Source organism: Actinoalloteichus hoggarensis (genome assembly GCF_002234535.1).
GTDB classification, from domain to species: Bacteria; Actinomycetota; Actinomycetes; order Mycobacteriales; family Pseudonocardiaceae; genus Actinoalloteichus_A; species Actinoalloteichus_A hoggarensis.
Genome location: NZ_CP022521.1, coordinates 6,014,356 through 6,072,026, shown reverse-complemented (window position 1 = coordinate 6,072,026; position 57,671 = coordinate 6,014,356). Strand labels below are relative to the sequence as shown.

43 protein-coding genes (2 of these 43 only partly in view) are annotated in these 57,671 nt (G+C 71.9%); 27 read left to right on the top strand and 16 right to left on the bottom strand.

Features of this window, described 5'->3' with window-relative positions:
- From AHOG_RS30170 to AHOG_RS25825, 4 genes are all read left to right on the top strand, one after another.
- Positions 1 to 885 carry the 3' portion of a MerR family transcriptional regulator gene (locus AHOG_RS30170; protein ID WP_245857088.1) on the top strand. 330 nt of this gene lie to the left of the window's left edge, so only the last 885 of its 1,215 coding nucleotides appear in the window; its start codon lies beyond the left edge, outside the window; the stop codon is at positions 883 to 885.
- 224 nt (positions 886 to 1,109) lie between these two features.
- Positions 1,110 to 1,706: a response regulator transcription factor gene (locus tag AHOG_RS25835; protein WP_069852471.1), complete on the top strand. Its 597-nt coding sequence runs from the start codon at positions 1,110 to 1,112 to the stop codon at positions 1,704 to 1,706.
- Between the two features lie 353 nt (positions 1,707 to 2,059).
- Positions 2,060 to 2,632, top strand: a complete 573-nt coding sequence (locus AHOG_RS25830; RefSeq protein WP_093943635.1) for a sigma-70 family RNA polymerase sigma factor — start codon at positions 2,060 to 2,062, stop codon at positions 2,630 to 2,632.
- Position 2,633: 1 nt separating this feature from the next.
- The gene (locus AHOG_RS25825; protein ID WP_245856448.1) at positions 2,634 to 3,620 is read left to right on the top strand and encodes an anti-sigma-D factor RsdA; all 987 of its coding nucleotides are present in this window, start codon (positions 2,634 to 2,636) and stop codon (positions 3,618 to 3,620) included.
- Positions 3,621 to 3,689: 69 nt separating this feature from the next.
- On the opposite strand, the gene AHOG_RS25820 is transcribed toward AHOG_RS25825, so the two are convergent.
- Positions 3,690 to 4,151, bottom strand: a complete 462-nt coding sequence (locus AHOG_RS25820; RefSeq protein WP_169725905.1) for a DUF5319 domain-containing protein — start codon at positions 4,149 to 4,151, stop codon at positions 3,690 to 3,692.
- 146 nt (positions 4,152 to 4,297) lie between these two features.
- Here AHOG_RS25820 and guaB point away from each other — a divergent pair, with 146 nt between their 5' ends.
- Positions 4,298 to 5,806: an IMP dehydrogenase gene (gene guaB / locus AHOG_RS25815; RefSeq protein ID WP_093943634.1), complete on the top strand. Its 1,509-nt coding sequence runs from the start codon at positions 4,298 to 4,300 to the stop codon at positions 5,804 to 5,806.
- A 223-nt stretch (positions 5,807 to 6,029) separates the two neighbouring features.
- The gene (locus tag AHOG_RS25810; protein WP_093943633.1) at positions 6,030 to 7,160 is read left to right on the top strand and encodes a GuaB3 family IMP dehydrogenase-related protein; all 1,131 of its coding nucleotides are present in this window, start codon (positions 6,030 to 6,032) and stop codon (positions 7,158 to 7,160) included.
- 311 nt (positions 7,161 to 7,471) lie between these two features.
- Here the strand turns inward: AHOG_RS25810 and AHOG_RS25805 are convergent, their stop codons facing one another.
- Positions 7,472 to 8,440, bottom strand: coding sequence for a helix-turn-helix transcriptional regulator (locus tag AHOG_RS25805; protein ID WP_093943632.1), 969 nt, complete (start codon positions 8,438 to 8,440; stop codon positions 7,472 to 7,474).
- Between the two features lie 91 nt (positions 8,441 to 8,531).
- On the opposite strand from AHOG_RS25805, the gene AHOG_RS25800 reads away from it, so the two are divergent.
- Positions 8,532 to 8,948, top strand: coding sequence for a VOC family protein (locus AHOG_RS25800; protein ID WP_093943631.1), 417 nt, complete (start codon positions 8,532 to 8,534; stop codon positions 8,946 to 8,948).
- A gap of 342 nt (positions 8,949 to 9,290) precedes the next feature.
- Here AHOG_RS25800 and AHOG_RS25795 read toward each other — a convergent pair whose 3' ends face one another.
- Positions 9,291 to 10,745 (bottom strand): aldehyde dehydrogenase family protein, encoded by a 1,455-nt coding sequence (locus AHOG_RS25795; protein ID WP_093943630.1) that lies wholly within the window; start codon positions 10,743 to 10,745, stop codon positions 9,291 to 9,293.
- Positions 10,746 to 10,910: 165 nt separating this feature from the next.
- Between AHOG_RS25795 and guaA the strand changes: the two genes are divergently transcribed.
- The gene (gene guaA / locus AHOG_RS25790) at positions 10,911 to 12,485 is read left to right on the top strand and encodes a glutamine-hydrolyzing GMP synthase (RefSeq protein ID WP_245856447.1); all 1,575 of its coding nucleotides are present in this window, start codon (positions 10,911 to 10,913) and stop codon (positions 12,483 to 12,485) included.
- A 103-nt stretch (positions 12,486 to 12,588) separates the two neighbouring features.
- Here the strand turns inward: guaA and AHOG_RS25785 are convergent, their stop codons facing one another.
- From AHOG_RS25785 to AHOG_RS25775, 3 genes are all read right to left on the bottom strand, one after another.
- Positions 12,589 to 13,584: a LacI family DNA-binding transcriptional regulator gene (locus AHOG_RS25785; RefSeq protein WP_221439143.1), complete on the bottom strand. Its 996-nt coding sequence runs from the start codon at positions 13,582 to 13,584 to the stop codon at positions 12,589 to 12,591.
- 176 nt (positions 13,585 to 13,760) lie between these two features.
- Positions 13,761 to 13,985, bottom strand: a complete 225-nt coding sequence (locus tag AHOG_RS25780) for a hypothetical protein (protein ID WP_093943628.1) — start codon at positions 13,983 to 13,985, stop codon at positions 13,761 to 13,763.
- Complete coding sequence (locus tag AHOG_RS25775) at positions 13,978 to 15,372, bottom strand: PspC domain-containing protein (RefSeq protein ID WP_169725904.1); 1,395 nt, start codon at positions 15,370 to 15,372, stop codon at positions 13,978 to 13,980. The genes AHOG_RS25780 and AHOG_RS25775 overlap by 8 nt, the downstream gene beginning before the upstream one ends.
- A gap of 286 nt (positions 15,373 to 15,658) precedes the next feature.
- Between AHOG_RS25775 and AHOG_RS25770 the strand changes: the two genes are divergently transcribed.
- Both AHOG_RS25770 and AHOG_RS25765 read left to right on the top strand, forming a co-directional pair.
- Entirely contained in the window at positions 15,659 to 17,089 is a 1,431-nt protein-coding gene (locus AHOG_RS25770) for an ATP-binding protein (protein WP_093943627.1), read from the top strand.
- Positions 17,090 to 17,109: 20 nt separating this feature from the next.
- Entirely contained in the window at positions 17,110 to 17,820 is a 711-nt protein-coding gene (locus tag AHOG_RS25765) for a transcriptional regulator (RefSeq protein ID WP_483855339.1), read from the top strand.
- 1,046 nt (positions 17,821 to 18,866) lie between these two features.
- On the opposite strand, the gene AHOG_RS25755 is transcribed toward AHOG_RS25765, so the two are convergent.
- The 7 genes from AHOG_RS25755 to AHOG_RS25725 form a co-directional block, all read right to left on the bottom strand.
- The gene (locus AHOG_RS25755) at positions 18,867 to 20,519 is read right to left on the bottom strand and encodes a serine/threonine-protein kinase (protein ID WP_093943625.1); all 1,653 of its coding nucleotides are present in this window, start codon (positions 20,517 to 20,519) and stop codon (positions 18,867 to 18,869) included.
- Positions 20,520 to 20,784: 265 nt separating this feature from the next.
- The gene (locus AHOG_RS25750) at positions 20,785 to 21,603 is read right to left on the bottom strand and encodes a hypothetical protein (protein WP_093943624.1); all 819 of its coding nucleotides are present in this window, start codon (positions 21,601 to 21,603) and stop codon (positions 20,785 to 20,787) included.
- A 165-nt stretch (positions 21,604 to 21,768) separates the two neighbouring features.
- Complete coding sequence (locus AHOG_RS25745) at positions 21,769 to 22,917, bottom strand: hypothetical protein (protein ID WP_093943623.1); 1,149 nt, start codon at positions 22,915 to 22,917, stop codon at positions 21,769 to 21,771.
- The gene (locus tag AHOG_RS25740) at positions 22,914 to 23,663 is read right to left on the bottom strand and encodes a PIG-L deacetylase family protein (RefSeq protein ID WP_245856446.1); all 750 of its coding nucleotides are present in this window, start codon (positions 23,661 to 23,663) and stop codon (positions 22,914 to 22,916) included. Before AHOG_RS25740 ends, AHOG_RS25745 begins: the two co-directional genes overlap by 4 nt.
- A gap of 121 nt (positions 23,664 to 23,784) precedes the next feature.
- Entirely contained in the window at positions 23,785 to 24,093 is a 309-nt protein-coding gene (locus tag AHOG_RS25735; protein ID WP_093943622.1) for a hypothetical protein, read from the bottom strand.
- 341 nt (positions 24,094 to 24,434) lie between these two features.
- Positions 24,435 to 24,740 (bottom strand): chorismate mutase, encoded by a 306-nt coding sequence (locus AHOG_RS25730; RefSeq protein ID WP_093943621.1) that lies wholly within the window; start codon positions 24,738 to 24,740, stop codon positions 24,435 to 24,437.
- 181 nt (positions 24,741 to 24,921) lie between these two features.
- The gene (locus AHOG_RS25725) at positions 24,922 to 25,569 is read right to left on the bottom strand and encodes a DedA family protein (protein WP_093943620.1); all 648 of its coding nucleotides are present in this window, start codon (positions 25,567 to 25,569) and stop codon (positions 24,922 to 24,924) included.
- 393 nt (positions 25,570 to 25,962) lie between these two features.
- Here AHOG_RS25725 and pcrA point away from each other — a divergent pair, with 393 nt between their 5' ends.
- The 5 genes from pcrA to AHOG_RS25700 all read left to right on the top strand — a co-directional run bounded on the left by pcrA (position 25,963) and on the right by AHOG_RS25700 (position 32,857).
- Entirely contained in the window at positions 25,963 to 28,443 is a 2,481-nt protein-coding gene (pcrA, locus tag AHOG_RS25720; protein ID WP_093943619.1) for a DNA helicase PcrA, read from the top strand.
- Between the two features lie 17 nt (positions 28,444 to 28,460).
- Positions 28,461 to 28,811 carry an RloB family protein gene (locus tag AHOG_RS25715; RefSeq protein WP_342746063.1) on the top strand — a complete coding sequence of 117 codons (351 nt, stop codon included), beginning with the start codon at positions 28,461 to 28,463 and terminating at the stop codon, positions 28,809 to 28,811.
- 84 nt (positions 28,812 to 28,895) lie between these two features.
- Positions 28,896 to 29,603: an ArsR/SmtB family transcription factor gene (locus AHOG_RS25710; protein ID WP_093943617.1), complete on the top strand. Its 708-nt coding sequence runs from the start codon at positions 28,896 to 28,898 to the stop codon at positions 29,601 to 29,603.
- On the top strand, positions 29,600 to 31,006 hold the full coding sequence (locus AHOG_RS25705; protein ID WP_093943616.1) for an MFS transporter: 1,407 nt from the start codon (positions 29,600 to 29,602) through the stop codon (positions 31,004 to 31,006). Before AHOG_RS25710 ends, AHOG_RS25705 begins: the two co-directional genes overlap by 4 nt.
- Before the next feature lie 450 nt (positions 31,007 to 31,456).
- Positions 31,457 to 32,857, top strand: coding sequence for an MFS transporter (locus AHOG_RS25700; protein WP_093943615.1), 1,401 nt, complete (start codon positions 31,457 to 31,459; stop codon positions 32,855 to 32,857).
- 593 nt (positions 32,858 to 33,450) lie between these two features.
- On the opposite strand, the gene AHOG_RS25695 is transcribed toward AHOG_RS25700, so the two are convergent.
- Positions 33,451 to 34,284: a M23 family metallopeptidase gene (locus tag AHOG_RS25695; protein ID WP_245856445.1), complete on the bottom strand. Its 834-nt coding sequence runs from the start codon at positions 34,282 to 34,284 to the stop codon at positions 33,451 to 33,453.
- A 151-nt stretch (positions 34,285 to 34,435) separates the two neighbouring features.
- The gene (locus AHOG_RS30645) at positions 34,436 to 35,251 is read right to left on the bottom strand and encodes a M23 family metallopeptidase (RefSeq protein WP_093943613.1); all 816 of its coding nucleotides are present in this window, start codon (positions 35,249 to 35,251) and stop codon (positions 34,436 to 34,438) included.
- Positions 35,252 to 35,806: 555 nt separating this feature from the next.
- Between AHOG_RS30645 and AHOG_RS25685 the strand changes: the two genes are divergently transcribed.
- From AHOG_RS25685 to AHOG_RS25625, 12 genes are all read left to right on the top strand, one after another.
- Positions 35,807 to 37,723: a hypothetical protein gene (locus tag AHOG_RS25685; RefSeq protein ID WP_093943612.1), complete on the top strand. Its 1,917-nt coding sequence runs from the start codon at positions 35,807 to 35,809 to the stop codon at positions 37,721 to 37,723.
- 161 nt (positions 37,724 to 37,884) lie between these two features.
- Positions 37,885 to 38,292, top strand: coding sequence for a coenzyme B12-dependent isobutyryl CoA mutase small subunit (gene icmB, locus AHOG_RS25680; RefSeq protein WP_093943611.1), 408 nt, complete (start codon positions 37,885 to 37,887; stop codon positions 38,290 to 38,292).
- A 311-nt stretch (positions 38,293 to 38,603) separates the two neighbouring features.
- Positions 38,604 to 39,782: an ADP-forming succinate--CoA ligase subunit beta gene (gene sucC, locus AHOG_RS25675; protein WP_093943610.1), complete on the top strand. Its 1,179-nt coding sequence runs from the start codon at positions 38,604 to 38,606 to the stop codon at positions 39,780 to 39,782.
- A 6-nt stretch (positions 39,783 to 39,788) separates the two neighbouring features.
- Positions 39,789 to 40,682, top strand: a complete 894-nt coding sequence (gene sucD / locus AHOG_RS25670) for a succinate--CoA ligase subunit alpha (RefSeq protein WP_093943609.1) — start codon at positions 39,789 to 39,791, stop codon at positions 40,680 to 40,682.
- Positions 40,683 to 41,112: 430 nt separating this feature from the next.
- Positions 41,113 to 41,805 (top strand): DUF5336 domain-containing protein, encoded by a 693-nt coding sequence (locus AHOG_RS25665; RefSeq protein ID WP_093943608.1) that lies wholly within the window; start codon positions 41,113 to 41,115, stop codon positions 41,803 to 41,805.
- A 373-nt stretch (positions 41,806 to 42,178) separates the two neighbouring features.
- Positions 42,179 to 44,155: a cell division protein PerM gene (locus AHOG_RS25660; RefSeq protein WP_093943607.1), complete on the top strand. Its 1,977-nt coding sequence runs from the start codon at positions 42,179 to 42,181 to the stop codon at positions 44,153 to 44,155.
- Between the two features lie 196 nt (positions 44,156 to 44,351).
- Positions 44,352 to 44,939: a phosphoribosylglycinamide formyltransferase gene (gene purN, locus AHOG_RS25655; RefSeq protein WP_093943606.1), complete on the top strand. Its 588-nt coding sequence runs from the start codon at positions 44,352 to 44,354 to the stop codon at positions 44,937 to 44,939.
- Positions 44,936 to 46,555 (top strand): bifunctional phosphoribosylaminoimidazolecarboxamide formyltransferase/IMP cyclohydrolase, encoded by a 1,620-nt coding sequence (gene purH, locus AHOG_RS25650; RefSeq protein WP_245856444.1) that lies wholly within the window; start codon positions 44,936 to 44,938, stop codon positions 46,553 to 46,555. Before purN ends, purH begins: the two co-directional genes overlap by 4 nt.
- Positions 46,556 to 47,381: 826 nt before the next feature.
- Positions 47,382 to 48,098: a hypothetical protein gene (locus AHOG_RS25645; protein WP_093944814.1), complete on the top strand. Its 717-nt coding sequence runs from the start codon at positions 47,382 to 47,384 to the stop codon at positions 48,096 to 48,098.
- Between the two features lie 891 nt (positions 48,099 to 48,989).
- Positions 48,990 to 50,690, top strand: coding sequence for a DNA polymerase Y family protein (locus tag AHOG_RS25640; protein WP_093944813.1), 1,701 nt, complete (start codon positions 48,990 to 48,992; stop codon positions 50,688 to 50,690).
- A 2-nt stretch (positions 50,691 to 50,692) separates the two neighbouring features.
- Positions 50,693 to 54,190, top strand: coding sequence for an error-prone DNA polymerase (locus AHOG_RS25635; RefSeq protein ID WP_093943605.1), 3,498 nt, complete (start codon positions 50,693 to 50,695; stop codon positions 54,188 to 54,190).
- 482 nt (positions 54,191 to 54,672) lie between these two features.
- Entirely contained in the window at positions 54,673 to 55,275 is a 603-nt protein-coding gene (locus AHOG_RS25625; RefSeq protein ID WP_311770202.1) for a pentapeptide repeat-containing protein, read from the top strand.
- 7 nt (positions 55,276 to 55,282) lie between these two features.
- Here AHOG_RS25625 and AHOG_RS28930 read toward each other — a convergent pair whose 3' ends face one another.
- Positions 55,283 to 57,671: the 3' portion of a glycohydrolase toxin TNT-related protein gene (locus AHOG_RS28930; protein WP_157737041.1), read on the bottom strand. Its footprint extends 1,916 nt past the window's final position; only the last 2,389 of its 4,305 coding nucleotides appear in the window; its start codon lies off the right edge, out of view; the stop codon is at positions 55,283 to 55,285.

Here is a 57,671-nt window from a genome sequence, read left to right as displayed (position 1 = left end):
CCCCGGCCTCGGCTTGTCCACGACGTGGGAGACCTTGCGGCGGGCGGACCGCGGGACGCGGCGGACTTGTCCTTCGGGGCGGGCTCCTCGGCGGGGGCCGCGGTCTCGGACGGCGACGATCCGGCGGCCGGGCCGAACCCCGGCCTGCCTCCCGCCGCAGGCCTGCCTCCCGCGGCGGGCCTGCTCTCCGGGGGGATGGAGCTGCCCGCGTTCGACCGGCGCGCCCGGTCGGGCGGTCGAGGGCTGCGGCTGCCCGGCGCGAGCAGCAGGGCCAGAGGACTGGGTCGCGCGGTGACGGCGATGGACTCCTGGTCGGTGAACCGTCTGCTGCTGGAGGCGCTGCACGAGGACGGCGTGCTGACGGTGTGGCAGGAGCTCGCCGAACCGGTGCTGGGCGCGTTGAGCGAACGCTGGGAGCACTCCGGCGAGGGTCGGGAGATGACCCGGCTGTTGAGCGAGTGCCTGATCACGGTGATGAGCACCGTGACGGCGGGCGCGGCCGAGCCGAGGACCGCGCGGTCCGTGCTGCTCGTCGGCGCGCCCGGTGAACGGCACGGGCTGCCGATGTACGTGCTGGCCGCCGAGCTGTCCCAGCGCAGGCTCGGTGCGCGGCTGCTGGGTGTCGGACTGCCCATGGACGGCGTGGTGGCCGCGGTGCGGCGCGTCGCCCCCGCCGCGATGGTGCTGTGGGCGCAGCGACCGCGCTGTGGCGATCCGGCGGTGTTCGAGGCGCTGCCGAGGACCCGGCAGCGGGTGCGGCTGTTCGCGGGCGGCCCCGGCTGGGACCCGAGCACCCTGCCGAATCGGGTCGAGGCTGTGACGGAGCTCGCATCGGCGGCCGACCTCATCGAGCGGTCCGTGGTGGTCCGGGGCGGTCGCGGCTAGCACTCCACGCCGTCACCTGGAGTGATCGAAGCGATTCGCCCTGAAATCGCCCGCGCTCGCGTCGGTCTTCTGGGTAGGGTCGGGCATGCTCCATTCCGGTGAACCTCGGGCGGCTACCTGATGGAGCAAGTACTTGACGGATTAAGCACCAGATCGGGTCAAGGTTTGGCGACCGGCGTCCGATAGGGAAGTGGAACGTCACTCGGCTGCAGGAAGGAGTTCCCGTGACGACGGTCTTGATCTGCGATGACCGGCGGAGCGTCCGGGAGGGGCTCACTCGCGTGATGTCGGCGGTCCCGGGTGTGAGCCGGATCGATTGTGTAGCCCATGGTGACGAGCTGCTCGCTCGCTTCTCCAGGCAGGCTGTCGATGTCGTGCTGGTAGGAACGCAGCGCGCCGTGCCAACGGGCGTGGAAGCCACCAGGCGGCTCGTCTCGGCTCACCCACAGGCCAACGTCATCGTCTTCGGCGCGCCGGACGACGCGGGCAGCATCGCTGCCGCGATCGCCGGTGGAGCGCGCGGTTACCTGCGATGGGACGCCTCGCGCCCCGAGCTGGTCGCCGCCCTGGCGCACACGCTGGCGAGTACCGCGGTGCCCGCCCCGCGTCAGCCCTCCGATCCCGGAGTCCAACTCACCGAGCGTGAACTCCAGGTGCTGCGGGGCATGAGTCAGGGAAAGAGCAACGGTCAGATCGGGCGCGAGCTCTATCTGTCCGAGGACACCGTCAAGACACACGCACGACGTCTGTTCCGCAAGTTGGGCGTGCGCGACCGTGCACAGGCCGTCGCCCACGGATTCCGCAGGGGACTCGTCTCCTGACCTGCGGCACCTCTGGCGCCGACCGGCAACCTGATGCCGGTCGGCGCCTTGTGCTGCTCTCGTGACGTCGTCGTGGCGTTCGGTCATGCACCGGGGGCGGTGTGTGCGGGGGGTGCGCCGTATGGTTCGTCATCGGGTTGAGACACTGGGCCATGCGGTTGTCCCGCTGTAGGTGTGGCTGAGTCGAGGTCGGTCACGACGGGTCGTTCTGGTTAGGTCAGGTGATGTGATGCCCAACTCTCGGACGACACCAGCTTCACCGGTCCGATTGAATCGGCCGGTGCGTTGAGTGACGTACACCAAACTGCGGACCGTACGGACGATCGCCGGTAACACCAGGGCTGCCTACTGCGATGACTAATTTGGGGGACGGACTGGACGCCGTCGTCGGCGAGGCCGTCGGCGGTAATCGTCGGGCGATCGAACGGTTGTTGGCGGCCATTCGTCCCCTTGTGGTGCGGTACTGCCGCGCCCGGGTCGGAAGACAGGAACGGTCGTCGGCCTCGGCTGACGACGTGGCCCAGGAGGTGTGTCTCGCCGTGCTCACGGCGCTGCCGGGCTACCGCGACCAGGGACGTCCGTTCTTGGCGTTCGTGTACGGCATCGCCTCGCACAAGGTCGCCGACGCACACCGGGCCGCGGCGCGGAACAAGTCCGAGCCGGTGCCCGAGGTTCCCGACGCGCCGGGCAACGAGGCGGGTCCCGAACAGCGGGCCATGCAGGACGAGCTGTCCGGACGGATGGGAAGACTGCTCCAGGTGCTGCCGCCGAAGCAGCGGGAGATCCTGCTGCTCCGGGTCGTCGTCGGGCTCTCCGCCGAGGAGACGGCCGAGGCCGTCGACTCGACGCCCGGCGCGGTGCGAGTCGCCCAGCACCGGGCGCTGACCAGGCTGAGGAAGACGCTCGCCACGGAGGAGGTGGTCTGAAGTGGCCGACAGACACGATGAGGACGAGCCCACATCGGGTGATCGAGTCGAGAACGAGAACTCCGAGCCGTCGTCGTCCGACGTGGCAGGGCATCTCGACGGCTCCGCGTCGCGGACGGAGCAGGAGTCCCCGGCGGAGCACATCGACCTCTCCGCGATCCAGGCCGACGACGCACTGCTCGACGCGCTCGGCGGCACCGACCCGACGGTCGGCGAGGAGGACTCCGCCGACCAGGACCTCAGCGCCATGCTGGTCGCCTGGCGTCGGGAGGCCGACGCCGAGCCCTTCGGGGAGCTCGTCGACATCGACACCGCCGTGGCGACGATCGCCGCCGCCCGGCCGCCCGCCCGGCGCAGGCCGCGCTTCCTCGTGCCGCTGGCCACCGCGGCGGCCGTGCTCGCCATCACCTTCACCGGGGTGAGCGTCGCCGCCCGTGAGGCGCGCCCCGGCGACACCCTGTGGGGGCTGTCTCGGGTGCTGTTCACCGAGCACGCGAACTCGGTGGAGGCCGCCGTCGCGGTTCAAGGCGAACTCGACGCGGCGGAGGCCGCGTTGTTCGCGGGCCGGTTCGAACAGGCCGCCGCCGCGCTCCAGCGCGCGGGCGCCTCGCTGGACTCGGTGTCCGACGACGACGGACACGCCCATCTCCGGGCCACGCACGACCGACTGCGGGATCAGCTCGATCCGGCGCCCCAGCCCGAGGACGGCGAGGCGCCAGAGGACTCCGAGAGCACGACGGACGGCGGTGAACCGCCGCTGCTGGTCGACACCACCACCGAGCAGCCCCCGCCCACGTCGCCGACCGACGACTCCGAGACCTCGCCGCCCGACGAGACGACGACCACGCCGCCTGAGGAGCCGACGCCGAGCAGCCCCCCTGCGCCGAGCACCCCGCCGTCACCCAGCACGCCTTCGGGCAGCGAGCCGGACACCAGCACCGGGTCTCGGACGGAGAACATCTCGACGATGCCTTCCGGCGGCGAGTGATCCGCACCGCGGCCGCCTGCCGGGTCGCCCGATCCGTCGGGCAGCCCGGCGGCAGGACGGCGGTGGAGATCAGGTCTCGGTCGCACCGGCGGCGTCCGAGTAGCCTCGGCAGTACTCCCAGGTCACGTAGTGATTCGGGTCCGGGTTGTAGGCGGGTTCATGCGGTCGCATGTGTCCGTCGGCCAAGAGCTGGGTCAGACTCGACCGAAGCAGCTCCCAGTCGTGGTAGTGCGGTTCGGCACAATCGGCGCAGTCGACGACGATGCCGCGCAGGCCGCGTTGTTCCAGGAGCGCCTGGTAGACGGCGAGATCGGCGAGGTCGGCCAGCAGTTCGGCCCGTTCGTCTTCGTCGAGCACTCGGTCGTCGTCGTCCGCAGGCTCGCCTAGGGCGCGCGCCGGGTCCTCCGGGTCGCTCGCGAACGGATCTGGGGGCAGGGCATCGTGCGGCACGAGCGCACGGTACCGGGCGAGACGTCGCTGTTGTCGTCGATACCATGGAAGAACCCGCCCCGCGAGGTTGTTCACCCTCATACGGTTCACCCTCACACCCAGGACGAGCGGGACATCAGGCAGTCGCACCCGCGTGAGGCCGGACGGCCGACGCAGTGGCGGCAGGTGCATCAGGAAGGCAGTTCCCAGTGACGACCAGCGATTCGGTTGACGAGCGAACCTCTTCGGTGCTTCGGGACATCGAGAGCGGACTGCCCGCGAAGTTCGCCTCGCTCGGGCTCACCTTCGACGACGTGCTGCTGCTGCCCGCGGAGTCCGACGTGATTCCCAGCGGAGTCGACACGAGCGCATCGCTCTCCCGCAACGTCCGGCTGCGCATCCCGCTGCTGTCCTCGGCGATGGACACCGTCACCGAGTCGCGGATGGCGATCGCGATGGCGCGTCAGGGCGGGATGGGCGTGCTGCATCGCAACCTGCCCATCGAGGAGCAGGCCGCCCAGGTCGAGGTGGTGAAGCGTTCCGAGGCGGGAATGGTCACCGACCCGGTGACCTGCTCCCCGGAGGACTCCCTCTCCGAGGTGGACGCGCTGTGCGCCCGTTTCCGGATCTCCGGCGTCCCGGTGACCGATCCGGACGGCACGCTGGTGGGCATCATCACCAACCGCGACATGCGATTCGAGGTCGACTTCACTCGCCGGGTGCGTGAGGTGATGACCCCCGCGCCGCTGGTCAGCGCCCAGGTGGGCGTCACGGCCGAGGCCGCGCTGGGCCTGCTGCGCAGGCACAAGATCGAGAAGCTTCCGATCGTCGACGGCGCGAACAAGCTGCGCGGTCTGATCACCGTGAAGGACTTCGTCAAGACGGAGAAGTACCCGAACGCGACGAAGGACACCGACGGCAGGCTGCTCTGCGGTGCGGCCGTCGGCGTCGGTCCGGAGGCGCGCGAACGCTCGATGGCCCTCGCCGAGGCAGGCGTCGACGTGATCATCGTCGACACCGCGCACGGCCACTCGCGTGCCGTTGTCGACATGGTCGCGCTGCTCAAGCGGGAACTGGGCGACACCGTGGACGTCATCGGCGGCAACGTCGCGACCCGGGCCGGGGCGCAGGCCCTGGTGGACGCCGGGGCCGACGGCGTGAAGGTGGGCGTCGGGCCCGGCTCCATCTGCACCACCCGTGTCGTGGCGGGCGTCGGCGTTCCCCAGATCAGCGCCATCTACGAGGCGGACCTCGCCTGCCGTCCCGCAGGCGTCCCGGTGATCGGCGACGGCGGCATCCAGTACTCCGGCGACATCGCCAAGGCCATCGCCGCGGGTGCAGGCTCCGTGATGCTGGGCAGTCTGCTCGGCGGCACGGCCGAGGCACCGGGCGAGCTGGTGCTGGTCAACGGCAAGCAGTACAAGACCTACCGGGGCATGGGCTCCCTGGCGGCGATGAGTTCACGTGGTCCGTCCAAGTCCTACTCCAAGGACCGCTACTTCCAGGACGACGTGCTCTCGGACGAGAAGCTCGTTCCGCAGGGCATCGAGGGCCGAGTGCCGTTCCGGGGCCCGCTCGCGCAGGTGATCCACCAGCTCGTCGGCGGACTCGCGGCGGGCATGGGCTTCGCGGGCGCCCGCACCATCGCGGAGCTGCAGCAGGCCCAGCTCGTGCGGATCACCGCCGCCGGGCTCAAGGAGAGCCACCCTCACGACATCACCATGACGGTGGAGGCGCCGAACTACACCACGCACTGACGCGTCTCGGCCGTGCCCGAGCGGTCACGCGGGTGGCGCCGGTGCGACGGCGAAGCGGTCTCGCGGGAGACGAGCGGATCGATCCTGGTGAGGCCCCGCGTAGCGCGGGGTTCAGCGGTGGTGTCCGTCGTCCCGTCGGGGCGGCCCGACCCCCCGGGGTCGGCGCCGTCCACCCGGCGCATCACAATGGCTTCCTCTGCTGGAACGGCGTAGGGAGACAGACGTGCGGGATCAGGTGGAGATCGGTAGAGGACGCACCGCGATGCGTGCCTACGACCTCGACGACGTGGAGATCGTGCCGTCACGTCGCACGCGCTCCTCGAAAGACGTGTCGTTGAGCTGGCAGATCGACGCCTACCGCTTCGGCATCCCGCTGGTGACCCACCCGACGGACGCCATCGTCTCGCCTGCCACCGCCGTGCGCGTCGGCGAGCTGGGCGGCCTGGCCGTCCTGAACGCCGAGGGACTCTGGGCTCGCCACTCCGACGTCGAGGACGTCATGTTCCGGCTGGTCACCGCCGCCGAGGACGACGACGATCCCGCCGCGGCGGTGCGGCTGCTCCAAGAGCTGCACGCGGCGCCGATCCGGCTGGACCTGCTCTCCCAGTCGATCAAGGAGATCCGTGAGTCGGGGTCGCACGTAGCGGTGCGGGTCAGCCCGCAGCACGCCGAGGAGCTGACGCCGGACCTGCTGGCGGCGGGTGTCGAGATCCTGGTGCTCCAGGGCACGATCATCTCCGCCGAGCACGTCGCCAGAGACGGTGAGCCGCTCAACCTGAAGCGTTTCATCGCGGAGCTGGACGTGCCGGTGATCGCGGGCGGCGTCGGGGACTACCGGACGGCCATGCACCTGATGCGGACCGGCGCCGCGGGCGTGATCGTCGGGTTCGGCCACGCCACCAGCACCACGACCACGGAGGTCCTCGGCATCGGGGTGCCGATGGCCACCGCGATCGCCGACGCGGCCTCGGCCCGTCGCGACTATCTCGACGAGACCGGCGGCCGGTACGTGCACGTGCTCGCCGACGGCGGCATCAGCACCTCCGGCGACATCGCGAAGGCCATCGCCTGCGGTGCGGACGCGGTGATGCTCGGGGAGCCCCTCGCCCTGGCCAGCGAGGCACCCGCCCAGGGGTACTACTGGACGTCCGCCGCGGCCCACCCTTCCCTGCCGCGAAGCGAGATCTTCCCGGTGCCCAGCACCGACTACGACCTGGAGACGCTGCTCTTCGGCCCTTCCTCCGACCCGCTGGGCACGGTGAACCTCTTCGGCGCGCTGCGTCGCGCGATGGCCAAGACCGGCTACTCCGACCTGAAGGAGTTCCAGAAGGTGGGCCTCACCGTCCGCCGGTGACGCCATCGCCCGGCCAGGTCTGCGGTCGGGCGCCCGCCGGGGCCTCGCCGACTCGGCCTCGCCCGACCGTCGTGGCGGCCCCGCCGTGCGGGCGGCGAGCGTCGGCGGGGCTCTGCGCCCGGACGCGCGGGCGGTGGTTGTTTCGGACGCGCGGGCGGTGGTTGTTTCGGACGCGCGGGCGGTGGTTGATTCGGCCGTCGCGGCCGGTGACCGCGTACGCCGTCGGTCCGCCCGCCGGGCAGGGGTGAACCCGCCCGCAGCTCGTCCCTTCGGGCACGGCGCGGCCCGCGGATGGCGGGCGAGCCCGGGGCTCACCCGCTCGGTGGACGGGGCCGCACGGGACGGCAGGTCTCGGTGAGCTCCGCGCCGATCCTGGCCAGCTCGGCGCGAACCGCCGCCGACTCGGTGACCTGGACCCGCGCTCCCCAGCCTGCCAGCTCTATCGCGATCATCTCGGCGGTCGGCGCCGCCAGCCGTACCCGGACGCGGCGATCGTCCACGCGGTCGCCGACCGCGCAGTGCAGGCCGAACTGACCGCGTAGGGCGGGCAGCAGCTCGACGTCGACGATGGCCGCCGTCGAGACCAGTGAGCGTCGCCGTTCGACCTCGTCCACGACCTGGTCCCAGATCGCCGAGAGTGCGAGATCGTGCGGCCGTTCGGCCGGAACCTCCGTCGTGACCGCGTCGAGGATCCGGTCGACACGAAACGTGCGTCGTCCGCGATCGGTGCCCGCCATGAGGTACCAGACCCCGTTCTTGTCGACGAGCCCCCACGGATCGACCAGTCGGTCCGTCCGCTCTCGGCCCCGGCCCGCGTAGGTGAGACGGACCTTCCTGCGGTCGACCACGGCGGCCTGAAGCATCGTGACAAGGACAGGGCGCACGCTGCGCGGGGTTCCCCAGCGTGTCGGATCGACCAGGACGGTGTCGGCCGCGGCCCCGGCCTCGTCGCGGAAGCCTTCAGGCAGGGCCCGCAGGAGCTTTCGCACTGCCGTCCTGAGCTCCGGCGTGGTCGCCGTAGCCGGTCCGAGCAGCAGGAAGAGGGCTCGTGCCTCGGGTGCCGTGAGCCCGCTGAGATCCGTGCGGGCGCCGCCGATCAGCGACCACCCGCCGCCCCGTCCGGGCTGCGAGTAGACGGGGACACCCGCCGCGGAGAGCGCGTCGAGATCACGGCGGGCGGTGGCCACCGACACCTCCAGTTCCTCCGCCAGCTCGGCTGCGGTCACCCGGCCACGGACCTGCAACAACAGCAGAGCCGCGATCAGTCGATCGGCACGCATGCGACGAAGTCTGCCGGGGAAGGTGCGCAGTGGATGAGCACTTCACCTCGGAACATGGCGTGACGTCCCTCCCCCTCTCGAAAGGACCACCATGCTGCGAGGAATGGCCACCCTCAGTCTCTTCGCCGACGACCTGGCGGCGGCGAAGGCCTGGTACACGGAGCTGCTGGGCATCCCGCCGTACTTCGAGCGTCCGATCGAGGGTCCGCCCGCGTACGTGGAGTTCCGGCTCGGGGACCACCAGCACGAACTCGGGCTGATCCACAGCCGCTACGCGCCGCACGCACGGGCGAAGACGCCCGGCGGCGCCGTGGTGTTCTGGCACGTCGACGACGTGTCCGCCGCCGTCGACCGGCTGACGTCCATGGGCGCCGTCGAGCACGAGGCGATCACGCGGCGCGAGGCAGGCTTCGTCACCGCGTCCGTCGTGGACCCGTTCGGGAACATCCTCGGGGTCATGTACAACCCGCATTACTTGGAGATGCTCGCCGCATCCAGCCGGAGGTGAGCCCGACGGCCGGCGAGGGGCGGGGCCCGCTCGGCCCCGCCTGGTGCGACGTCCGATCGGCGCTCGTGGCGGCCCGTGGTCGCGGCGTCTCCGGCAGGTGTCCGTCCGTCCCGCACGGCCCGTCCCGGAGGGACGCCGGCCGTCCTCGGCGGTGTCCTGCTCGAACGGTCGGATGACGGACGTCGGATCGGCCGCGGCCTTCCGCGGCCGGATCGCCGACGACCTCCCGGGTCGTGTCGTCCGACGAGACGTCCTGCCGCCCGATCCGCCCACCGGGGCGCCGTCCGGGGTGCGGCCGACCGGGGCGAGGCGCCGCCGATTCCCGGCCGAGCGGCGCGCCGGTCAGCGCGGATCGTCGGCGAAGATCGTGCGCCGCTCCACGGTGAACTCGTGCATCAGCCGACGCAGCGCCGAGCGATCCGGCGCGTCGGCGTCGCCGTCCCGCTCGCGGCGTGCCTCCACGGCAGGCACGTCGCCGACGGTCAGCTCGTCCGCGCCCAGCGCCGTGCCCGCCTGTCGGACGGCTCGTCGATCGTGAGTGAAGATCGCGGCCCGGCCGCCGGGCAGCGCGTCCTCGACCTGGCTCAGCGCCGCGGCCAACCCGGCCGCCCGCGAGACCACGAGCACCGGGCCGAAGGCCTCCTCTCGCCACAGCCGTGCCGTGGGCGCCGCCCCCACCAGCACCGTCGGCTCGACGGAGGTTCCGGAGCGGCGCCCGCCGATGAGCACCTCGGCCCCCGTCCCCACGGCCTCGGTGATCCAGTCGCCGACCCGGGCCGAGGCGGCCTCGTCGATCAGCGGACCCACCTGGACGTCGGGATCATGCGGGTCACCGGTCCGCAGCGCTCCCACGGCCGCGGTCAACCGGGGCAGGAAGTCCGCCGCCACCGACTCGTCGACCACGACCCGTTGCACGGCCTCGGCCGACTGCCCCGCCTGGTGATTGCCGAACTCCGCGATGCGGCGGGCCGCGAGATCGAGCTCTTCCGGAGTCGACCAGTCGGCGCATACCAGGGCCGTCGTGACTCCGCCGAGTTCGAGGACGAGATGGCGGTCGGCCACGACGCGGCGTAGGACCGCGGCGGTGTGGCGTGAGCCGGTCAGCGAGACCACGGCGGCCCGTTCGTCCCCCGCCAGAGCCTGCGCGGCCTCGTCGTCCAGCGGCAGCACGGAGAACGTGCCCTCGGCCAGATCGGCCTCGGCCAACAGCTCGCCGAGCATCAGCGCCGACAGGGGAGTGCGCGGCGAGGGCTTGATCAGCACCGGCGCCCCCACGGCGAGCGCGGCCGCCGCCTGGCGTGCGGCCGTGTACAACGGGTAGTCGGCCGAGGTGAGGGCGAGTACCGGGCCGCGGGGAACTCGCCGTGTCGACACGTCCGCCCAGCGATCCGGTTCGCCCGCGTCGGCGTCCACCGAGGAGGCGGCCAGCCGAAACACCGACGCCGCCCTGTCGACCTCGATCTCCGCCCACCGCAGCGGCTTGCCGTTCTCGGCGGTGATGATCTCGGCGAACTCCTCGGCGCGGTCGGCCAGCCCGTGGGCCAGCGACGTCAGGGCCGTGGACACCGACCGCCGGGAGCAGGCCGCGACCTCGTGTCGCGCGGCCGCGGCCCCGCGCACGGCACGCCAGACCTGGTCGGAGTCCGGCACGCAGACGGTCGCCACCTCGGTCTCGTCGTAGGGATGCCGGATCGCCTGTCTGCCCTCGCTCGACTCCGGTCTCCCCGCGATCCAACAGGGCCGCGGGGTAGGTGTGAAGGCGTCCACTCCGCCGTCTTGGCTGCTCGTGATGTCCACAGCGACACCGTATGCGGATGATCTTCCGGATCATGTCGACCTCGGGAGGGTGTGGCCTGAGACTCACTCGGCCGGGGGAAGCCGAGACCGCCGGTCGACCGGCCGGTCTCACCTGGGACGATGTGGGGGTCACCCCGAGGTCTCGTTCGTCCAGGAGGTTCGCCAGTGCCCAGCAGTGCGAAGGGGCCGGTGCTCGTCGTCGACTTCGGCGCGCAGTACGCCCAGCTCATCGCACGCCGCGTCCGTGAGGCGCAGGTGTACTCCGAGGTGGTGCCGCACTCGACGTCGACGGCGGAGCTGCTCGCCCGTGATCCGGCCGCCGTGGTGCTCTCCGGCGGTCCGTCCAGCGTCTACGCCGACGGCGCCCCCGGTCTGGATCCGGAGCTGCTGTCCGCGGGCGTGCCGGTGTTCGGCATCTGTTACGGCTTCCAGGTCATGGCCCAGGCCCTCGGCGGCACCGTGGAGCGGACCGGCACTCGTGAGTACGGGCGGACCGATCTCGATCTCGAGTCGGCCACGGGCGTGCTGCACACCGAGCTGCCCGAGCACCACCCGGTGTGGATGAGCCACGGCGACGCGGTGACGAAGGCCCCGGAGGGCTTCACGGTCACCGCGACCAGCCCCGGTGCCCCCGTCGCGGCCTTCGAGGACGTCGAGCGCGGACTCGCGGGCGTGCAGTACCACCCCGAGGTGGCGCACTCGCCGCACGGACAGGAGGTGCTGCGGCGGTTCCTCCGCGACATCGCGGGCATCGGCCCGGCGTGGACCACCGCGTCGATCGTCGACGAGCAGGTGGCGTTGATCCGAGAGCAGGTCGGCACCGGTCGCGTCATCTGCGCGCTATCCGGCGGGGTGGACTCGGCGGTCGCCGCGGCCCTGGTGCAGCGGGCCGTCGGCGACCAGCTCACCTGCGTGTTCGTCGATCACGGCCTGCTGCGGGCGGGCGAGCGAGCCCAGGTGGAGCGTGACTTCGTCGGCGCCACCGGCGTCCGCCTGGTCACCGTCGACGCGAAGGATCGCTTCCTCGCCGCCCTGGCAGGCGTGACCGACCCCGAGAAGAAGCGCAAGATCATCGGCCGCGAGTTCATCCGGGTGTTCGAGCAGGCCGCCCGCGATCTCCAGGCCGAGGCGGGCGAGCACGGCGAGGAGGTCGAGTTCCTCGTCCAGGGCACCCTGTACCCCGACGTGGTCGAGTCCGGCGGCGGCACCGGCACCGCCAACATCAAGAGCCACCACAACGTGGGCGGGCTCCCGGACGACCTGCGTTTCGGCCTCGTCGAGCCGCTGCGGGCGCTGTTCAAGGACGAGGTGCGCCGAGTCGGCCTCGAACTGGGGCTGCCCGAGACCATCGTGGCGCGGCAGCCGTTCCCCGGCCCCGGCCTGGGCATCCGCATCATCGGCGAGGTGACGGCCGAGCGACTGGAGACCCTGCGCGCCGCCGACGCCATCGTCCGTGAGGAGCTGACCGCCGCAGGCCTGGACCGGGAGATCTGGCAGTGCCCGGTGGTCCTGCTCGCCGACGTCCGCTCGGTCGGGGTGCAGGGCGACGGCCGCACCTACGGTCATCCGATCGTGCTGCGCCCGGTGTCCAGTGAGGATGCCATGACCGCGGACTGGACCAGGCTGCCCTACGAGGTGCTGGAGCGGATCTCGACCCGCGTCACCAACGAGGTCGCCGAGGTGAACCGGGTGACGCTCGACGTCACCAGCAAGCCGCCGGGCACCATCGAGTGGGAATGACCTCGGCGGCCTCGCGCGGCTGACCACGCACGCCGATCAGCCGCCGGGCACGGAGGGCGATCGGCCTCCTCCGAGGAACGATCGCCTCGCCCGGCGGGACACGTCACGCCGAACCCCGACGCACCAGGTGCACGGGCAGGACCTCCCGACCGGGCGGGACGTCCTCGCCCGCGATGAGCCGGGTGAGCCGGTGCACCATCCGGCGGACCTGCTCGGAGGCGTCCTGCGCGATCGTGGTCAGCGGCGGACTGGTGTGCGGGGCGACGGCGGGCTGATCGTCGAATCCGACGACGGCGACGTCCTCCGGCACTCGTCTACCCGCCATGCGCAGTGCGTCGATCGCCCCCGCGGCCATCAGGTCGCTGGCGGCGAACACTCCGTCGAGGTCGGGGACGCGGTCCAGCAGCGCGCGCATGGCTCGCTCGCCGCCCTGCCTGGCGAAGTGGCCGGACTCCGTCAACAGTGCGGTCTCGGCCTCGTTCGCGCCGGTGGCCAGCCGCCAGCCGTCCAGCCGGTCGATGGCGGCGTGCTCGTCCAGCGGGCCGGTGACGCTGACGATCCGCCGCCGACCGAGGTCCATCAGGTGGCGGCTGCCGATCCGGCCGCCCTCCCGGTTGTCGGTGTCCACCAGGTGCAGCCGATGGTCGGCCGCCCACGGCCTGCCGCCGAAGACGGCGGGGATCGGCAGCGTCGCCATGGCCGAGGGAAGCGGATCGCCACGATGCGGGGTGAACAGCAGAGCGCCGTCGACGTGTCCGCCCAGCAGGAAGCGTTCGGTGCGGGCCTCGTCCTCAGGCGAGTGGACCAGCATCAGCACCATGGCCGCGTCGAGTTCCCCGAGCCTGCCCGCCGCCGCCCGCACGACCGTGGCGAATCGGGGATCGTCGAAGATCTTCGACTCCGGTTCCGAGATCACCACGGCGACCGCGCCGGTCCGGCGCGTCACCAGCGTCCGCGCCGCACGATTGGGCACGTAACCCAGTTCCCTGATGGCGGAGTACACCGACTCCTTGGCCTCCGGGCTGACCCTCGGCGAGTCGTTGACCACCCTGGACACGGTCGCCCGCGAGACGCCCGCCAGCGCGGCGACGTCCTCCAGCGTGGGTCGATGCTCCCCCTGCGTCTGTGTCGACACCGCTCCCCGCACCTCCCTGGGAAGCCTACTAGTGCCGATCCGCCCGTCGTCGGTGCCGCCGGTGCCCGTGAACGTCGACGCCTCGGCCGTCTCGGCGGTCACCCGGCCGCTTCAGCTCAGCCGGCTGTCCGAGGTGTGTCCTAGTCCTGCCGACGGGAGCGCAGCGAACCGGCGAGCAGCGCCAGACCGATGGTGACCGCGCCCGCGGCCAGCACCCACCGCAGGTTCAGCAGCGGGAGCCAGTCGTTGCCGTCGGAGAAGGTGTACACGGCGACCAGCAGCGCGATCACTCCGCAGATCAGCGTCAGCAGATCCATCGGGCTGCGCCGTCGGGCGGCCTTGGGCTTGTCGGCATGCTCAGCCATACCGGACCTCCAACTGTCCCGCTCCCATGTACATGTCGAGTTCCAGCACGCCGCTGTCCGACTCCTCGGGGATGCTCGTGACGCTGGTCGATCCCTCGTAGTAGTGATCGTGGTCCAGGCAGGACGATCCGCCGATCCGCGTCTCACAGTTCACCCGTATCGGCAGATCCGGCGGCACGATGACCTCGATGTCGCCGCCGAGGTTCATGATCACGCTGCTGCGCAGGGTCTCCCCTGCGGGTATCTCCAGCTCGGTCAGGTCGAGCAGGATCACGCCCGCCGAGAGCCGATAGGAGTCCTGGAGCTGGTTCGGATCGGTCACGCGCAGCTCGTATGCCCCCGCACCGTGCCAGCCGCCGGTCTCGTGCAGCGGCAGGAGCCCGAGCAGGAACGTGAGCGCGGCGACGGGGGTGGTCAGCCAGATCAGCCCGCGACCGCCCCCGCGAAGCGCGCCGATCACCATGCCCGCGCCCAGCACGGCCAGGACCAGTGCCAGCATCCTCGGCGGGGTGAGGCCGCTGCCCGGGTGCACGAGCGGCAGGCTCGCCGCGAAGGTCAGCAGGGCCAGGGCCGCGGTCACCGGGGTGACCCGCGACCGGGTTCGACGTCCGGGGTGCGACTCCGGCGGCTCCGCGGGCCGCTGGCCGACCGGGTCGGGGAGGTCCCAGGCGAACGGGGCGACGCCCAGCGGGTCCCAGGCCGGCGGCGTCGGCGGTTCCGAAAGCCCGTCCGGGTTGGAGGCGAAGTAGGCGGCGTCCGAAGCGGCGTCCGGGCCCGGGGCGGGTGCCGGTCCCGTGGCGCAGCCGAACGCCGTCGTGGTCGCCTCGACGTTGGTCCTGCCGGTACCTGGCCGCGGTTCCTCGGTCGTCTCGAAACCGGGACGCTGCGTCTCCGGCCAGTTGACCGTGCGCGGCGTGCTGTGTCCCCGATTGGCGTGCAGCAGATAGAGCGCCACTCCCGAACCACCGAGACACACCGCGCTGGTGAACGCGCCGTTCAACACCCACTGGACGACCGGGACCATCGCGATGCCCAGCAGCGCGGGCAGCACCACCGTCGACAGCTGACCCGCCGACTCGTCCCGGCCCCGACCGGCCAGCGCCTCGGCAGGGGAGGACAACTCGCCCTCCTGCCGCAGCAGCAGCCAGCCGAGCAGGTAGAGCAGCACACCGCAGCCGCCCCAGAACGACGTCACGACGAGGACGACGCGGATCAATGTCGGATCGAGATCGTACCGACGGGCGACGCCGACGGCCACGCCCGCGATCTTGCGCCCTTCGCTCGACCGAACGGGTCGGGTCCGCCAGAGGTCCTTGATCGTGTCCTCGAAGCGCGGGCGTGCGGTCGAAGTCGCCCCGCTCGGCCCGTCCTGGCCTGCTGCGTCCATCCCATCCCACCGTTCACGCCGTCTCGGCTTGCCTGCGGTCCGTGCTCCTGGTCGGCCGTGTCCTCCGTCGCCGGCCCCGTGGTCGCGGACCTCGTGGCCACCGGGTTCGCTCGCCGACCTGGTCGCTGCCGACCTGGTCGCTGCCGACCTGGTCGTCGCCGCGCCGATCCGAACCTGAGCACGTCCGATCGCCAGTCCAGCATGACCCGATCCGAGCGCCACGCCATCGGGGTAACCCCTGAGCTCTGCCCCCGCCGAGGCACCCCGGCGTCCGGGGCGCTCCCTGATGACGCCCGGTGCACGGGCGTGTGACGATGGCATCGTGGCAGTACAGACTGATCACGAGGGGAGGCGGCCCGTGCCGGACGGCGCTCCGGTGGACGACTCGCATCGCATCACCCAACGGGTGACCTCGACCAGGCGCGATCCGAGGGGCGCGGGCGAGAGCACGCCGCGGCCGACCCTGCGTCGACGTCGATCGTCTCGGGTGGTCGCCGGTGTCGCGGGCGGACTCGCCGACCACCTGAAGGTCGACGTGCTCTGGGTCCGGGTCGTCATCACCCTGCTGGCGGGCGTCGACGGGCTGGGCGTCGTGCTCTACGCGGCGCTGTGGGCGGTGGTGCCGCAGCGCCCGGTCGACGTCCCCGAGACGGTGAATCCCCGACAGCGCACCCAGGCGCTCGGCCTGGTGGTGCTGGGCTTCGGTCTGGTCGTGGCGACCACGTCCTTCGGCGACGGCTGGAGCGGACGGCTGTTCTTCCCCGCCTCGGTGGGCCTGATCGGTGCCTTCCTGGTCTGGCGGGAGGCCGACGAGACCCAGCGTCGTCGCTGGGCGCAGGGCGCCAGAACGGGCGTCGCGGAGGTCTTCATCGGCAACGGCGGTCGCGGCGCGGTCGTCCGCAGCCTGACCGGCGCCGCCCTCGTCCTCACCGGCATCATCGTGCTGCTCGCCAACAGCCTGTCGCTGGCGCGACTCCAGTTCGCCCTGTTGTCCGTGCTCGTCACGCTCGTCGGCGCGGCCGTACTCACCCTGCCGTGGTGGCTGCGGCTGGTCCGCGACCTGGACGAGGAGCGCCGGGTGCGGATTCGCACCGAGGAGCGCGCCGAGATCGCCGCCCACCTGCACGACTCGGTGCTTCAGACGCTTGCGCTGATCCAGAAGCAGGCGGAGAACGACAAGGAGGTCCGCAGGCTCGCGCGAAGCCAGGAGCGGCAGCTGCGCACCTGGTTGTACGGCGCGACCGGCTACGGGGGGTCGGGCAGGGCCACCGCGGAGCCCGACGCCCAGAGTCCGCCGGTGGCGGGCGCGGCGACCTCGGCCCGCACTCTGGCGGAGCTGATCAGCGAGGTGTGCGGCGAGGTCGAGGACACCTTCGCCATCAAGGTCCAACAGGTCGTCGTGGGCGACTGCGAGGTGGACGACCGGGTGTTGGCCGCCGTGTGGGCGGCCAGGGAGGCGATGGTCAACGCGGCCAAGCACGCCGAGGTCGGCGAGGTGAGCGTGTTCGTCGAGGTGGAGCCCGCGCAGGTGGAGCTGTTCGTCCGCGACCGAGGCAAGGGCTTCGACACCTCGGCCGTTCCCGGGGACCGGCATGGCCTCGCGGACTCGATTCACGGCAGGATGGAGCGTCACGGGGGCACGGTGCGCGTGCGCACCGCACCCGGTGAGGGAACGGAGGTCGCCTTGCGGCTGCCCCGCACCGCCGACAAGCGTTGACGCGACAGAAGAGGGTACGAGTGGATGACGGACACATCGAGGCAGGCGGCGGAGTGAACGACACCGAGGCGACGCAGGCCCGGCCGGTACGGGTCTTCCTGGTCGACGACCACGCTCTGTTCCGCACCGGGGCCAAGGCCGAGCTGTCCAACGCGACGGGCGTCGTCGAGGTGATCGGCGAAGCCGGTTCGGTGGGTGAGGCGGTGGCGGGCATCGGCCACTTTCAGCCCGACGTGGTCCTGCTCGACGTCCACATGCCCGACGGCGGCGGCGCCGAGGTGCTGCGCCGGGTCCGCAAGTCCCATCCCGACGTCGTGTTCCTGGCGTTGTCGGTGTCCGACGCGGCGGAGGACGTCATCGCCGTGATCCGGGCGGGCGCCCGGGGCTATGTCACCAAGACGATCTCGGCGCGGGAGCTGGTGGACGCGGTCGTGCGCGTGCACCACGGCGACGCGGTGTTCTCTCCCCGGCTGGCCGGCTTCGTGCTGGACGCCTTCGCCGACCGCCCGGGCGCCGCGCCCATCAACGACCCGGAACTCGACCTGCTCACCCCGAGGGAACGGGACGTCCTCCGCCTGCTGGCCAGGGGTTACGCCTACAAGGAGATCGCCGCCGAGCTGTTCATCTCGGTGAAGACGGTCGAGACTCACGTGTCCAGCGTGTTGCGCAAGACCCAGCTCTCCAACCGCTACGAACTGTCCCGCTGGGCGACCGACCGCCGACTGATCTGATCGCCCCGGTGCGAGGCCGCGCGGGCGTCGCCCGTCGGCGTCTCGCGGGTCAGTGGTCCGCGGACTCGCGGCCGGTCGCGCCTCCCGCCGTCGGCGGCTCGGCACACCCGGCTCCCGCCGTCGGTTCGGCGGAGGCCTCTCGATCGCGAGCCGGTGCGACGGCGACCGCTCCCGTGTCCGGCCGTTCGGCGACAGGAGCATCCGGTGCGGGCTCGCGTGCCGGTGCCGCAGGCCCGGCCCTCTCTTCGGGCGGCCCGCCAGGATGTCGGGCAAGGCCGACGCCCAGCGGCAGCACGGACGCCAGCGGCAGCAGGAGGCCGACCGCGGGGCGGCCGCCCCGCCCTCGTCGGCGATCAGTCGGTGATTCAGCACGAACCCCACGCCGCTGCCCGTGATGAGCTGCATGCAGGCGAGCCGGCGGCCGGAGGTTCGGATCCGCTGAGGAGACGCCCGGCGTCAGACGTAGCCGACCGCGTAGGACGCGGCGAGGGTCAGGCACTGGGCGGCTTCCAGCAGGTGCGCCTCGCCTCGTTGCCAGGGTGCCTGCGGCCGGACGACGCCCGTGAAAATCCGCGAGCACGCCGAGAACGTTCCCGCCCGTCACCCGACGCCGGTGTCCGAAGGGCACCGCGAGCCCGGTGCCTACAGCGGAGCGGCCGCGTCGAGCGCCCCGCTCAGCCCGACGAGGGCCGGGCCGCCATGCGGCGACCGGCCTCGGTGTTCCGGGACCGCGCCGCCGAGTCGACGGGCTGGTCAGCGGCGGGGCCGGCGAGACGAGACGGCGGGCGGGTTCGACTGGTGCGGGCGAGATGCGAGCGTGCGGGCCTCGACGGAGCCGCATACTCCGGAGACGAGTACTTCGAAGTCGCCCACCTCGGGGCCGCCCGCGTCGCGAGGGCCGGGGCCGAGAGGCCTCGCCAGGGCCCGCGATCGGAGGCCCGTGCTCGAGACGACGGGGTCCCGGCCTGCCTCGATTCGTGCCCCACGTCGAGCAGGCTCCGCACTGGATCCGGCGGCGAACGCCGAACGCCCGCCCGAGACGCGCCCTACTTGTCGACCTTGCCGATGCGGAGGTCGTGGCCCCCGCCCTCGATGTGGATGTGCCACCGCTCGTTCACCCTGGCCCCGTCCTCACGCACGAAGCGCAGCTTGACGCGCACCCGGCCGCCGTGGAACTCCGGTCCCTCCGTGATCGTCACGTCCGCGACCGTGTCGCCCCACCAGGCCTCATAGTCGTCGTAGCTGCCTTGGAAATCCGGGGCGAGCAGGTGATAGGCCTGCGGGTAGTTGTCGGGCAGCAGGTCGAAGTACTGGGCGACCAGCGCCTCGCTGCGCTCCGGCCGACTCTGCTCCGGCCGCTCGTCCTCCTCGTCCTGCTCTTCGTCCTCGTCATCGTCCTCGTCGAGCGGCGGAGGCTCCTCACGGGGAATCGACGGCTGCGGAGTGTCGACCTGCGGTGCCGACTCCTCCGTCGGGGGCTCCTCCGTCGTGGTCTCCACGGACTCGGACGCGGCCGGGCTGCCGCCCGCACCGTCCTCGCGGGCGGCGCCGTTGTTCTCGGTGAAGAACACTCCCGCGATCAGCACGCCGATCAAGGCCGCCGCGACCACGGCGACGGCCGTCAGCAGCACGGCGCGGCCCCGGAAGCCCGCCTCCGGATCGTTGCGTGCGGGACGCGGCTCCGGCGGCTTGGGCTGCTGGGCCGCCTGCGGCTGCTGTGCCGCGGTGGAGACCGTCCTGGCCTGCTCCGGCCGGTCGGTCACCGGCCGGGCGTCCAGGCGGGTCGGGGTGGGCCCGGCGGCGGGCTTCGGCGCCGCCGCACCGTGGCCCGCGGTCGGCCGAGGCGGGCCGGCGGGCATGGGCGGACCCGGCGCCGGCCGACCCGCCGCGACGGCCTGCATGCCCTCGCGGGCCTGCGCCATCGTCGGCCGCTCGATCGGCTCGGCCCGCAGCAGCCGCATCAGCAGCGCCGTGAGCGGCCCCGCCTGGCGCGGCGGGTTGATCCGGCCCGCGGCGACGAGGTGGAGCAGCGCGAGGGTGTTCTCATGGGTGCCGAACGGCGGCTCGCCCTCGACGGCCGCGTACAGGGTCGCGCCCAGCGAGAAGACGTCGGCGCCGAAGCCGGGGTCGTAGCCCTTCGCGACCTCGGGCGCCAGGTACGCGGGCGTACCCGCGAGCATCCCGGTCTTGGTGACCGTCACGTCGCCGGTCGCCCGCGAGATCCCGAAGTCGGTGATCTTGACTTCGCCGTTGTGCCCCAAGAGGATGTTGCCCGGCTTGATGTCGCGGTGCACGATGCCCGCCGCATGCGCCGCGGCGAGGGCGCCCGCGACGCTGGCGCCGATCCTGGCGACCTCGGTGGGCGGCAGCGGGCCGCGCTCGGTCAACGCGGTAGCCAGACTGTCCGACGGCAGGTATTCCATGATCAGACACGGCTGGCCGTCGTCCTCGGCCACGTCGTAGACCGCGATGGCGTTCTGGTGCTGGAGGCGGGCGGCGATCCGGCCCTCACGCATCGCCCGCTGCCGGGCCTCCTCGGTCTCCGCCGGGCTGAGGCCGGGCTGGAGCAACAGCTGCTTGATCGCCACGACCCGGCCGAGTCGATCGTCGGTGCCCTGCCACACCACGCCCATCGCGCCGCTGCCGATGCGCCGATCGAGTCGATAGCGTCCTGCGACCAAGCGACCCTCGTCGCTCACTGGCGGCTCCCGGTTCTGCTCACGGCTTCAGGGTAGGACGCGGCTTCAGCACGGCGAAATCCGTGTCGTCCTCCGAGCGGCCTCGCTCCTGCGCGGTACTTCTGCTCATCGGCCACCGACGCGGTGCCACGGCGGATCGAGACACGCCGTCGACCTTGACGACGACCTCGGCTCGGGTCACGAAGCAGGTCCGAACGACGATCGCGAGCAGGTCCGCAGTCGCGACCCGATCACGAACCCGGTCCTGACGAGCATGGACCCGACGTCAGCTCTGATGCGTCTCGTTCTGCTGAGCGTCCAACAGTGTGACTCCGGTGATGCGCCTGGGAGTCTCGCCGACCACGAGTCGTTGGGTGAGATACAGCCGCCCGCCGTGGGCTTCATCGATGGCCACGGTCGCCACCACAGTACCGGCCTGCCCTTCATCGATGGTCACCACCTCGACACCGCGCACGTCGTCCCACGCTTCGGCGAACCCGTCGCGGCCACCGCCGCGCAGCTCGGGAACGAGCAGGCTCGCGGCCGCGTTCGGATCGTCGTCGAGCAGGCTGAAGAACTGTTCGACGAGCTCACGGTCGGTCTCCGCCATGGGCGGCGCGCCCACGACGACCTGCTGTTCGCCGGGCGGCACACGTCCGGAGAGCGGCTCGTCGACGTCGCCCGAATCGGTGGGCTCGGCGAGCGGCAGCGGCGCCGCCTCGGGTCGGGCGAGATACGCGGTCAGCACGTCCGGGCGCATCACCAGCGGTCCGGCGAGCGCGATCGGCGACAGCTCCGGTCCGCCGGGCAGATCGGCTCCCGGTGCGCTGGTGACCAACCCGGTGGCCAGGATCGAGCTGGACAACACCACCACGCCCGCCACGAAGGCGAACGTGCGCATCGGCGCGGTGCGGAACAACGCGCCCGGATCGTCCGGCTCGGGGACGACGGCCGGCTCCGGCGGGTCGGAGTGCGTCGGGACGTGCTCCCATGGCGGTTCCGCGCGCATGCGCGCTCGCGCCGTCTTCGGTTGACGCCTGACCAGCTCGGCGACGGTGATGGAACCGGCTCGGCTGCGTCGTCGACCGTCTGTGGAACGCCCCACGTCCCTGCCTCCGTACCCTCGGTGCTCGCCAGAACTCGTACCGTGAGTGACGGTCGTAGCGCCAGGGGTTGCGCGAAGTTCGTTCTTACGTGGCGTCAAACGGTCGTTCCCACAAGATGAGAGGCATTCCGGTCTGACGTGCGGCGTCATCGCTACGGTCCGTGTCTACCACTGTGAACGCGGGATCACTCGGTCGACGGTGATCAAGGGCTCGGCCGACGGCTCGAACCGCAGTTCGCGATACTCCGTCGACTGCGTGCCGTCGTCATGAGTGACCACGACGGTGGAGATCGTGATCCCCTTGACCGGATCGACGGTGATGTGCCGAAGTTCGACCATCGCGACGTCATCATGCAACTGGGCGAACACGGGAAGCCCGGCCTCGGCCAGTTCCCCGGTGACCAGCTTGAACGCCGAGTCGACGTCCGGGCCGATGGCGTTGAAGAACGCGACCGTCTGATCTTTGATCTCCGTCGCGCTCACCACTGGAGTGCCTTCGCCGACCGTGACGAAGGGCACCGAGGTCGTGGGGGCGACGGTCGTCGTCGACGCCGCCCCGGCGGGGTGCGTGGCGTCCGCCCCGGCGGTGGCGCCGTCGGGTGTCCGCTGCTCCGACGCGGCGTCGGACAGGCGGCCATGACCGCCCGAGGCTCCGGAGTCGTCCCGGCCGGACTCGGCGGGGGCGGTCGCCGTCGTCGAGTCCCGCGCGGCGAGCAGATGCGGGGCGCCGATGGTGGGCACCGTCGTGGTCGTCTCCTGCGGCGCGGGCAGCCGAGTGCCGCTGGGAAAGACCGGCAGGGAGTCCGGCGGCCTGCGATGCGGATCGGGGCCGAGGAACAACGCCGTCGTGGCCAGGAGCGCGGCGAGGGCGGTCATGGAGGTCGTCACGGTGAACCAGGCCGCGTTCCGCCAGCTCCTCGGCGGCGTCACCGAGGCGGGCACCATCCCGAGGTCGAATTTGCGCAGCCCGACGGCGTCGCTGTCGACGAGCGGATCGGGCTCGACGGCGGACGGTGCCCAGGCGGCGGTGCGGCCCGCGCCCGGCTCGTCCGCACCCCGGTCCTCGCTCGGCGCCGCCGACAAGGAGGACACCGGATCGGACGCCGCCGGGCGCGGGCCGAGTGGCGGCGACGCGGCGCGGTACGGCGCGGGCGAGGGCTCCGCCGCCGCCTCGAACCGGGTCCGCCCCGGTTCGCCACCCCGCCGATGACGCCCCGACTCCCGCCCCGGTGTGCCGGGTGGCACGGCCTCCGCACGCCGACACGAGCCGGCCCCGCCGGGGACGTGCGGGTTCTCACGGTCGAAGTCGGTCATGCGGTGTCGACCACCTGGTATGTCTCGGCCAGTCGCGGCCCGCCCGGGCTCGCCGACGCCGGCAGCAGTTCGGCCGCCGCCTCCGCCATGACGGCGCGCAGCTCCTCGACGAGCTCCGGGAGATGCGCGGTCTGGGAACGGTGCGCGGCGAGCGCGGCGGCCTTGCGATCGAAGGTGTCGGTGACGTCGACCGCGTGATTGATCCGTTCGGCCGGGCTGCCCACCAGCCACAGTTCCCGCACCGTCCATGGTTCGAGACCGTCGCGGTCCAGCTCGGGGTGGGCGAAGGGATTGCGGGCATCCGGATACACCGACGCGACCGCGGCTGCTCCGACGGCACGGTGATCGGGGTGGGCGACGGCGATGCGTCGCCAGTCGATCTCCGGAGAGTGCGTCACGACCCGATCGGGGCGCACCCTGCGGATCACCCGGGTGATGTCCCGGCGGAGTTCGAGCGACTCGACGACGCGACCGTCCGGATAACCGAGGAAACGGACCTCCGTGACGCCCACCGCAGCTGCGGCGGCCCGCTGTTCGGCCTGTCGAAGCGCGGCCATCTCGGTGCGCGGCGTCTCGTCGAACCCGCCCGCGTCGCCCGCGGTGCAGACGAGATAGGTGACGTGAACGCCGTGGGCGGTCCAGCGCGCGATGGTGGCCGAGGCGGCGAAGTCGACGTCGTCGGGATGCGCCGTGACCACCAGCACTCGTCTCGCGGTGTCGGCGGAGGGACCGGATGTGATGGTCACGAGGGCAAGCGTAGGGCGGGGGCGGGCGAGAATGACCTTGGTTTGCCACGCCGGGCAGCACTGCCACCCGAAAGGAGTGAACGCCACCGCAGAGCGTGATCGTCTGCGGCGGCTTAACGGGTCAGGACTGGTAACGCTTTCGAGTGGCGTTCAGCGCGTTGGTCGCGGCCACACCGCTGCCCGCTCCGACGATGATCGCCAGGATGTCCATCGGCACACCGCCGTTGGTGAACAGCAGCGCCAGCAGCGCGGCGGCGGCCAGGCCACCCGCCTGCGGGAGCTTTCCCTTGACGTAGTCCGTGACCGGGCCGCCGCCCGCTCGCTTCTTCGCCGCGGTGTTGAGCATCGCGAGGTACCCGCCGTTGCCGACGGCGGCCACCAGGCCGAGCAGCGTGACGACGACGGCCAGAAAGTGGATCACCGAGTCCATACGGTCCAGTCTGCCCGTTTTCCAGACCCGTGACATCAGTGGTTTCCCGGATGTGACCTAGGGAGCGTCCATGGGCGGGATCGGGAGGCCGCGCGTCGACGACCTCGGCGTGGCGTTCGCCGGGTGCGAGCGTTCGGCGCCGGACGGGTGCGCCGAAGGCACCGGGCTGCCGGATCGCCCGATCCGCTCGGGTCGTGCCCGTTCGACCGGGCGGCGGCTGTGGGATCGCCGTCACTGCCGCGACCGCGGGATCGCCGCACTGCCGCGACCGCCGGCGACCACGTGTGCCGAGGGCGTCGGGTTCGCGTGCCCCAGGGCACGCCGCCCGGCAGGGCGGCGGGTCACTCGGAGCGTTCGCCGCCCAGCCTGCCACGCCCGAGCCGCAGCAACGCCATGGCCAGTTCACGGCCGTCCGGACCCAGCTCGCGGTATCTGGCCAGCACCGCCATCTCACGATTGGTGACGATGCGCGGCCCGCCTGCCGCCATGCGCGCCTTGCCGACCTTCTGGGACACCTCGATACGCCTGCGGACCAGCCGCAGGATCTCGCTGTCCAGGTAGTCGATCTCCTTGCGCAGCTCGGCGATCTCCTCGGGCGCTGGCTCGCCGGGTCCTGCCGTCGCCGAGTCGGAGCTGGCCACGTTCATCTCGGTTCTCCTCTGACGAGACGTCGGGGTCCTGCGGCCCGGAACCGAGAAGGCCCCGGGTCCGCCTGGACTCCGGGGCTTAGGTGGTGGCTGATCGTGTTCAGACCACGGACGCCGGAGTCCGGTACCCGTGAGCAAAGTAGCGGTGCGTGAACACGGCTTCAGTCTGCCACAACACTCGTCAACCGGTCTGCTGCTCCGCCTCCTGCGCACGGGCGTGTTCTCGGCGGCGCTTGCTGAGGGAGCGCCACAGCACCACGCCCGACACCAGGATGCCCAGCACGCCGAATCCCAGGGTGCCCCACTGGTGTCCGATCGCCCGGCCCGCACCGCCGACGAACAGGCCGAATCCGGTCCAGGCGACCGCCCAGAGCGCGGCCCCGAGGGTGGCCAGCCGGATGAAACGCAGGTAGCTCAGGCCCAGCGATCCGACGACGACCGGCACCATCGAGTGGACGACGGCGACGAACCGAGTGGTGATCATGGCGCGGGCGCCGTCCCCGGTGGCGATCGACTCCGCCTCCGCCCACCTCCTGTCACCCATCTTGCGGCCGATCCAGCCTCGCCGGATGCGGTCGCCGATCAGTCTGCCGAGGAGATAGCCGCCGGACTGCCCGACGAGGGTCCCGAGAAAGCTGATCAGCACGATCCACAGGCCGTACTCCCAACCCAGCGTCGCGGCGGCGACGAGGACGGCGACATCGCCGGGCACCACCAGCCCCACCAGCAACGACGTCTCCAGGATCATGATCACCAGCAGGCCGATCAGGAAGACGGCGGGGTCGAGCGAGGTCAGGTACGAGACGATTCCGTTCACGAAGTCGGGCATCGAGCACCGTGTTCCTTCCCCGCGGGGCCGGGCTGGTCATGCCGCACGTTCGGCTCCCTACCGATTGGTTCTACCCACTTTGTGCCGCGACGGCTGCCCGGGACATCGGGAACGACCCCCACACCGTGGTGGGGGAGTCGTCCGGGTCTTCCCTGAGCGGTCGCACGCCGCCCCGACGGCGTGCGAATGGTCGGCGCGGCCCCGGAAGCGGCGACCTCCGCGAACCGATCACGGAGCGTAGGTGTTCACGAGTGGAGGGTGACCGTCGTGTCGGCTGCCGCGGCGATCACGGCCGGGGCGCCCGTTCCCCTGTCGGGGCGATGCGGTAGGCAGGATCGGCCTGCCTGAGCGCTGGAGGGATGGACCCACTCCGGCCTGTACCGTGGAGTGTCGATGAACACCCTGTTCGAGCTGTCCCCAGACGCGACGTCCACCTCGGCTCCGGCCCGCCACGCCGTCGACTCGGCGTCCCTGTTGTCCGGGCTCAATCCGCAGCAGCATCAGGCCGTGACGCACGAGGGCAGTCCGCTGCTGGTCGTGGCGGGCGCGGGCTCGGGGAAGACACGGGTGCTGACCAGCCGCATCGGCTATCTGCTCGCCGACCGCGGCGTTCATCCCGGTCAGATCCTCGCGATCACCTTCACCAACAAGGCCGCCGCGGAGATGAAGGAGCGTGTCGCGGACCTCGTCGGCCCCAGGGCGAATCTGATGTGGGTGTCGACCTTCCACTCGATGTGCGCGCGACTGCTCCGACGTGAGGCCAGGACGCTGCGCGAGCTGCTGGCGGGCGACGACGACTCGGCGGGCACCGCCAACTCGAACTTCTCCATCTACGACGGTGACGATGCCAAGCGGCTGATCACCCAGGTCGCCCGCGACCTGGAGCTGGACCCCAAGCGGTATCCGGCGCGGACGCTGGCCGTGCACATCTCCAATCTCAAGAACGAGCTGATCGGCCCGGCCGAGGCCGCCGAGCAGGCCGCCGACGAGCTGCAACGACGGGTGGCGCAGGTCTACGCCGCCTACCAGCGCCGACTGCACTCCAGCAACGCCCTGGACTTCGACGACCTGATCCTGCGCTCGGTCGAGCTGTTGCAGCGGTTCCCGGACGTCGCGGGCTACTACCGACGCCGCTTCCGGCACGTCATGGTCGACGAGTACCAGGACACCAATCACGCGCAGTACGTGCTGGTGCGGGAGCTGGTCGGCGCCGCGACCGGAGACCAGGGCCCCGCCGTGCCGCCCGCCGAGCTGTGCGTGGTCGGCGACGCGGATCAGTCGATCTATGCCTTCCGAGGCGCGACGATTCGCAACATCGTCGAGTTCGAGCGAGACTATCCGGACGCCCGGACGATCATGCTGGAGCAGAACTACCGCTCGACGCAGACGATCCTCTCCGCGGCGAACGCCGTGATCTCCCGCAACCCGGATCGGCGGGACAAGCGGCTGTGGACCGACTCCGGCCAGGGCGAGAAGATCGTCGGCTACGTCGCGGACAACGAGCACGACGAGGCGGCGTTCGTCGCCAGGGAGATCGACCGGCTCGTCGACGCGGGCGAGGTGGCCAACGGCGACATCGCGGTCTTCTACCGGACGAACAATCAGTCACGGGTCTTCGAGGAGATCTTCATCCGGCTCGGCCTGCCGTATCGGGTGGTCGGCGGCGTCCGGTTCTACGAGCGCCGCGAGGTCCGCGACGCGTTGGCCTACCTGCGGGCGCTGGCCAATCCCGACGACGCCGTCAGCCTGCGGCGCGTCCTCAACACCCCGAAGCGCGGCATCGGCGATCGGGCGGAGGCCGTCGTCTCGGTGTACGCCGAACAGCAGGACATCGGCTTCGCCTCGGCCCTGCGCGCGGCGGCCGAGGGTCGGGTCGCGCTGCTCAACTCGCGGTCGCAGAAGGCCGTCGCGGGCTTCGTGGCGTTGATGGACGAGCTGCGTGCGGAACTCGAGGCGGGCCGCGACGTCGCCGAAATCCTCGAAGCCGTGCTGGAACGCACCGGCTACCGCGCCACGCTCGAGGAGAGCGACGACCCCCAGGACGCCTCGCGAGTGGAGAACCTGACCGAGCTGGTCACGGTGGCGCGAGAGTTCGTGCAGCAGGCGCTGGCGGCGGAGGATGCGACGGTCCCGGCCGAGGAGGCGGACACACCGGCGGACGTCGACGTCGACGTCGAGGAGGGGCCGCCCGCAGGCTCGCTGGCCGCCTTCCTGGAGCGGGTCGCGCTGGTGGCCGACTCCGACTCGGTGCCGGAGTCCGAGGACGGCGTGGTCACGTTGATGACCCTGCACACCGCCAAGGGCCTGGAGTTCCCCGTGGTGTTCTGCACCGGCTGGGAGGACGGGATCTTCCCGCATCTGCGGGCGCTGGGCGACCCCGCCGAGGCGGCGGAGGAGCGCAGGCTCGCCTACGTCGGCATCACCCGGGCGCGGGAGCGGCTGTATCTCTCTCGCGCGCTGGTCCGCTCGGCCTGGGGGCAGCCGATGACCAACCCGGCGTCGCGGTTCCTCGAGGAGATCCCGGCGGACCTGGTCGACTGGCGCCGCATCGCGCCGGATCGCACCGCGCCCAGCGTGGCGACTCGCTGGGGCGGTCGGTCCGGCGCCGCCTTCGGCTCCGACTCCGCGCAGGCCTCCGTGGCACAGAGCGGCATGCGGACCACGGGATTCGGCGGTTTCGGCCGAGGCGGGGCCGCCAACGCGGTGCCGATGAAACTGGACGTCGGCGACCGCGTCAGCCACGACAAGTACGGGCTCGGCAAGGTCGTCGCCACCGACGGCAGCGGCCCGAGGACCACCGCGACCATCGACTTCGGCACGGCGGGCCGGGTGAAGCTGATGCTCATCGGCAACGCCCCCATGACGAAGCTGTAGGACCGCGCAGCGGATGCATCCAACTGACGTGTCACGAAGGTTCCTGTCGTGACGACGCCCTCCACTACGTCCGCCGCAACGAGATGGACATCGCTGTCTCGACGCCGTGCTTCGAGTTATGGCTGCTCCTGCATTTCGGCGATCAGCACGCGTATCCGACCGCGAAGCAGGCTGAGCGCGCCCTGCGTCGACACCTGCCTGGTTACGCCAAGAAGGCGGCACCGGACTTTCCGGTCGAGGCGCATGTGATCGCCGTCGATCGTGCTCGCCGGACGCTGCCCTCCGGAGCGTCCGGCGACAACCCGTCCACCTCGGTCTGGCGGCTGCTCGACGTGATCACCGAGACCCGTAGGCGGGCGCGCCGGTAGCGGTGCCTGCCCTCGCGGGTGGGTCCTCGTCAGAATGCAAAGAAAAGCTTGCAAAGCATCCTGTGCAAAGGATACTTTGCACTCATGATCGAGCCGTCCGAACCCGCCGCCTCGCCGGAGCCCTCGGCCCCACCGCCGCCACCGGAGCTCCCTGCCCGTAAGACGATCGACGTCTCCGGCCTGCGCGCCCTCGCTCACCCGCTGCGGATCGAACTGCTCGATCAGCTCTCGCTGCACGGGCCCGCGACCGCTTCGCAACTCGGCCGTCGGCTGGGCGAGACCAGCGGGTCGACCAGCTACCACCTGCGGCAGCTCGCGCGGCACGGACTCATCGAGGACGACGAACGACAGGGTTCGGGGCGGGAGCGGTGGTGGCGACACCGAGAGGGCGGCATCAGGCTGCACGGCCACGAGTTCCTGCGACGCGAGGACACCAGGGCCGCCGCGCAGCTCGTCATCCGCGAGTTCCAGCGGGGCAAGGACGAACGGCTGCAGCGCTGGATGGAGACCTACCAGCAGTGGAGCCAGGAGTGGATCGAAGCCTCGATCGACGGCGTGATGATGATGCGGCTCGACGCCGCCGAACTCCATGAGCTGGTGACCGAGCTCGGCGCCGTGATCGATCGCTATCGAGGCCGCCAGGCCCGCCCCGGCACCGAGTCCGTCGAGATCCAGCTCAACGCCTTCCCCAACCCGCCCCTGCACGACGACGCCACGCCGCCTGCCGACTCCGCGGGCGCGCCCGAGACCTCCCACCGCGACGCAGACGAAGCGAAGGACGAGACCAGATGAGCGCGAACGGCTTAGGCAGACCCTTCTGGACGCTGTTCGTCTCCAGCACGGTGTCCAACCTCGGTGACGGCATCGGCCGCGTCGCCCTGCCGCTGCTGGCGGCGACCCTGACACGCGACCCGCTGCTGATCGGTTCCCTCGCCTCCTTCGTCTTCGTGCCGTGGCTGCTGTTCGCCCTCCTCAGCGGCGCGCTGGTGGACCGGATGGACCGGAGGAAGGTGATGATCGCGGCCAACGCCTTCCGGGCGGTCGTGGTCGGGGCGCTCGCGGTCGCCGTGTTCACCGGGCAGGCGGCCGTCTGGATGCTCTTCGTCGCCGCCTTCCTCCTCGGCGCCGCCGAGACGCTCTACGACGGCGCGGCGCGGGCGATCCTGCCGGGCGTGGTCCGCCGCGATCAGCTCGCGGCAGGCAACGGGCGCCTGGAGGCGGGCGAGGTGGTGGCGCAGAACTTCCTGGGCGCCCCGGTGGCGAGTTCGCTGTTCGTGCTGGTGGCCGCAGGCCCGTTCCTGGCGAACTCGGCGGGCTTCCTGGTGGCCGCGCTGCTGCTGCTCCTGCTGCCGGGCAGCCATCGGGCCGTACCCGCCGCCGACGCGCCTGCCGCCGACACGCCCACCGTGCGCCCGAACCTCCGCCGGGAGATGGCCGAGGGCATGCGCTGGCTGTGGGGGCATCGCGTCTTCCGGCCGTTCGTCTTCGTCGCGGCCTTCAGTGCGGCGGCGGTGGAGGCCTCGACCGCGCTGGTGGTCCTGCTGATCGTCGACGTGATGGCACTGCCGGAGGTCTCCTACGGATTCTTCGCCGTGCTGCTCGGCGTCGGCGGCCTCCTCGGCGGGCTGAGCGCCCCCGTGCTCCTGCGTCGATTCCGCCGCCGGACCGTCCTCGTCGTCTCACAGGCGATCATGGGCCTGGCCTTCCTGCTGGTCGGCCTCCTGCCGGTGCCCGCTCTGACCGCGGCGGCCTTCTTCCTCACGGGCATGGCCGTGCTGATGTTCAACGTGGTGTCGATGTCCATGCGGCAGGCGCTCGTTCCGGCGCCCCTCTTCGGCCGGGTGCAGGGCGTCTGGCGCACCATCGCCTGGGGACTGCTGCCGGTGGGCGGAGTGCTGGGCGGACTGCTCGCCCGGATCACCGACGTGCCGACGGTGTTCCTCGTCAGCGGGATCGTCGGGCTGGTCGTCGCCGTGGTCCTCGCCCTGCTGCTGAAGGCCCGAGGGCAGGAGATCGACGAGCTGGACGACCTGGACTGGGCGGCGCGGACGGAGGCGAACGCCGAGGAACGGGGAGCACGCGATTCCGCCCGGCACGCCGGGGCAGGCGAGGAGCCGGCCGAGGCCGACGACACGGTCCGGGATGAGGAGCGCCGTGCCGACGGGGACACCGCCGTGCGGACGCCCACTCCCTGATCGTCATCCCGCTGTCAGGCATAACCGTGCTCAGCGCAACCCCGCCGGGCACAACCCCTGACCGCCGCCGATCTGATCGGCGGCAGGCGGTGCGGCCCCGGTCCCCTCCTGACCGGGGCCGCACCTGACGTCCTGGCGCGATCGAGCCGCCGAGCCGTAGGCCCCGCGGCGCCACAGGCGCGGCTGTGGCAGGCGGCCTCGGTCCGGTCCGCCGTCGGATGGCCGGGCCTCGCGGCGCTGGAGTGCTCGCTGCCGGGCGATGGCCGCGGTTGCCCGCCGCGGTCTCTGTCAGGATGCCTGCCGAGGACGCGCTATGCGGTGTGACGACGTCGCGCCCTGGATTCGCCCGGACCCCTGTAATCGTCAGATAGCGCACGGTAACTTGTCTCGCATGGTGCCTGTCTCCCCGTCGTTCCGGTCGATCTCGCACAGCGGCGGAGGAGATCGTCGGTGAGCGCGGCGCGGCTCGGGTCGCGGTTCTGGACTCTGTTCAGCGCGACCACGATCTCGAATCTCGGCGACGGCATCGGGCGGGTGGCGCTTCCCCTGCTGGCCGCCACCCTGACGCGCGATCCGGTGCTCGTCGGCAGCCTCGTGTCGTTCAGTTTCGTGCCGTGGCTGCTGTTCGCCCTGCTCAGTGGGGCGCTGGTCGATCGGATGGATCGCAGGAAGGCGATGATCGGCGCCAACCTGATCCGCGCCGTGATCGTCGGAGCACTGGGCCTGGTGGTGCTCACCGGCTCGGCGGCCGTCTGGATGCTCTACATCGCCGCCTTCCTGCTCGGCGCCGCCGAGACCCTGTACGACAGCGCGGCCAGGGCCATGCTTCCGGCCGTCATCGATCGCGATCAGCTGGAGACCGGGAACGGCCGGATGGAGGCCTCCGAGGTCGTCAGCCAGGAGTTCGTCGGTGCTCCGCTGGGCAGCGTGCTGTTCGTCCTGGTCGCGGCCGGACCCTTCCTGGCCAATTCGGCGGGCTTCCTGATCGCCGCGCTGCTGCTCTTCGCCCTGCCGGGTTCATACCGGGCGACGCGGGAGCCCGCGGCGCCGGACGAGGCCGGGCCCGCCTCGGCCGACGGGCCCGCGAAGAGGTCGCTGCGCAGGGAGATCGGCGAGGGCCTGCGCTGGCTCTGGGGCCATCGACTGCTCCGTGCCCTGATGCTGCTGACCGGTCTGGTCACCGTCGCCCTGGAGGCGTCGATGGCGATGGTGGTGCTGCTGGTCGTCGACGAGTTGAACCTCAGTGAGGCGATCTTCGGTCTCTTCGCCCTCGCCATGGGCGTCGGCGGCCTGGTGGCCGGGTTGACGGCGGGGGCGGTGACCCGACTGCTGCCGCGCGCCGCCGTCCTGGTGTCCAGTCTGGCCGTGACGGGCCTGAGCCTGCTGGCGGTGGGTCTGATCCCGGTGCCGCTGTGGGCCGCGGTCATGCTGGCGGTCAGCGCACTGTCCATCGTGCTGTTCAACGTGATCACGATGTCGCTGCGTCAGGCGCTCATCCCGGCCCACCTGTTCGGTCGAGTCCAGGGCGCCTGGCGGACCGTGGTCTGGGGCCTGATGCCCTTCGGCGGGCTGCTCGGCGGGGTGATCGCCGCGATGGCCGGGCTTCGCACGGTGTATCTGGTGAGCGGGATCGCTCAGCTGGTGATCGCGGCGGCGTTCTGGCTGCTCGTCCGCCGGCCGGACGTCGATCTGGAGAACCTGGCTCCGCCGGAGGAGTCGGATGCCACGGGCCTGGATGACGGCGAAGCGGTGCACCCGCTCGGAACCGACTCCCATGAGGACGGGTCGGACGGTGCGGCCTCGAACGACGGTGCGGCCTCGGGCGGACGGGCCGCCGAGCGACGGCCCTGAGCCGGGGCGGTCGGTGTCGTCGTGGGCAGGCCGCGGTGACAGCCCTCGAACAGCCGGTGAACTCCTGGGCAAGGGGCCCTGCCCTGTTCCCGGGAGTCCGACGTGGTCGGTGTCCGAACCCGTCCGGTCTCCGGTGCTCCCGGTGTCCGGTGTGGTCGGTCGGTCGGCCTGCCTGGCTCGTCGCCGCTCGTGGTGCCGCGTCGATGCGCAGCGACTGGCCGGGCCGAATCCAGCCGGGCCCGTGGAGTGTCAGGCTGCGCGCCCGGCCCCTGGCTCGGTCCGGCTGCGGCGGCCTGCCCTACCCAGTGCCTCGAGACGGAGAGTCGTCAGGCGGGCGGGGCGGGCGGCCTCGACCCGATGCGGGCGCCTTGGCGGTGATCACCGGGGCGCGCGTCGGAGAGCCGCCCCGCCCGCGGTGACGCGGAGACCGGTCGGTCTGCGGCGGCCGACCTCGGGACCGGCGGAACGCCAGCCGGCGTTCGAACCGATGTTCGATCCTGTCGGGGGTCTGGTGTTGACTGGATCACGTGATCGAAGCGACCGAGGCGACCGGCGGCGCGGGACGACCGCGCCCGTGTCCGATCGGCGCGCGCTCAGAGATAGACGCCGCGCTCGGCCAGCCAGGCCTGCGGGTCGATCTTCTGGTTGGTGCCCGGCGCCCAGACCTCGAAGTGCAGGTGCGGCCCGGTGGAGTCGCCTCGGTTGCCCATCACCGCGATCTGCTCGCCTGCCTGGACGACCTGGCCGGGGCGCACGGAGAAGGAGTCGATGTGACCGTAGACGGTCGTCGTGCCGTCCGCGGCCTGCACCTTGACCCACAGGCCGAAGCCGCTCGCGGACCCCGCCGTGGTGACGACGCCGTCGTGGGCGGCGTAGATGGGCGTGCCGATCGCGTTGGCGATGTCGATGCCCAGGTGGTTCTCGTTGAAGCGGCTCCCGAAGGAGCGAAGGCCGTAACCGGAGGTGAAGGTGCCGACCGAGGGAACCCAGAACTTCGGGCGGGCCGCCTCCTCCTCCGCGGCGACGATCTCCACCTCCATCTGGGTGCTCTTGACCATCTGGCCGACCGTCGCGTCCGGGGTCACGTCCTGGACGATGGGGAGGACCTCGGGGGCGGGCATCGTGCCGCCGACACCGTTGAACGACGCGCTCGCGCCGCCCGCGGCCAGCGGGGCCACCTCGTCGACCGTCTGGTGGTCATCGCGCTCGCTGCCGAGCATCGCCGACTGGCCTGCCGTGACGAAGGCACCCGCTGCGACGGCGGCGACGACCAGCTTGCCCCGCATGGACGGCGGCGGCGGCAGACGGTGCGAGCCTCGGGGGCGCGGGGAGCGTTCTTCCAGTGCCCTGTCGAGTACCGGGGACGACGGGTTGGAGCCGCCTGCGGTGCGATGTCGAGACAACGCCTGACCTTTCTTCGAGGACACCGGATAGGGGGTCTCCGGCCCGCCGGTCGGGGTACCGGCGAGATGTCCTGTCTGCACTGCGGTCTCGGCCCTCGCGGGCCGTCTGTAGTAGCTGTTCGCGGCGTGCTGACGCCCGGCAGGACGCCGAGGGCACCGCGCCGCGAGCGGTCGATCAGAACTGGACGCCGCGCTCCTGCAACCAGGTCGCGGGGTTGATCTTCTTGCCGTCGCCGGGAGCCCACACCTCGAAGTGCAGGTGCGGCCCGGTGGAGAAGCCTCGGTTGCCCATCCGGGCGATCTGCTCGCCCGCCTTGACCTGCTGGCCGGGGCGAACGGAGTAGGAGTCGATGTGGCCGTACACGGTGACGGTCCCGTCGGAGGCCTGCACCCGGACCCAGAGGCCGAAGCCGCTGGCGGGGCCGGTCTCGATGACGACGCCGTCGTGCGCGGCGAGGATCGGCGTGCCGATGGCGTTGGCGATGTCCATGCCGTAGTGGGTCGTGCCCCAGCGCGCGCCGTAACCCGAGGTGTAGGTGCCCTGGGCCGGCGCCCAGAACTTGGGGCGAGCGGCCTCCGCCTCGGCGGCGGCGGTCTCGACCTCCATCTGCTGGCCCTTGACGATCTGACTGACCGCGGTGCCGGGGTCGGCGTCCTGCGCGATCGGCAGCACCTCGGGCGCGATCATCGTCCCGCCGACGCCGGAGTGGCTCGGGGCGGACGCGGCCGGTGCCGCGTCGGAGCCCGCGGCGAGGTGGGTCGTCTCGGCGCCATACGCCCGTCCGCCGTCGGAGTCAAGACCGAACTGCGTAGACTGGCCTGCGGCGACGAAGGCGCCTGCCGCGACGGCCGCGATGACGAAGCGACCACGTAGTGCTGGAGAAGGCGTACTGAGCCGGTGAGCTCCGCGACTCCGTGTCGCCGCGCGTCGCCGCGCGGCATCACGTACCTCGGGGGAGCTCTGGCCGCCGGGTGAGCGGTGTTGAGACAAAGCCTGCCCTTCCGTTCCGCCTCGGGGAGTCTGGAACGAACGTCCGGGCGGGGGATTCCCGGCTCGCTGATCGGCTCTCGCCGACAGCGATGTGTTCGTGATCAGACCGTGACAACGGACCGGGGGACAGTAACGGGGCGAGACCCCTAAGGGCAACTCCCTGAGATCACGCTCTGCCGAATGGGGGGCGGCTTCCGGCCCTGGTCGGAGAAGTGTGACCGTCTGTGTTGTTGACTTTTTCGGCCGAAGAGGTTTGAGAAGCGGGCTTCCTGGTCACTGGGGCGGACGGGCCGTAACGATCAATGCTCCGGCCGGCCCAATTGATCTACTCCGTCCTCAGTCCGCCGGGATTCAAACGGCGATTTGATGTGATATATGTCACTGCAACCTCGGGAATGGTCGCTGCCACGAATGCCGTACTCGTCGGTAGCGGCGTCCGGCCCGTCGCCTGCCGCCGGTCCGGCGGGCACTCGGCCGCTGCCGACTCACCGCCGCCGACCCGCGATCACGGTGACATCCTTCGGAGCACACGCACCCCTTGCTAGCGTCGGCGCGGTGAATGCGCGGACTGGATCGATCGCGGGCGGTTCCTCCGGTGAACCGGCCCGACCCGCGGCCCGGCGGGCGCCGCGAGACGGCGGATCGAGTTCCACGACCCTCCCCGACGACGACTCCCGGCTGTGGATCGCGATCGCGGTGGCGGGCGGCGGTGCGCTGCTCGCGACGCTCGCCCCGCTCACGGGCCTCACCACACCCGCCTCGGCGCCTGGATTCGCCTCGTGGCCGCTCACGGCCCTGATCCACCTGCTGCCCGCGACGCTCGCCGCGCTGTTCGCCGTCCGAGGCAGGCCGGGCGTCGCCGTCGGCCTGCTGATCGCCTCGGCGCTGGTGGCGCCCGGCCGGGCGCTCGCCGACGGCGTGCTCCTCGTCGACGCGGCCTCGGCGGTGCGCCCGGAACTGATCCGGCTCGCCACCCTTGAACCGACCGGGCCCGGACTCGGCGCCGTCCTGCTCGTGGTCGCGCATCTCGCCGCGCTGAGCGCCGGCGTGATCGCCTACGTCGGAAGCCGGGTGGACGCAGGTCCGAGCCACGGCATCGCCTTCGGCGCGGTACCCGGCCCGGGGCTCGACACGGGCTCCAGCGCGGCCTCCGCGGATTCGGACGACGTGGAGCGACTGTCCGGCATCCCGGATCGAGCCGCGCCCGTGCAGGCCGGGCGGCGACAGGGAACGGCGATCACGGCGTTGTTCGTGATCGTGGCCGCCTGTCTGGGGCTGGCAGGCGCCCCGTTCTCCTCCGAGGACCCGTATCTGCTGTCGAAGGCGGTGCTGGACGCCGACGGCCTCGTGCTCGGGGGCTGGGTGGCGGCCTTCCTCGGCCTCGTCGTCTCGACCCTGCTCGCCACGGCGGCGAGGGACACCGACGGTGATCGGGCGTTGGGCGGCCTGCTCGGCACCGCGCTGCTGGTGTTCGCGCTCGCGGCGCCGTCCGTCGCCGCCGGACTGTTCGCCGCCGAGCTGAAGACGACCGCCGGACCGGTGTTCGCGCTCGTCGCGGCGTTCGTCCTCGCGCTGCTCGCACTGCGGATCACACCGCGTCCGTCGAGTCGTACGACCGCCGAGGGCGTCGACGAGGTCCGGCTGCCCGGCGCCCGGCGGCTGCGACGCGCGGCGGGGGTGCCCGCGCTGCTCGCGGGCCTCGCGCTGGCCGGGGGCGCCGTCCTGCCGGGCCTCGCCCCCACCGATCGGTTGACCGCGGCGCCGGTCAACCACCAGGCGGGTCTGCTCGTGCCTGCCGCGGTGCTGCTGATCCTGTTCGGCGTCGGACTGCTGGTGTCCGTGAGCTCCACCGTCGCTCGACCAGCCCTCGTCGTCGGCTGGCTGGCCGCCCCGATGGTCGCCGCGGTGTCCCTGGACGTCGTCTTCGCCGCCAACCAGCTCGTGGGGGCGGGACTCGGCGCCGGTGCCTGGCTGGTGATGGCCGCCGTGCCGTTGGCCGGGGCGGGCGGCTTCCTCGCCTGGACGGCGGGCGCGGTGGAGCGCGAGGACGTCGACCTCTCCGAATGGCCCGCCGACCTGCCGTCGGTGATCCCGGCGGCGATGGTGGCGCTGTGGGCGCTGGGTGCCTTCGCCCTGCCGGTGCTGGAGTCGGAGGAGCTGCGTCCGGCGGGGATCCTCTCGAACTTCCAGATCGCCTCCTGGAGCCAGGTGCTCGGCCTGCTCGGCGTGGTCGTGGCCGTGGCGCTGGCCCCCCGTTCCCGGCCCGCGCAGGCGGCCGGACTGTTCCTCGGGGCCGCGGCACTGCTGTTGCTGCGGGTGTTGGAGTACCCGCTGACCTCGGACCGCGTGGCCGATGCGGCGCCGGGCCCCGGCCTCTGGCTCGGGCTCTGCGGAGTGGCCGTGTCGGCGGTGGGCGCGGGCGTGGTGTTCCGCGCCACCCGACGCTCCGCCGACCCCACTCCGAGGGACTAGTCTGCGATCAGCGAGTCCGCCCGCGAACCCGCGAGCGGTCTTCGTGTTCCGCGTGACTGCGGGACATCGACAACGTCGTCGTATGACGGGTCGTCGCCGATGCCGCGCGAGCCTGTCGATCCAGGTCTCGAAGGGCCGCGACGCCCAGGTGGGAGGAAGCCGTGAGCGGTCGTATCCGGGTGGTCGTGGCGAAACCGGGCCTCGATGGTCATGACCGAGGTGCCAAGGTCGTCGCCAGAGCGCTGCGCGACGCGGGCATGGAGGTCATCTACACGGGCCTGCATCAGACGCCGGAACAGGTGGTCGAGACCGTCCTGCAGGAGGACGCCGACGCCGTCGGTCTGTCGGTGCTCTCCGGAGCCCACATGACGTTGTTCGCGAAGGTCGTCGCGCTGCTTCGGGATCGGGAGGCCGACGACGTCGTCGTCTTCGGCGGCGGCATCATCCCGGAGGAGGACCTGCCGAAGCTCGCCGAACTCGGCGTGGCCAAGGTGTTCACCCCCGGCGCGCCGACCCACGAGATCGTCGACTGGGTCCGCAGCAACGTGGCCCAGCCCGCCGGGACCTGAGTCGCTCCACGTGCGGACGACGTCGGGCGTTGAGACGGTCGTCACAGTCGTCGGTTCGGTCGTCTCTCGGCCGCTCGCCGATCGAGTGATCAGCGCCCGCTCGTCGGGCGGATCGGCGAGGTCCGACGGCGCGTCGTGGGCGACGCGCGGCGGACGTGCGGACGGCCCCCCGTCGTCGCGACGCCGAATCCCAAGCGGATCTCTGCGACGCAGGTCACGCGGTGATTGACCTCACCGGATGCGACGTGCCCGCCGTCATCGCAGGTCGTTAAGGTCTGCGGAGTCCGACACCGACGTCGCAGGAGACTCGAGTGGACCTGTACGAATACCAAGCGAAGGACCTCTTCGCCAAATACGGCGTTCCGGTGCTCCCGGGCACGGTCGCCACTACCCCAGACCAGGCTCGCGGTGCCGCCGAGGAACTCGGCGTCCCGGTCGTGGTCAAAGCCCAGGTGAAGACCGGCGGGCGAGGCAAGGCGGGCGGCGTGAAGCTGGCCGAGAACCCCGCCGAGACCCAGGAGAAGGCCGAGGCCATCCTGGGCCTGGACATCAAGGGCCACACGGTGCATCGCGTGCTGGTGACCCCCGCCTCGGACATCGCCGAGGAGTACTACTTCTCCTTCCTTCTCGACCGCACCAACCGCACCTTCCTGGCGATGGCCTCGGTCGAGGGCGGAATGGACATCGAGGAGGTCGCGGCCACCAAGCCGGAGGCACTCGCCAGGATCGCGATCGACCCGATCGCGGGCGTCGACTCCGCGAAGGCACGCGAGATCGTCGAGGCCGCGAAGTTCCCGGCCGAGGTCGCCGACCAGGTCGCCGACTCGATCGTGAAGCTCTGGGCCACGTTCGTCGGCGAGGACGCCACGCTGGTCGAGGTGAACCCGCTGGTGCGCGACCCCGAGGGCAGGATCATCGCTCTCGACGGCAAGGTCACGCTGGACGAGAACGCCGCGTTCCGGCACGCCGACCACGCCGAACTGGTCGACAAGGGCGCCGAGGACCCGTTGGAGGCCGCGGCCAAGGCCAAGGACCTCAACTACGTCAAGCTCGACGGCCAGGTGGGCATCATCGGCAACGGTGCGGGCCTGGTGATGTCGACGCTCGACGTGGTGGCCTACGCGGGCGAGAAGCATGGCGGCGTCAAGCCCGCCAACTTCCTCGACATCGGCGGCGGTGCCTCCGCGGAGGTCATGGCCAACGGGCTGGAGATCATCCTCTCCGACCCGGACGTGACGTCCGTCTTCGTCAACGTCTTCGGCGGCATCACCGCCTGTGACGCGGTCGCGAACGGCATCGTCGCGGCCTTCGCGCTTCTCGACAGCAGGGGCGAGGCCGTGACCAGGCCGATCGTCGTTCGGCTCGACGGGAACAACGCCCAGGAAGGGCGGCGCATCCTCACCGAGGCGGCCCTGCCGGGTCTGGTCCAGGTCGACACCATGGACGACGCGGCCACCAAGGCCGCCGAACTCGCCGCGCAGGGGGCGTGACACCAGATGGCTATCTTCCTCACCGAGAACAGCAAGGTCATCGTCCAGGGCATCACCGGCGCGGAGGGCACCAAGCACACGCGCCGGATGCTCAAGGCCGGGACGCAGGTCGTGGGCGGGGTCAATCCCCGTAAGGCTGGCCAGAAGGTCGACTTCGACGGCACCGTGCTTCCGGTGTTCGCCACCGTCGCCGAGGCGATGGAGGCGACCGGCGCGGACGTGTCGGTGATCTTCGTTCCGCCGAAGTTCGCCAAGGCGGCCGTCTTCGAGGCGATCGACGCGGGCATCGAGCTCGCGGTGGTCATCACCGAGGGCATCCCGGTGCACGACACCGCCGCCTTCTGGGCGCACGCGAACGCCGCGGGCAATAAGACCCGGATCATCGGGCCGAACTGCCCCGGCGTGATCTCGCCCGGCAAGTCCAACGCGGGCATCATCCCGGCGGACATCACCGGCGCGGGGCGGATCGGGCTGGTCTCGAAGTCGGGCACGCTGACCTACCAGCTCATGTACGAGCTGCGTGACATCGGCTTCTCCAGCGCGGTGGGCATCGGCGGCGACCCGGTGATCGGCACCACGCACATCGACGCCCTGCGGGCCTTCCAGGCCGACCCGGAGACCGAGGTCATCGTCCTCATCGGCGAGATCGGCGGCGACGCCGAGGAGCGGGCGGCGGCCTACATCGCGGAGAACGTCACCAAGCCGGTGGTGGGCTACGTCGCGGGCTTCACCGCTCCGGAGGGCAAGACGATGGGCCACGCGGGCGCCATCGTGTCCGGTTCCTCGGGTACCGCGGCGGCGAAGAAGGAGGCGTTGGAGGCGGTCGGCGTCAAGGTCGGCAAGACCCCCAGCGAGACGGCGGCACTGGCTCGCGAGGCCGTCGCGGCGCTCGTCGGCTGATCGGCCGTACTCACAGCAGGGCCGGACATTCCTTGCGGATGTCCGGCCTGCTGTCGTCTCGCCGACCGGTGCGGTCCGATCGCGCCGCGGGCACTGGCGATCGGGCCGTCGACGGGCGGCCGGGCCGTGCGGACGGTCGGATGAGATCGGAGCCCGTTCCACGGGCTGACGAGGATCGCCCGTTCCCCCGGGGCTGATGAGGACCGATCGGCACGGCATGCTCCGCGCACCGGACGAGTCCATCGTCACGGAAAGTGCGGAATCTCTACTCGACAGAGTGATCGTGGTGCACGCTGTCCCGGGGGATCACGAAACCAGGGGGATCAACGGAACGCTGTGAGACCGACATTCGTCCTATCCGGGCGATCGGCTAGCGTTCCGACTGCCCGATAACGGCAATGTTGCATCCGGTGGAGGAGGAGACCCCGCCATGTCCGTGCCCTACGGCGCACCTCAACAGCAGGCAGGCAGTCCAGCGCCTGCGGGAGGTTTCAGCCTTCCGTCCATCCTTGCTCTCGTCGGAGCCGGGCTCGGCCTCATCATCTACCTGCTCGCCTTCGGCGAGTCACAGCTCGCCCCGACCTTCGGCATCGGCGGCGGCACGGGGACGTCGGTCTCGCTGCTGTTGCTCGCGGGTCTGCTCGCGGGCGTCTCGCTGCTGCCCAAGGGCCCGCAGCTGCACCTGCTGTTCGCCTTCCTCTCGGTGGCGGGCGTGCTCGGCCTGCTGCAGATGGTCGTCCACTGGCCGGGCGACGTGTCCGTCCTGGCGATCGTGGCGCTGATCGTCGGTCTGGTCGAGGCGGGTGCGCTGGTCACGGCGTGGCTGTTCAACGCGGAGATCCTCAAGGTCACCCCCAAACCCGCCTATCCGCAGGGCAACTGGAACCCGCAGGCGGGGCAGCCCGGCCAGTACGGCCAGACCCCGCAGGGCCAGTTCGGTCAGCAGGCCCAGTACGGCCAGGCGGAGCAGCAGTACGCGCAGCAGAACCCGGGAACCGGCGGGCAGCCGGCCCAGGCGGCGCCGTACTCCCAGGGCACTGAGGTGTTCGGCGGTACGCAGCAGCCCGGTCAGTACGGCCAGCAGCCCGGCACCACCCCGCCACCCGGCGGCTACGGCCAGTAGTCGAGCGCCCGGCCGTTCCCGCGGGCCGGGTCGCGTTCCAGCGGCCCGCCCGTCGGCGAGCGGCTGAGCGGCCGCCGGTGCCGAACCGCGTCGCCGTCTCCGCACGTCCCCGCTGTGTCGGACCTCCGCCGGACACCCCTCTCACGGGTTCCGTGCCGCAGGCGATCGGGGCGCCCGCCGCCGGCGGGTCTCGCCCCTCGTGGACCGGTGCCCGGCGGCCTCGGTTCGCGGCCGGGCACGTGGTTCGTCGGCCGGGCAGCGGAACACGTGTCGTCGAGGGACGACGCTCCTCCGGCGGTCGCCCACCGTCCTCACCCGTTCGAGAACGGCGCGGCTGGCCGGAACCGCGCGTTCGCGGTGCGACCCTGCCCGCGTGATCACGCTCCGAGCGGACGGCGACGACGACGCGGATCGGGTGATGATCCCGGAGGCAGCCCGGCTGGAGCGGGCCAGAGCGCTCGTGACGTCGGTCCTGAACTCGCTGGTGTTCGGCTGCCTCACGGTGATCGCCCTGACGGTCCTGATCCTGGCCACCGCAGGTGACGACGCGCTGTCCCTCGGTGCCGTGGCGAGTCTGTCGGTGCCTGCGTGGCTCGCGGCTCACCAGGTGCCGCTGGTGATTCTCGGCGAGCCGCTGGGCGTCCTGCCGCTGCTGCCGACCCTGATCCTGTTCTTCCTGATCGCCACGAGCGTCGCTTCGACGCTGCGCAGACTGGGCGGCACGCCATGGACCGCGCTGCTGCTCGTGGCGTTGACCGGCGCGGGCCACGGGGTGCTCGCCGTCGCGTTCGCCGAGATCGCGACGGGCGGCAGCGAGGGGCTCGTCATCGTGTTCCCGTCGAGCGCCGGAGTGACGGCCGCGCTGCTGGCCGCGACGGCCGCCGGGGTCGGCGTGCTGCGCTGCGGAATGCCGCTCACGTGGTCCGGCCGGCTGCCCGCGTTCCTCCGGGACGGAGTCAGGGTCGGACTGCTCGGCGCGGCCCTGCTGCTGGCGGTGGGCGCCTCGGTGACCCTGTTCGGATTGTTGGTCGCGGCACCGGAGATCGTCGAGTCGTTCACTCGGGATCGCCTCGCCGACGCGCTCGGTCTCCTGGCGTGTTCGCTGGCCTATCTGCCCAACGCGGTGGTGGCGGGGCTCTCGTTCGCCGCGGGTTCGGGATTCTCCCTCGGTCATGCGGTGGCGACGCCCTTCGCATCCCGACCGGGACCGGAGCTGGACCTTCCGCTGCTGGCCGCCCTGCCGGACGCGGCCGCCCGCCCGTGGTGGGCGCTGACCCTGCTCCTGCCGATCGCCGCGGGCCTGCTGCTCGGTGGGTTCCGCGCCGGCGCGCGATCGCGGCGAGAGCGGTTGCGCGACGTACTCGTGGGGGTCGGGCTCGCCGCGTCGATCGTCTCGATCGCCGCCGCCGTGGCGGGCGGCCGACTCGGCAGCGGTGCGTTCGACCCGGTGCACGTCCCGGCGACGGGACTGGCGACGGCCGTCCTGGTCCTCGTCGGGACGCCCGCCGTCCTGGTGGCGCTGCTCGGCGGGCCGCGTCGGGCGGCGGGGGAGGGCGCCGTCGCCGAGCGGGCGGCCCACCGCGAGTTCGACGAGGACGCCGAGACCGGGGAGATCGAGGTCGTCCGGGATTCCGGGGAGGCCGCCGTGGACGGCGAGGCGGCCGCCGGGGAGGGGGACGCCGGGGAGGGGGACGCCGTGCCTGCCGGGACGGACCCCGACGGGGACGCCCCGGTCGCCTGTGACGCCGAGGACCCGAGGCCCGTCGCGGCACGGCCCGCCGTCGAGGCGGCGAATGCGGGTCGGCGCGGCGGGACGTCCTCCGCCGATCCGGACGGTGTCGTGCCTGATGGCGTCGTGCCTGATGGCGTCGTGCCCGATGACGTCGTGCCCGATGACGTCGTGCCCGATGGAGCCGACGCCGACGGCGCCCGAGCCGACGCACACCGGACCGACGGAGCCCGGAGCGACGACGGCGGCTCCACAGCCCCGCAGCCGTCCGTCGAGACGTCGCGGACGAGGCCGGCCGCGGGCGGCGACGGCGTGATCGAGCGGATCGAGGTCGTCGAGGACGCCGCCGCCCACCGGCTCACGGACCGGCCGGTCGCCCTCCACGTGCCCGCTCCCCGACGGAATCCCGCCGTCGACTCCGGGACGGAGCCCGGGGCGAGATCCGCAGGTCGCGGGCCGGCCGCGACGTGGGATCACCTCACCGTCCGGTCGGCCGACGTCGGCGGCGTCGTCCTGCCGTCGCCCGTCGCCGAGGCGGCTGCGATGCCGCAGCCGCGCGGCACGCTCGACGAGGCCGTCGAGGACTGGCCGCAGGAAGATCCGGACGCACCCCGCGCGTAGCCGAGATCCGTCGCCACGGCGACGAAGATCAACCGATCGGGTCGCCTATCGCCCTGGCTGCGGTGATCGAACCGGCGAGACCTAGGCTTGGGCCACTCCTCCCCGGTTTCGTCAGGAGATCACGCTGAGCGCTTCACCACCGGATGCAGGACCCGACTCCTCCCGGCTTCGACTTCCCGTTCCCGCCCGCGTCGTCATGCTGCTCTCGGGCGCCGGGACTCTCGCGCAGGCGCTGCTGGACGCCGCGGCGGCTCCCGACTTCCCCGCGGAGGTGGTCGCGGTGGGCTCGGACCGCCCCGGCGCGGCCGGACTCGCGCGCGCCGCGCAGGCAGGACTGCCGACGTTCGCCGTGCGGCTGGCCGATCATCCCGATCGGGCCGACTGGAATCGGACGCTGGCGGACGAGGTCGCGGCGCATCGCCCGGACCTGGTGGTCTCCGCGGGATTCATGAAGATCCTCGGGCCCGACTTCCTGGCGCGGTTCGACGGGCGCGTGGTGAACACGCACCCGGCCCTGCTGCCCGCCTTTCCCGGCGCGCATGCGGTGGCCGAGGCCATCCGCTACGGCGTGCGGGTCACCGGCTCCACCGTGCACCTGGTGGACGCCGGAGTGGACACCGGACCGATCCTCCAGCAGGAGGCGGTGCCGGTGCTGGCCTCGGACACCGAGCAGACCTTGCACGAACGAATCAAGACGGTGGAACGTCGGCTGCTCGTGGACGTGGTGGCCCGGCTGGCCCGCGAGGGCTGCACCGTGACCGGACGAAAGGTGACAATCCCGTGACCGACCCCGTGACCGACGGTTCGGATCAGACCGCCCCCGACGGCGCCGCCCGTCGCCCGGTGCGCCGCGCGCTGATCGCCGTGTCGGACAAGGAGGGCCTGATCGAGTTCGCGAGGGGCCTGCACGCCGCGGGAGTGGAGATCGTCTCCACCGGCGGGACCGCCGCGCGGATCGCCGAGGCCGACATCCCGGTCACGCCGGTCGAGAAGGTGACCGGTTTTCCCGAGTGTCTCGACGGCAGGGTCAAGACGCTGCACCCCGGCGTCCACGCGGGTCTGCTGGCGGACCTGCGCCGCACGGAACACGAGGAGCAGCTCCGGACCCTGGACATCGCGCCGTTCGACCTCCTGGTGGTGAACCTCTACCCGTTCACTCAGACGGTCGCCTCGGGCGCGGCACCGGAGGACTGCGTCGAGCAGATCGACATCGGCGGTCCGGCGATGGTGCGGGCGGCGGCGAAGAACCACGCCAACGTCGCCGTCGTGGTGGAGCCCTCCCGGTACGAGTCGGTGCTGGCCACCGTCACGGCAGGCGGGTTCACCCTCGCCGAACGGCAGGCGCTGGCCGCCGCCGCGTTCCGCCACACCGCCTCCTACGACATGGCCGTGGCCTCGTGGATGGGGCAGACACTGGTCTCGGACGAGCAGACGACCGGATTCGCGGACTGGCTCGGCCGGAGCTGGGAACGGGAGCGGGTGCTGCGCTACGGGGAGAATCCGCACCAGCGGGCCGCCCTCTACCGGGACGGTGACACGGCCGCGACGGGGCTGGCAGGCGCCACACAGCTGCACGGCAAGGGCATGTCCTACAACAACTACGTCGACGCCGACGCGGCCTGGCGATCGGCCCATGACCACGAGCTGCCCTGTGTCGCCGTGATCAAGCACGCCAATCCCTGCGGCATCGCGGTCTCGGCGCTCGCGGGCGACGGCGCCATCGCCGACGCGCATCGTCGGGCACATGCCTGTGACCCGGTCAGCGCCTTCGGCGGGGTGATCGCCGCGAATCGGCCGGTCACGGTGGAGATGGCCGAGCAGGTGGTCGACATCTTCACCGAGGTGATCATCGCACCCGCGTTCGACGACGGGGCGGTCGACGTGTTGACCAGGAAGAAGAACATCCGCATCCTCGAGGCCGAGCCGCCGGTGCGCGGCGGAGCGGAGTCGCGGGCGATCTCGGGCGGCCTGCTGGTGCAGACGGCGGACGCGATCGACGCCGAGGGCGACGATCCGGCGAACTGGACGCGGGTGGGCGCCGAGGTCGACGAGCAGACACTGGCCGATCTCGCCTTCGCCTGGCGTGCCTGCCGTGCGGTGAAGTCGAACGCGATCCTGCTGGCCGACGCCGGGGCGACCGTCGGCGCGGGCATGGGCCAGGTCAACCGGGTCGACGCCGCGCGGCTGGCGGTCGCCAGGGCGGGCGACCGGGCGAAGGGCTCGGTGGCCGCGTCCGATGCGTTCTTCCCGTTCCCCGACGGCCTTCAGGTGCTGTTGGACGCGGGCGTGCGGGCCGTGGTGCAGCCCGGCGGCTCGGTGCGCGACGCCGAGGTGCTGGCTGCGGCGGAGGCGGCGGGCGTCACGGTGTTCCTCACCGGCACGCGGCATTTCGCGCACTGAGCTCGATCCGCCGCGCTGAGCGGCGAGCCGCCTCGTCGAGCGTCGACGAGGCGGTCTGCTCTGTGTCACGGTGCTCGGGCGGCACGGGCACGCCATGGGCGGCGGACGGCCCGTTCGCACGGCGGCGCCTGCGCTTTCGCCGTCCGACCGACCCGGCTCGACGCGCGTGTCGCCCGGCCCGTGTCGGGCACTTGGCGCCGCGCACCGCCGCTTCCGGCCGGAGAAGCGCGATCGCACCTCGGCAGGGCCGTTCTCCGGGGCGATATGCCTGATCCAGCTTCTGCCGCCATCCCCGGCTTCGCAGGAACGCCTGCCCTCGCCTGCACGCCCGCCTCCGCTGGAACCGGCTGCCTCTGTCCGAGCCCCGGCTCCTGTTCGAACTCCTCGGCTCCTCCCACCTGATCCCGGGGCGAGACGGCCGGTCCTCCTCGCATCCGTCCACGGTCGATCTGGCCCGTTCCGCCGCCGAAGCCCGCCGATCCTCAGGTCGACGTCTCGCACCGGCGGACTCCGTCGTCCGCCTGTCTCCGGTCGCCGCGGCGCGGGCGGTTCCTGCCGATCGGCGGCCCGTCGATCGGCGACCTCCGGTCCATCGGCGGCCCTGTCGGTCGGGCAGTGCCGATCCGGCAGCACGGCGAGGTGGTGCCCGGCCGCGGGCGGGCCCACCGGAGCGGCCCCGGCCGCATTTCACCCGGTCGTGGCGTCCCCCACCCTTGACGGGCTCTTTCGCGACGGCTTTACTGGGACATGTCATCGAACAAACGTTCGATCAGTGGTGTGGCCGGTGTCGGGGGCCTGCTACATCGCAGGAAGAAAGGGGAAGCCGGTGTCCCGGGCTGCGGTCACCACGCTGGCAGCGTTGGACGGGGTGGTCACGGCGTCGGGGATGGCCGTGGGCACAGCGGACTTCGCAGCTCGACAGGTGTTGCCGGTCCGGGAGCAACTGGGTGCGCTACTCCCCTGGGGCGGTCTTCGCCGGGGCAGCACGGTGGCGGTGCGCGGGTCCGCCATGCTGCTCTTCGCGTTGATCGCCGAGGCCACCGCCGCCGGTTCCTGGGCAGCAGTGGTGGGGATGGCCGGGCTGGGCGTGCTCGCCGCCGCCGAGGCAGGCGTCGCGGTGGAGCGTCTCGTTCTGGTCCCTCATCCAGGTAGGGATCCGGCGGCGGTGGTCGCCTCGTTGATCGACGGCCTCGATCTGATCGTCGTCGCGGACACACCGGGACTGCGGTCGACCGAGGCCAGAAGCCTGTCGGCCAGGGCCAGACAGCGTGGTGCGGTGCTGCTTCCCACCGGGCGGCTCGACGACTGGCCCGCGCCTGATCTGGACGTGAGCTGCGTCGAACAGGTCTGGAGCGGGCCGGGGCGGGGCGAAGGCCGAGTACGCGACTGTCAGGCCACGGTGCGCGTGGTCGGACGGGGAGCCGCTGCTCGGCCGAGGTCGGCACGGATGCCTCTCGTCGGGGGCGACGGTCGGCTTACCAGGCCTGCGGGATCGGGCGATCGGTTCTCCGGCCGACCGTCCCCGGCGACGAGCGCGGGCTGAGCGGGCGTCGCCGCGGCTCGGGACGGCATGGTCGGAGCTGGGGGTCTGCGGTGAGCGGTCTGCTGCTCTGAGCGGGTTCCGAGAGACGGAGGCCGTGGGCCCTGCGATGACGAAGGTCGTGGTCCGCAGGCGGGCACGGCACGAGAGACGCGGCGGCGCGCGGTCGAACATCGAAAGACCGCATCACCACAGCTCGCGATGAGGCGTCGGACAGGCGGCAGATCGGCCTGTCGCCCGACGGCAGGCGGGGCACCACCTCGTCGCCGCGCCTGCCCGCGATCCGAGCGGACGCCTCGGCAGTCAGGCCGTGGCCGCGGCCTTGGCGGCAAGGTGCCCGCTCGGGTTGCCCGCGCTCGACGACATGGCACGGGCGGTGCCGAGCCGGCCGGACCGATGGATCGACCGGGCTGAAGAGCAGGCCGGGCTGGTGGGCTGACGTGGCCGACGGGCCGGCTGGACTGATGGGCCTACGTGGCCGATCGGTCGGCGTGGCTGGTGGATTGGCGCGACTGACAGGTCGACGTGGCTGGTGTGGGCCGGCTGCACCGGCTGGGCTGACGGGCTGATCGGGCCGGCGGACGGACGAGAACGGGGTCTACGAAACGACCGCCACGACACCGGAACGAGGAGGACGCCATGCCGGACGCACCCGAGACCCCCACGCCGGTCGTGCTCCCGCCGGGGGCCGCGCTCGACGATCGGTCCTCGGCGGGGCCCCCGGCTTCGAGGCCGCTGTCCGTCGTGAGCCCCGCGGCCGATCCTGCGGCTGGTCGGGAGGCCGGGTCGGCGCCTGACGTCGCGGCGGCCTCCGGGGTCGAGCCGTCCACCAGACAGCTCACCGCGCCGTCCACCGCGCAGCCCACCGGGCCTGCCGCCGCCACACCGCTGCGCATGCTCGTCCTCTGGTGTCCGGACTGGCCGGTGGTGGCGGCCTGCGTCGATGCGCGGCTGCCGCCGGAGACACCGGCGGCGGTGCTCGCCGCCAACCGAGTGGTCGCCTGCTCGACGGCGGCCCGTGCCGACGGTGTGCGTCGAGGCGCCCGGAAGCGCGATGCGCAGTCACGCTGTCCGGAACTCGTCGTCCTGCCCGCCGACGAGGCGCGGGACGCCCGGCTGTTCGAGCCGATCGCCTCGGCGGTGGAGGAGCTGGTCGTCGCGGTGGAGATCGTGCGGCCCGGCGTGCTCGCGATACCCGTCGCGCGGTCGGCGGACCACTTCGGCGGCGAGGAGCCGCTCGCCGAGCAGCTCGTCGACGCCGTCGCCGCTCGGGCGGGTGTGGAATGCCAGGTCGGGGTGGCCGACGGACTGTTCGCCGCCACGCTGGCCGCCCGCCGAGGGCAGCTGATCCCGCCCGGAGCCACTCCTGACTTCCTGGCGCCGCTCCCCGCCGGGGAGCTGATCGACCCGGCGGATCGCCGCGAGGAACGGGAGCGACTGGTGGATCTGCTGCGCAGGCTCGGGCTGCGCACGCTGGGCGACTTCGCCGCGCTGACCGCCGCCGAGGTGGCCTCCCGGTTCGGGGTCGACGCGGTCCTCGCGCATCGACTGGCCAGGGGGGTGGAGGAACGCCCGCTCGCCATGCGCCGGGCGCCCGTCGACTCCTCGGTCACCCAGGAGTTCGATCCGCCGGTGGAGCGGGTCGACGCGGCTGCCTTCGCCGCGCGAACACTGGCCGAGCGACTGTATGCCGATCTCGTCGAACGCGGTCTGGCCTGTACGCGCCTCGGCATCGTCGCTCGGACCGAGCATGGCGAGGAGCTCACCAGGTTGTGGCGCTGTGCCGAGCCGCTCACCTCGGCGGGCATCGCCGATCGGGTTCGCTGGCAGCTCGACGGCTGGCTGCGTCGTACGGGCGGTCGCCGTGGCCCCGAGGACGTTCCCGGAGCCCGGGCGGGTCTCCGAGCCGGTCTCCGCAGTGGTGCGCGCGACGACCTCGTCGAGGACGGTCCCACGGCCGGGCTGGTCATGCTGCGGTTGGAGCCCGCGGAGCTGGTGGGCGCGGGCCGCCTGCAGCTCGATCTGTTCAGCGCGGGCGACCGGGCGGGCACGGCGGCGGAGCGTGCGGGCCGTGCGCTGGTCAGGGTGCAGGGGCTGCTCGGCCCCGACTCGGTGCTGACTCCGGTGCTCGGCGGCGGCCGGGGGCCTCGGGAACAGGTGCGGCTGGTGCCCTGGGGAGATGAACCCGCCCCCGGCCTCGACCCGACCCAGCCGTGGCCGGGCAGGCTGCCTGCTCCGTCGCCGTCGTGGCTGCCCGATCCGCCGACGTCGGCCCGGCTGTTCGACGCGGCGGGCGAACCGGTCGGCGTCAGCGGCCGCTATGTCCTGACCGCGCCGCCTGCTCGCCTGCTCATCGGGGCCGGCCCGCCGATGGAGGTGCTGGCCTGGGCCGGGCCGTGGCCGGTGGAGGAGCGATGGTGGACGACGGCCTTCGACGACGCCTCCATGCCGGTGAGTCCCGGCCGACCCGAGGCAGGCGCTCGCCGGGTCGCACGGCTTCAGGTGATCACCGACGCCGGTCGGGGCGATGCGGGCGGCGACGCCTATCTGCTGGCCAGGGAGCACGGCGGCTGGTTCGTCGAGGGGAGGTACTGATCATGGGCTGGAACAATCCGCCGGTCCCCTGGTCGGAGCTGGAGCGCAGGCTCACCGGCGACACACGGGAGGCGGCGCCCGCGGCGGAGCAGCCGCCCTGGAGCAGGCGACGGAGACGGACTCGCGACAGTCTGCTGACCGCCGTCATCGAGGAGCACCACGATTCCCGCGCCGCGCGAGACGGGCTCGGGCCCGCCGATCCACCCGAGTCGACCGAGCCCGCCGTGGTACCCTACGCGGAGCTGCACTGTCACTCCAACTTCAGCTTCCTCGACGGCGCCGCCCACCCGGAGGAACTGGTGGCGGAGGCCGCCAGGCTCGGGGTGGGAGTGCTGGCGCTCACCGATCACGACGGCATGTACGGCGTGGTGCGGTTCGCCGAGGCCGCCGCCGAACACGGGGTGCGGACGGTCTTCGGCGCCGAGCTGAGTCTGGGACTCACCGGACCGCAGAACGGGGCGGCCGACCCGGAGGGCACCCATCTGCTGGTGCTGGCCCGCGATCCGGCGGGCTATCACCGGTTGTGCCGGGCGATCAGCGAGGCGCAGCTGGCGGGCGGTGAGAAGGGACGGCCGGTCTATCGGCTGGAGCGGCTGGCCGAGCATGCGAACGGCCACTGGGTGGTGTTGACCGGCTGCCGCAAGGGGGCGGTGCGCCGGGCGCTGGCCGAGGGCGGCCCGGAACAGGCGGCGGCGGAGCTCGATCGGCTGATCGGTCTGTTCGGCGCGGCGAACGTGGTGGTGGAACTCGTCGACCACGGTCTGCCCGCCGACAGCGAGATCAACGACGCGCTCGCCGCGCTGGCCGAGCAGTTCGGCCTGACGGTGGTGGCGACCAATGCGGTGCACTATGCGACCCCCTCTCGCCATCGACTCGCCACGGCGATCGCCTCGGTGCGGGCCCGGCGCAGCCTGGACGAGATGGACGGCATGCTGCCCGCCTCGGGGTCCGCGCACCTGCGATCCGGCCGCGAGATGGCGGCCAGATTCGGCAGGTATCCGGCGGCGGTGGCGGCGGCGGCCCGACTGGGTGAGGAGTGCGCCTTCGACCTGCGGCTGGTCGCGCCGGAACTGCCGCCCTTCGACGTCCCCGACGGGCACACCGAGGCAAGCTATCTGCGCGAGCTGACCCTGCGGGGCGCGGCGGGCAGGCACAGCGCGGAGCACCTGCCCGCCGCCCTGCGCCAGATCGAGCACGAGCTGACGGTGATCACCGAACTCGGGTTTCCCGGCTACTTCCTGGTGGTCCACGACATCGTGCGGTTCTGCGTGCGCGAGAACATCCTCTGTCAGGGGCGGGGCTCGGCGGCGAACTCGGCGGTGTGCTTCGCCCTCGGCGTGACCAACGTCGACGCCGTCCGATTCGGGCTGCTGTTCGAACGATTCCTGGCGCCGGAGCGGGACGGGCCGCCCGACATCGACCTCGACATCGAGTCGGACCGACGAGAGGAGGTGATCCAGTACGTCTACCGACGGTACGGGCGAGACCATTCGGCGCAGGTGGCCAACGTGATCACCTATCGGGCCCGCTCCGCCGTACGCGACGTCGCCAGGGCGCTGGGATTCTCGCCGGGACAGCAGGATGCCTGGAGCAGCCAGATCGAACGTTGGGGGCCGTTGAACGGCACCGCCGACGACACCGACATCCCCGGGCCGGTGCTGGAGCTGGCGGCCCAGTTGGAGGGCTTCCCCCGCCACCTCGGCATCCACTCCGGCGGGATGGTGATCTGCGATCGGCCGGTGAGCGAGATCTGCCCGGTGGAGTGGGGGCGGATGCCTGGCCGGTCGGTGCTGCAATGGGACAAGGACGACTGCGCCTCGATCAATCTGGTCAAGTTCGACCTGTTGGGGCTCGGCATGCTGTCCGCGCTGCACTACATGATCGACCTGGTCGCCGAGCATCACGGGAGGAAGGTCGACCTCGGTGGTCTGGACCTGAGCGATGATCGGGTCTACGAGATGGTGCGTCGCGCCGACACGGTCGGGGTCTTCCAGGTCGAGAGTCGCGCACAGATGTCGACCTCGCCCCGGCTGCGGCCTCGGGAGTTCTACGACCTGGTCGTCCAGGTGGCCCTGATCCGGCCGGGGCCGATCCAGGGCGGGTCGGTGCATCCGTACATCCGGCGACGGAACGGGCTGGAGGAGTGGGATTACGAGCACCCTCGGCTGAAGCCCGCGTTGCAGCGCACGCTGGGCGTGCCGTTGTTCCAGGAGCAGATGATGCAGCTCGCGGCGGACGTGGCGGACTTCTCCGCCTCGGAGGCCGACGAGCTGCGGCGAGCCATGAGCTCCAAACGGTCGAGCAGCCGGATGGAGCGGTTGCGCAGGCGACTGTTCGACGGGATGCGGGCGAACGGCATCACCGGCGAGCTGGCGGAGAAGATCTATCGCAGGCTGTTGGCCTTCGCGGACTTCGGCTTCCCGGAGAGTCACGCGCTGAGCTTCGCGTTGCTCGTCTTCGCCAGCGCCTGGTTCAAGCTGTACTACCCGGCCGCCTTCTGCGCCGCGTTGCTGCGTGCGCAGCCGATGGGCTTCTACTCGCCGCAGTCGTTGATCGCCGATGCGCGGCGGCACGGTGTCCGAGTGCTGCGGCCGGACATCAACGCGAGCCTGCCGCACGCCACCCTGGAACAGGAGGTGCCCGACCGCGTCGCTTCTGCCGCACCGAGCAGCTCTGGCGGCCCGAGCGATTCTGGCGGCCCGAGCGATTCTGGCGGCCCGAGCGATTCTGGCGGCCCGAGTCGTTCCGCCTGCCCGCCGGCGACGGGGTCGACGGCTGAGCCCGAGCCGGCCGCCGCCGCGGCAGTGCGGCTCGGGCTCGGTGAGATTCGCACCATCGGCACGGAACTCGCCGAGTCGATCTGCGCGGAGCGGGCCGCGAACGGGCCCTACGTCGACATGGCCGACCTGGCGCGTCGTCGGCGGCTCACCGTCACCCAGCTGGAGGCGTTGGCCACGGCGGGCGCCTTCGAGTGCTTCGGCATGAGCCGACGTGCGGCGCTGTGGACCGCAGGCGCGGTCGCGGGCGAGACGGCGGACCGGCTGCCCGGCCTCTCCACCGCGGGACAGCCGCCGACGCTGCCTGGCATGGACGAGGTCGAGACGGCCGCCGCCGACGTCTGGGCCACCGGGGTCTCGCCGGACAGCTATCCGACCGAGTTCGTCCGGGATCGACTGAATGAGCTGGGTGCGCTGCCCGCCGAGGCGCTCAAGACCGTCGAGGCCGGGCGCCGGGTCCTGATCGGGGGTGCGGTGACTCACCGGCAGCGGCCCTCGACCGCAGGCGGAGTGACCTTCCTGAACATCGAGGACGAGACCGGCATGATCAACGTGGTCTGCACCCCGACGCTGTGGGCGCGATACCGGCGAGTGGCTCGGAACAGCCCGGCGTTGCTGGTGCGGGGGGTCGTGGAGCGGTACGGCACGGTGGTGACCCTCCAGGCCGATCGCCTGACCCATCTGCCGATGCGGATCGCCGGGCGATCACGGGACTTCCGATGACGTCGGTTCGGGCAGATCGTCACGCCCCTCCCTCAGGAGGGATGCCGGTGCCCGCTCATCGGCAGCCGCGGCGACCCGGTCGCGGACGGGATGCGGTCTCGGGTGTCATCGCAGCCGTCGATCACCATCGCCTCGGGAGCTCGGTGGTCACCGACGACGGGCGTCGAAGGCGACACCGCGACTCGAGACGGCCCGACATCGAGGAGCCTCCCGACGGCGAGGGGGCGCGCGACGGCGAGGGGGCGCGCGACGGCGAGGGGGCGCGCGACGGCGAGGGGGCGCGCGAACCGGCCACCGCCGGCCGTCAACCACACCCACCACCCGCCACCCACCAGTCGGCAACCGTCAGCCGGCAACGACCAACCCCAGTCGCCGGCCGCCAACCCCAGCCGCCGGACCCAGGCTCGTCAGCCCCGCCGCGGTCCGGAGGCAGGCGGCGACGGGTCCCGCGTTCCGTCGGAGACGCCGGCTAGGGTGCCGTGGTGGACACCCAGGACGAGATGGTCGGCGAGGATTTCAGTGACGCGGTGCTGGCCCGTGCCGACTGGCGGGGACGGAGCCTGCACGGCTGCGACTTCACCGACGCCGACCTCGCAGGCATGCGGACGCACAATGTCACGTTCACCGACTGCGACTTCACCGGAGCCGACCTCAGCGGCTCCCGGCACACCGCCACCGCCTTCCGCAACTGCACCTTCGAGCGCACCGTGCTCGCGAGCGCGGTGATCGACGGCTGCACGCTGATCGGCTCGCGTTTTCGGCAGGCCAGACTTCGACCGTCGACCATCCGAGAGACCGATCTCACCCTGGTCGCCCTGCCTGCGGCCGACCTGCGGGGGCTGGACCTGTCCGGCCTGCGGATGCGGGAGGTCGATCTGTTCGAAGCCGATCTACGTCGTGCCGACCTGCGCGAGGCCGACCTCACCGGGGCACGGCTCACGGAGGCGAACCTCGAAGAGGCCGATCTTCGGGGTGCCCGGATCGACGCCAAGTCGTTTCGCCAGGTGAAGCTGTGGGGTGCGCGGGCGGATCTGGCATTGGCGATGGCCTTCTCCGCCGCGCACGGGCTCGTCATCGACGACTGACCCGTCGTCACTCCACACCGGGCGGCTCCACATCGGTCATCTCCGCTAGGGCGCCGTCCTCGATCAGGTCGGTGATCGATCGGGGCAGCACGTAGGAGACGCCGCCGCCAGGCTGTTCGAACCACGGCACCGCGATGCCGGTGAGCACCTGCAACGGCCGGAGCAGCCGATAGGTGTGATAGCCGCGCTTGATCCACTGCGGCGGCAGCGATCGCCTGCTGTACGGCGTTCCCGCGGCATAGGTCACGTTGCCGTTCGGATCGCCGAAGCGGTCGACCTCGGTCCCCGCCTGGAGCATCAGCAGCCTGCGCTCGCGGAAGAGGGTCAACGGCGGTTCGCCGGGCAGCGGACGGACCATGCTCTGCTGCTCCGCGGACTGTGCGGGCCGGGCCGCCGGTACGGGCTGGTCGGCCGAGGCCTGTCGTCGAGGCGACGTGCCGAGGTCGGCGCCCACCTCGTAGTCCTCCGGCCCACCGGGTTCGGGGGCGGACGCTCGCCTGCCGCCCTGCCTCGGCTCGTGCTCCTCGGCCGACCTCGCGTCGAAGCCGTTCGGCTGCCTCGGCTCGGGGTCGACCGCACCACGTCGGCCGGCTTGCAGCGGCGGCAGGCCTGCGTCGAGCTCCGCGGCGACGTCGGGCCGCACACCCGCGTCTCGTTCGTCCTGGTACTGGTCGTGCTGGTACCGGCCGCCGTCCTGGTACCGGTCGTCCTGGTACCGGTCTTCGTCCTGGTACTGGTCGTCCTGGTACTGGTCGCCGTGCGGCCGTTCGTCCAGGTAGGAGTCGTGCCTGCCATCCGGATCGAATCGCCGATCATGCACGTCCGGGATCGCGGCGCCGTCCGAGCCGATCACGCCGTCGTGGTGATCGTCGCCCCCATAGGAGTCCCGCTCGTACGAACCGTGGTCGTAGCCGCCCGACTGGTACTGGGCGTCCTGGTACGTGTCCTGGTGATACGGCGCGTCCTGGTAGGCGGCGGGCTGGTAGTCGTCCCGCGTGCCCGCGCTCCGCTGAGCGGGCCGGTCGTCGTCGAGTTCCGCGTCGATCTCGACGGCGTTCATCTGCCGTGTGTCGTAGCCGTGGTCGGCGGAGTCCCGCGTTCCCGCGTACTCCATTCCGGCCTGCTGGGCGTAGTCGGCCGTCCCCTGCCGGGCGTACTCGGCGGCGGGCCTGCGGTGGTCGATCACGGTGGACTGGGCGAATTCCGCGGCGGCCCTGCGCCCGTACTCGGGCTCCTCCTGCCGAGGCTGCTCGGGCTCCGGCTGTCTGCGGCGGTCGTAGCCGTCGCTCGGGTCCGCGTAGTCGGCGACCGACCGACCGTAGTCCGCGTCGTCCTGTCGGTTGTCGGCGTCCTGCCCGTCGTGTTCGGGTTCGTCCCGGTAGACCGGTCGATTCGCCTCGGATGCGGGCCGCTGCTCGTAGGGCTCGTGCTCGGCGGGGCGTTCGGCCGCGCGACGTCGGCCGCCCGGCCTGCTCGGCGCGCGAGTCTGCGCGGGCTGCTCCGGCTCGTATCCGGCGGACCGGGCGTGATGGTCGCCCGCGGCCGACTCCGCGTAGTCCGTCGCCTGCCGCTGGTCGTACTCCGGTTCGGCCTCGGCCCCCGGGGACTCGTAGGCGGCCTGCGCCGGATAGGCGTCGTTCTCGTGGTCGTCGGCGTAGGGACGGGACGGCGGGAGCACCAGCCCGCCGTTGCGGAAGAGGTCGGCGACCTCCTCATCGTCCATCGCCCTCGGCGGCCTGATGATCGGCGCCTCGGCCGCCGGAGCGGGCTCCCGGTATCCGGTTGTCTGCTCGGCAGACGAGGCGTCGGCGATGATGTCGTCGGCGTAGTCGGGCTGCGTGTAGTCCGGCCCCGTGTAGTCCGAGCCCGCATAGTCAGAGCCGGAGTGATCCGAGCCCACGTAGTGCGGCTCCGGGCGATCCGACCCTGTGTAGTCCGGCTCGGCGTACTCGGCCTCGGCGAATGCCCGGTCCTCGCGGGAACGGCTCGCGGGCTGCTCCTCCGGCGCAGGCGAGTAGGCCGCATCGGACGGGTGCATCATCAGCAGCGCGCCCAGCAGGTACGCGCAGGCCTGATTGGACTGATCGAAGCTGATCTCGTCGTAGCGTTCGCCGTGCTCCGACCAGAAGACCGACCAGTTCCGGCCTTCTCTCAGCAGACACCAGACGTCGTCCTCGGTGCCGCCGATGCGGTAGGCCGACTCGTCGACGCCGAGGTCGGCGAGCCGCTCGCGGAGTTGTTCCAGGCTGGCCTGGTCCACCTCCTCGGTGGCCTCGGCGATGTCATCCCGACCGAGACGACCCTCGTCCGGATAGTCGGCGTAGCGACTGCTCGCGTTCGGCCGGCCGTCGTGGTCCTCGACGGCCGGGTCTCCTGCCGGGCCGGGTCGACCGTCG

Excerpts from the sequence above, each read along its gene's own strand:
- AHOG_RS25820 (WP_169725905.1), bottom strand. The coding sequence starts at position 4,151 with ATGAGGGTGAACAACCTCGCGGGGCGGGTTCTTCCATGGTATCGACGA.
- AHOG_RS25830 (WP_093943635.1), top strand. The coding sequence starts at position 2,060 with ATGACTAATTTGGGGGACGGACTGGACGCCGTCGTCGGCGAGGCCGTC.
- AHOG_RS25745 (WP_093943623.1), bottom strand. The coding sequence starts at position 22,917 with ATGACCGACTTCGACCGTGAGAACCCGCACGTCCCCGGCGGGGCCGGC.
- sucD (WP_093943609.1), top strand. The coding sequence starts at position 39,789 with ATGGCTATCTTCCTCACCGAGAACAGCAAGGTCATCGTCCAGGGCATC.
- AHOG_RS25730 (WP_093943621.1), bottom strand. The coding sequence starts at position 24,740 with ATGAACGTGGCCAGCTCCGACTCGGCGACGGCAGGACCCGGCGAGCCA.
- AHOG_RS25770 (WP_093943627.1), top strand. The coding sequence starts at position 15,659 with ATGACGCCCGGTGCACGGGCGTGTGACGATGGCATCGTGGCAGTACAG.
- AHOG_RS25725 (WP_093943620.1), bottom strand. The coding sequence starts at position 25,569 with ATGCCCGACTTCGTGAACGGAATCGTCTCGTACCTGACCTCGCTCGAC.
- AHOG_RS25640 (WP_093944813.1), top strand. The coding sequence starts at position 48,990 with ATGCTCGTCCTCTGGTGTCCGGACTGGCCGGTGGTGGCGGCCTGCGTC.
- AHOG_RS25805 (WP_093943632.1), bottom strand. The coding sequence starts at position 8,440 with ATGCGTGCCGATCGACTGATCGCGGCTCTGCTGTTGTTGCAGGTCCGT.
- AHOG_RS25665 (WP_093943608.1), top strand. The coding sequence starts at position 41,113 with ATGTCCGTGCCCTACGGCGCACCTCAACAGCAGGCAGGCAGTCCAGCG.
- AHOG_RS25710 (WP_093943617.1), top strand. The coding sequence starts at position 28,896 with ATGATCGAGCCGTCCGAACCCGCCGCCTCGCCGGAGCCCTCGGCCCCA.
- AHOG_RS25635 (WP_093943605.1), top strand. The coding sequence starts at position 50,693 with ATGGGCTGGAACAATCCGCCGGTCCCCTGGTCGGAGCTGGAGCGCAGG.
- AHOG_RS25775 (WP_169725904.1), bottom strand. The coding sequence starts at position 15,372 with ATGGACGCAGCAGGCCAGGACGGGCCGAGCGGGGCGACTTCGACCGCA.
- pcrA (WP_093943619.1), top strand. The coding sequence starts at position 25,963 with ATGAACACCCTGTTCGAGCTGTCCCCAGACGCGACGTCCACCTCGGCT.
- purN (WP_093943606.1), top strand. The coding sequence starts at position 44,352 with ATGCTGCTCTCGGGCGCCGGGACTCTCGCGCAGGCGCTGCTGGACGCC.
- AHOG_RS25780 (WP_093943628.1), bottom strand. The coding sequence starts at position 13,985 with ATGGCTGAGCATGCCGACAAGCCCAAGGCCGCCCGACGGCGCAGCCCG.
- AHOG_RS25735 (WP_093943622.1), bottom strand. The coding sequence starts at position 24,093 with ATGGACTCGGTGATCCACTTTCTGGCCGTCGTCGTCACGCTGCTCGGC.
- AHOG_RS25705 (WP_093943616.1), top strand. The coding sequence starts at position 29,600 with ATGAGCGCGAACGGCTTAGGCAGACCCTTCTGGACGCTGTTCGTCTCC.
- AHOG_RS25800 (WP_093943631.1), top strand. The coding sequence starts at position 8,532 with ATGCTGCGAGGAATGGCCACCCTCAGTCTCTTCGCCGACGACCTGGCG.